48 protein-coding genes are annotated in these 57671 nt (G+C 69.3%); 19 read left to right on the top strand and 29 right to left on the bottom strand.

The window, feature by feature from the left end; genetic code table 11:
- Window positions 1–490: 490 nt before the first annotated feature.
- Window positions 491–1354 (bottom strand): 3-methyl-2-oxobutanoate hydroxymethyltransferase, encoded by an 864-nt coding sequence (panB, locus tag ACGFNK_RS38570; protein WP_393423691.1) that lies wholly within the window; start codon window positions 1352–1354, stop codon window positions 491–493.
- 210 nt (window positions 1355–1564) lie between these two features.
- On the opposite strand from panB, the gene ACGFNK_RS38565 reads away from it, so the two are divergent.
- The 4 genes from ACGFNK_RS38565 to ACGFNK_RS38550 all read left to right on the top strand — a co-directional run bounded on the left by ACGFNK_RS38565 (window position 1565) and on the right by ACGFNK_RS38550 (window position 6458).
- Window positions 1565–3157 (top strand): MFS transporter, encoded by a 1593-nt coding sequence (locus tag ACGFNK_RS38565; RefSeq protein WP_393423689.1) that lies wholly within the window; start codon window positions 1565–1567, stop codon window positions 3155–3157.
- A 42-nt stretch (window positions 3158–3199) separates the two neighbouring features.
- Entirely contained in the window at window positions 3200–3820 is a 621-nt protein-coding gene (locus ACGFNK_RS38560) for a TetR/AcrR family transcriptional regulator (RefSeq protein ID WP_393423687.1), read from the top strand.
- A 293-nt stretch (window positions 3821–4113) separates the two neighbouring features.
- Complete coding sequence (locus ACGFNK_RS38555; protein WP_393423685.1) at window positions 4114–5151, top strand: endonuclease/exonuclease/phosphatase family protein; 1038 nt, start codon at window positions 4114–4116, stop codon at window positions 5149–5151.
- 89 nt (window positions 5152–5240) lie between these two features.
- Window positions 5241–6458 carry an MFS transporter gene (locus tag ACGFNK_RS38550; protein WP_393423683.1) on the top strand — a complete coding sequence of 406 codons (1218 nt, stop codon included), beginning with the start codon at window positions 5241–5243 and terminating at the stop codon, window positions 6456–6458.
- A gap of 261 nt (window positions 6459–6719) precedes the next feature.
- Here ACGFNK_RS38550 and ACGFNK_RS38545 read toward each other — a convergent pair whose 3' ends face one another.
- From ACGFNK_RS38545 to ACGFNK_RS38530, 4 genes are all read right to left on the bottom strand, one after another.
- On the bottom strand, window positions 6720–7301 hold the full coding sequence (locus tag ACGFNK_RS38545) for a DUF4232 domain-containing protein (protein ID WP_393423681.1): 582 nt from the start codon (window positions 7299–7301) through the stop codon (window positions 6720–6722).
- 206 nt (window positions 7302–7507) lie between these two features.
- Window positions 7508–9262, bottom strand: a complete 1755-nt coding sequence (locus tag ACGFNK_RS38540; protein ID WP_393423679.1) for an NAD+ synthase — start codon at window positions 9260–9262, stop codon at window positions 7508–7510.
- 178 nt (window positions 9263–9440) lie between these two features.
- A complete protein-coding gene (locus ACGFNK_RS38535) occupies window positions 9441–10061 on the bottom strand; it encodes a DUF305 domain-containing protein (RefSeq protein ID WP_393423929.1) in 621 nt (206 codons plus the stop codon).
- A 46-nt stretch (window positions 10062–10107) separates the two neighbouring features.
- Window positions 10108–10773: a DUF3105 domain-containing protein gene (locus tag ACGFNK_RS38530; protein ID WP_393423677.1), complete on the bottom strand. Its 666-nt coding sequence runs from the start codon at window positions 10771–10773 to the stop codon at window positions 10108–10110.
- Between the two features lie 315 nt (window positions 10774–11088).
- Here ACGFNK_RS38530 and glnA (ACGFNK_RS38525) point away from each other — a divergent pair, with 315 nt between their 5' ends.
- Window positions 11089–12450, top strand: a complete 1362-nt coding sequence (gene glnA / locus ACGFNK_RS38525; protein WP_393423675.1) for a type I glutamate--ammonia ligase — start codon at window positions 11089–11091, stop codon at window positions 12448–12450.
- A gap of 68 nt (window positions 12451–12518) precedes the next feature.
- Here glnA (ACGFNK_RS38525) and ACGFNK_RS38520 read toward each other — a convergent pair whose 3' ends face one another.
- Both ACGFNK_RS38520 and ACGFNK_RS38515 read right to left on the bottom strand, forming a co-directional pair.
- Window positions 12519–12968, bottom strand: a complete 450-nt coding sequence (locus tag ACGFNK_RS38520) for a VOC family protein (RefSeq protein ID WP_393423673.1) — start codon at window positions 12966–12968, stop codon at window positions 12519–12521.
- Window positions 12969–13000: 32 nt separating this feature from the next.
- Window positions 13001–13522: a pyridoxamine 5'-phosphate oxidase family protein gene (locus tag ACGFNK_RS38515; RefSeq protein ID WP_393423671.1), complete on the bottom strand. Its 522-nt coding sequence runs from the start codon at window positions 13520–13522 to the stop codon at window positions 13001–13003.
- 181 nt (window positions 13523–13703) lie between these two features.
- Between ACGFNK_RS38515 and ACGFNK_RS38510 the strand changes: the two genes are divergently transcribed.
- On the top strand, window positions 13704–16706 hold the full coding sequence (locus ACGFNK_RS38510) for a bifunctional [glutamine synthetase] adenylyltransferase/[glutamine synthetase]-adenylyl-L-tyrosine phosphorylase (RefSeq protein WP_393423669.1): 3003 nt from the start codon (window positions 13704–13706) through the stop codon (window positions 16704–16706).
- Window positions 16707–16728: 22 nt separating this feature from the next.
- Here ACGFNK_RS38510 and ACGFNK_RS38505 read toward each other — a convergent pair whose 3' ends face one another.
- Together ACGFNK_RS38505 and ACGFNK_RS38500 are read right to left on the bottom strand one after the other, a co-directional pair.
- Window positions 16729–17619, bottom strand: a complete 891-nt coding sequence (locus tag ACGFNK_RS38505) for a phosphatase PAP2 family protein (RefSeq protein WP_393423667.1) — start codon at window positions 17617–17619, stop codon at window positions 16729–16731.
- Between the two features lie 108 nt (window positions 17620–17727).
- Window positions 17728–18762 carry a LacI family DNA-binding transcriptional regulator gene (locus ACGFNK_RS38500; protein ID WP_393423665.1) on the bottom strand — a complete coding sequence of 345 codons (1035 nt, stop codon included), beginning with the start codon at window positions 18760–18762 and terminating at the stop codon, window positions 17728–17730.
- 381 nt (window positions 18763–19143) lie between these two features.
- Between ACGFNK_RS38500 and ACGFNK_RS38495 the strand changes: the two genes are divergently transcribed.
- From ACGFNK_RS38495 to ACGFNK_RS38480, 4 genes are all read left to right on the top strand, one after another.
- Window positions 19144–20418 carry an extracellular solute-binding protein gene (locus tag ACGFNK_RS38495; protein ID WP_393423663.1) on the top strand — a complete coding sequence of 425 codons (1275 nt, stop codon included), beginning with the start codon at window positions 19144–19146 and terminating at the stop codon, window positions 20416–20418.
- Between the two features lie 111 nt (window positions 20419–20529).
- Window positions 20530–21534, top strand: coding sequence for a carbohydrate ABC transporter permease (locus ACGFNK_RS38490; protein WP_388678341.1), 1005 nt, complete (start codon window positions 20530–20532; stop codon window positions 21532–21534).
- 13 nt (window positions 21535–21547) lie between these two features.
- Window positions 21548–22456, top strand: coding sequence for a sugar ABC transporter permease (locus ACGFNK_RS38485; RefSeq protein WP_393423660.1), 909 nt, complete (start codon window positions 21548–21550; stop codon window positions 22454–22456).
- Window positions 22457–22697: 241 nt separating this feature from the next.
- Complete coding sequence (locus ACGFNK_RS38480) at window positions 22698–24392, top strand: glycoside hydrolase family 13 protein (RefSeq protein WP_393423658.1); 1695 nt, start codon at window positions 22698–22700, stop codon at window positions 24390–24392.
- 114 nt (window positions 24393–24506) lie between these two features.
- On the opposite strand, the gene ACGFNK_RS38475 is transcribed toward ACGFNK_RS38480, so the two are convergent.
- Window positions 24507–25382, bottom strand: a complete 876-nt coding sequence (locus tag ACGFNK_RS38475; protein WP_393423656.1) for an NAD(P)-dependent oxidoreductase — start codon at window positions 25380–25382, stop codon at window positions 24507–24509.
- Window positions 25383–25515: 133 nt separating this feature from the next.
- Between ACGFNK_RS38475 and ACGFNK_RS38470 the strand changes: the two genes are divergently transcribed.
- Entirely contained in the window at window positions 25516–25893 is a 378-nt protein-coding gene (locus tag ACGFNK_RS38470; RefSeq protein ID WP_393423654.1) for a winged helix-turn-helix transcriptional regulator, read from the top strand.
- A gap of 74 nt (window positions 25894–25967) precedes the next feature.
- Window positions 25968–27017, top strand: coding sequence for a hypothetical protein (locus ACGFNK_RS38465; protein ID WP_393423652.1), 1050 nt, complete (start codon window positions 25968–25970; stop codon window positions 27015–27017).
- Window positions 27018–27086: 69 nt separating this feature from the next.
- Here the strand turns inward: ACGFNK_RS38465 and ACGFNK_RS38460 are convergent, their stop codons facing one another.
- A complete protein-coding gene (locus ACGFNK_RS38460; protein ID WP_393423651.1) occupies window positions 27087–27797 on the bottom strand; it encodes a hypothetical protein in 711 nt (236 codons plus the stop codon).
- Between the two features lie 235 nt (window positions 27798–28032).
- Here ACGFNK_RS38460 and ACGFNK_RS38455 point away from each other — a divergent pair, with 235 nt between their 5' ends.
- On the top strand, window positions 28033–29409 hold the full coding sequence (locus ACGFNK_RS38455; RefSeq protein ID WP_393423649.1) for an alpha-amylase family protein: 1377 nt from the start codon (window positions 28033–28035) through the stop codon (window positions 29407–29409).
- Window positions 29410–29505: 96 nt separating this feature from the next.
- Here ACGFNK_RS38455 and ACGFNK_RS38450 read toward each other — a convergent pair whose 3' ends face one another.
- Complete coding sequence (locus ACGFNK_RS38450; RefSeq protein ID WP_393423647.1) at window positions 29506–30048, bottom strand: TetR/AcrR family transcriptional regulator; 543 nt, start codon at window positions 30046–30048, stop codon at window positions 29506–29508.
- Between the two features lie 13 nt (window positions 30049–30061).
- Window positions 30062–30643, bottom strand: a complete 582-nt coding sequence (locus ACGFNK_RS38445) for a sugar O-acetyltransferase (protein WP_393423645.1) — start codon at window positions 30641–30643, stop codon at window positions 30062–30064.
- 191 nt (window positions 30644–30834) lie between these two features.
- On the opposite strand from ACGFNK_RS38445, the gene pulA reads away from it, so the two are divergent.
- Window positions 30835–36171, top strand: coding sequence for a pullulanase-type alpha-1,6-glucosidase (pulA, locus tag ACGFNK_RS38440; protein ID WP_393423643.1), 5337 nt, complete (start codon window positions 30835–30837; stop codon window positions 36169–36171).
- Window positions 36172–36204: 33 nt separating this feature from the next.
- A complete protein-coding gene (locus tag ACGFNK_RS38435; protein ID WP_393423641.1) occupies window positions 36205–36561 on the top strand; it encodes a 5-carboxymethyl-2-hydroxymuconate Delta-isomerase in 357 nt (118 codons plus the stop codon).
- A gap of 10 nt (window positions 36562–36571) precedes the next feature.
- Here the strand turns inward: ACGFNK_RS38435 and ACGFNK_RS38430 are convergent, their stop codons facing one another.
- Window positions 36572–37267 (bottom strand): TetR/AcrR family transcriptional regulator, encoded by a 696-nt coding sequence (locus tag ACGFNK_RS38430; protein ID WP_393423639.1) that lies wholly within the window; start codon window positions 37265–37267, stop codon window positions 36572–36574.
- A 253-nt stretch (window positions 37268–37520) separates the two neighbouring features.
- On the opposite strand from ACGFNK_RS38430, the gene ACGFNK_RS38425 reads away from it, so the two are divergent.
- Window positions 37521–37964 (top strand): hypothetical protein, encoded by a 444-nt coding sequence (locus ACGFNK_RS38425; protein WP_393423637.1) that lies wholly within the window; start codon window positions 37521–37523, stop codon window positions 37962–37964.
- A 92-nt stretch (window positions 37965–38056) separates the two neighbouring features.
- Here the strand turns inward: ACGFNK_RS38425 and ACGFNK_RS38420 are convergent, their stop codons facing one another.
- The 7 genes from ACGFNK_RS38420 to ACGFNK_RS38390 form a co-directional block, all read right to left on the bottom strand.
- Window positions 38057–39604, bottom strand: coding sequence for a DUF1996 domain-containing protein (locus tag ACGFNK_RS38420; RefSeq protein WP_393423635.1), 1548 nt, complete (start codon window positions 39602–39604; stop codon window positions 38057–38059).
- A gap of 304 nt (window positions 39605–39908) precedes the next feature.
- Complete coding sequence (locus tag ACGFNK_RS38415; RefSeq protein ID WP_393423633.1) at window positions 39909–40562, bottom strand: LuxR C-terminal-related transcriptional regulator; 654 nt, start codon at window positions 40560–40562, stop codon at window positions 39909–39911.
- Window positions 40547–41845: a sensor histidine kinase gene (locus ACGFNK_RS38410; protein ID WP_393423631.1), complete on the bottom strand. Its 1299-nt coding sequence runs from the start codon at window positions 41843–41845 to the stop codon at window positions 40547–40549. Before ACGFNK_RS38410 ends, ACGFNK_RS38415 begins: the two co-directional genes overlap by 16 nt.
- A gap of 52 nt (window positions 41846–41897) precedes the next feature.
- A complete protein-coding gene (locus ACGFNK_RS38405; RefSeq protein ID WP_393423629.1) occupies window positions 41898–42917 on the bottom strand; it encodes an NAD-dependent epimerase/dehydratase family protein in 1020 nt (339 codons plus the stop codon).
- Window positions 42918–42977: 60 nt separating this feature from the next.
- Window positions 42978–43547 carry a winged helix-turn-helix domain-containing protein gene (locus tag ACGFNK_RS38400; RefSeq protein WP_393423627.1) on the bottom strand — a complete coding sequence of 190 codons (570 nt, stop codon included), beginning with the start codon at window positions 43545–43547 and terminating at the stop codon, window positions 42978–42980.
- 321 nt (window positions 43548–43868) lie between these two features.
- On the bottom strand, window positions 43869–44897 hold the full coding sequence (gene glnII, locus ACGFNK_RS38395) for a glutamine synthetase (protein WP_393423625.1): 1029 nt from the start codon (window positions 44895–44897) through the stop codon (window positions 43869–43871).
- A gap of 476 nt (window positions 44898–45373) precedes the next feature.
- Complete coding sequence (locus tag ACGFNK_RS38390) at window positions 45374–46009, bottom strand: hypothetical protein (RefSeq protein WP_393423623.1); 636 nt, start codon at window positions 46007–46009, stop codon at window positions 45374–45376.
- A 432-nt stretch (window positions 46010–46441) separates the two neighbouring features.
- Here ACGFNK_RS38390 and ACGFNK_RS38385 point away from each other — a divergent pair, with 432 nt between their 5' ends.
- Window positions 46442–46750, top strand: a complete 309-nt coding sequence (locus ACGFNK_RS38385; RefSeq protein WP_393423621.1) for a hypothetical protein — start codon at window positions 46442–46444, stop codon at window positions 46748–46750.
- Window positions 46751–46961: 211 nt separating this feature from the next.
- Here ACGFNK_RS38385 and ACGFNK_RS38380 read toward each other — a convergent pair whose 3' ends face one another.
- The 3 genes from ACGFNK_RS38380 to glnA (ACGFNK_RS38370) all read right to left on the bottom strand — a co-directional run bounded on the left by ACGFNK_RS38380 (window position 46962) and on the right by glnA (ACGFNK_RS38370) (window position 50045).
- Window positions 46962–47570, bottom strand: coding sequence for a hypothetical protein (locus ACGFNK_RS38380; protein ID WP_393423619.1), 609 nt, complete (start codon window positions 47568–47570; stop codon window positions 46962–46964).
- Between the two features lie 5 nt (window positions 47571–47575).
- Window positions 47576–48496, bottom strand: a complete 921-nt coding sequence (gene htpX / locus ACGFNK_RS38375) for a zinc metalloprotease HtpX (protein ID WP_393423617.1) — start codon at window positions 48494–48496, stop codon at window positions 47576–47578.
- Window positions 48497–48635: 139 nt separating this feature from the next.
- Window positions 48636–50045 (bottom strand): type I glutamate--ammonia ligase, encoded by a 1410-nt coding sequence (glnA, locus tag ACGFNK_RS38370; protein ID WP_352372980.1) that lies wholly within the window; start codon window positions 50043–50045, stop codon window positions 48636–48638.
- A 199-nt stretch (window positions 50046–50244) separates the two neighbouring features.
- On the opposite strand from glnA (ACGFNK_RS38370), the gene ACGFNK_RS38365 reads away from it, so the two are divergent.
- Complete coding sequence (locus ACGFNK_RS38365) at window positions 50245–50712, top strand: RDD family protein (RefSeq protein WP_386346102.1); 468 nt, start codon at window positions 50245–50247, stop codon at window positions 50710–50712.
- Between the two features lie 279 nt (window positions 50713–50991).
- Here the strand turns inward: ACGFNK_RS38365 and ACGFNK_RS38360 are convergent, their stop codons facing one another.
- The 4 genes from ACGFNK_RS38360 to lipB form a co-directional block, all read right to left on the bottom strand.
- A complete protein-coding gene (locus ACGFNK_RS38360; RefSeq protein ID WP_386346100.1) occupies window positions 50992–51693 on the bottom strand; it encodes a DUF4191 domain-containing protein in 702 nt (233 codons plus the stop codon).
- Window positions 51694–51753: 60 nt separating this feature from the next.
- Window positions 51754–51969 (bottom strand): hypothetical protein, encoded by a 216-nt coding sequence (locus ACGFNK_RS38355; protein WP_386346098.1) that lies wholly within the window; start codon window positions 51967–51969, stop codon window positions 51754–51756.
- Window positions 51970–52245: 276 nt separating this feature from the next.
- Window positions 52246–53235, bottom strand: a complete 990-nt coding sequence (gene lipA, locus ACGFNK_RS38350) for a lipoyl synthase (RefSeq protein ID WP_393423613.1) — start codon at window positions 53233–53235, stop codon at window positions 52246–52248.
- Between the two features lie 104 nt (window positions 53236–53339).
- Complete coding sequence (gene lipB, locus ACGFNK_RS38345; RefSeq protein WP_393423611.1) at window positions 53340–54140, bottom strand: lipoyl(octanoyl) transferase LipB; 801 nt, start codon at window positions 54138–54140, stop codon at window positions 53340–53342.
- Between the two features lie 251 nt (window positions 54141–54391).
- Here lipB and ACGFNK_RS38340 point away from each other — a divergent pair, with 251 nt between their 5' ends.
- Complete coding sequence (locus ACGFNK_RS38340; protein ID WP_393423609.1) at window positions 54392–55837, top strand: regulator; 1446 nt, start codon at window positions 54392–54394, stop codon at window positions 55835–55837.
- A gap of 67 nt (window positions 55838–55904) precedes the next feature.
- Here ACGFNK_RS38340 and ACGFNK_RS38335 read toward each other — a convergent pair whose 3' ends face one another.
- Window positions 55905–57326, bottom strand: coding sequence for an NAD(P)/FAD-dependent oxidoreductase (locus ACGFNK_RS38335; protein WP_393423607.1), 1422 nt, complete (start codon window positions 57324–57326; stop codon window positions 55905–55907).
- Window positions 57327–57671: the final 345 nt, after the last annotated feature.

Raw genomic sequence — 57671 nt, 5'->3', positions numbered from 1 at the left:
TGCGGGTGTGTCGTGGCTTGTCGCGCCCCGCGGCGGAGCCGCTGATGTCACAGCCCCGCGCCCCTGAAAAAGCAAAAGCCTGCGACTTCCCGCGCCCCGAGAGGATCCGTGCCCAGAAAGAGCCCGTACCCCCAACTGCCCGCAGTCTCCCACCGGCGGGAGGGGACGTGGGCCGGTGCGTCGTATGCCCGTCGCGTAGGTTCTGTCTCAGGTCACCTGCGCCTTGTGTCAGACGAAGGGCCGTATGCCCACCCTGCGACGGGCTGACGCACCGGCCCACGGCCCCGACCCACCACGCACCCAGGGGCGCGGGGAACTGCGCGACCAGCCACAAAGCACCCGCACGCGCCAAACGCACCCAACCCACCACCCCCATAGGCGCCCTGCCCAACCGCCGGAGGCAACCGGCGGCCCGCCGACGGGGGAAGATCGGCGGGCCGCCTTGGTACCACAGTGGACCAGTGGACCAGTGGATCAGTGGACCAGTGGCTCAGTGAACGGAGTGTTCCTCCGTCGGGAACGTCCCGCCGACCACGTCCTCGGCGAACGCCTGCGCGGCCTGCGTCATGACCGACCGGAGGTCCGCGTACTGCTTGACGAAGCGCGGCACCTTGCCGGACGTCAGGCCCAGCATGTCCGTCCAGACGAGGACCTGCGCGTCGGTGTCGGGCCCGGCGCCGATGCCGATCGTCGGGATGTGGAGCACGCGCGTGACCTCCGCGGCCAGCTCGGCCGGCACGAGTTCGAGGACGACGGCGAACGCCCCGGCGTCCTGCACGGCCTTGGCGTCACGGAGGAGCTGCTGGGCGGCCTCCTCGCCGCGGCCCTGGACGCGGTAGCCCATGGTGTTCACGGACTGGGGGGTCAGACCGATGTGCGCCATCACCGGGATCCCGGACTCGACGAGCAACTCGATCTGGCGGTGCGAACGTTCACCGCCCTCCAGCTTGACGGCACCGACCCCGGCCTCCTTCACCAGGCGGGTGGCCGAGCGAAGGGCCTGCACGGGGCCCTCCTGGTACGACCCGAAGGGCAGGTCGCCGACGATCAGGGCCCGCGAGGTGCCCCGTACGACCGCGGCGGAGAGCATGGTCATCTCGTCGAGCGTGACGGGCACGGTCGTCTCGTACCCGAGGTGGCAGTTGCCCGCCGAGTCGCCGACGAGCATGACCGGGATGCCGGCCTCGTCGAAGACGGACGCGGTCATCGCGTCGTACGCGGTGAGCATGGGCCACTTCTCGCCGCGATCCTTGGCGGCGTTGAGGTCGCGGACAGTGATGCGGCGGGTGCCCTTTCCGCCGTACAGCGTCTTGCTGCTGTCGGGGGTCTTCGGGGCAGCCGAGAGCTGCGTCATCGCAACGGCTCCTTCTGTCATCTCGAGGCGCCCTGACGGCGTCCCCGGATCCCCTCCATGGTGGCACCTCGTGCCACCGAACGGCTAGGGGACCACCACTGAACACCCCTGTGATCGCGGCAACGCGCCGCAACCTCTCCCGCGTAAGTTCTCGGTAAAGGATTTTAGATACGAGACCGTCTCGTATCGTTATTCGCTAACCTCGACGGCATGACTACTCCCGCCGCCACCGACTCCCGTGTACCGGAGGCCGTGCATCGGCGTCGCTGGGTGATCCTCGGTGTGCTGATGCTGAGCCTGCTGATCGTCGTGCTCGACAACTCGATCCTGAACGTCGCGATCAAGACCATCTCGACGCCCGCCCCGACCGGTCTTGGAGCCACCCAGAGCGAGCTCGAGTGGGCCATCAACGCGTACACGCTCGTCTTCGCGGGACTGCTGTTCACGGCCGGCCTCCTCGGCGACCGGCTCGGCCGCAAAAAGGTGCTGCTCGGCGGGCTCGTCGTCTTCGGCGGTGCCTCCGCGCTCGCCGCCTTCTCCGGGTCGCCGGAGCAACTCATCGGGTTCCGCGCCCTGATGGGGCTCGGTGCCGCCTTCGTGATGCCCGCGACCCTCGCCGTCCTCATGAACGTCTTCGAGCGCGACGAGCAGCCGAAGGCCATCGGCATCTGGGCGGGTGGCGTCGGACTCGCCATCGCCATCGGGCCCATCACCGGAGGGGTGCTCCTCGATCACTTCTGGTGGGGGTCCGTGTTCCTCATCAACGTGCCGATCGTGATCCTCGCGCTCGGGCTCATGCTGTGGCTGGTTCCCGACTCCCGCGATCCGAAGCCCGGCCGCATCGACCCGGTGGGCGTGCTGCTGTCCGTCATCGGGCTCGTCCTGCTCGTGTACGGCATCATCAAGGGCGGCCAGCTCGCCGACTTCACCGACGCCGAGGTGCTGGCGACCATGGGCGCCGGACTCGCCGTACTCATCGGATTCGTCTGGTACGAGAAGCGCATCGACCACCCGTCCATCGACGTCACATACTTCAAGAACCGGGTCTTCTCGGCGGCGATCGGCGCCATAGGGCTGGTCTTCTTCGCGCTGATGGGCGTGACGTTCTTCGCGGTCTTCTACACGCAGACCGTGCGCGGCTACTCGCCTTTCCAGACCGGCCTGCTGATGCTGCCGCTGGCCGCGGCGCAGCTCACCTTCGCGCCGCGCGCCCGGCTGGTCGTCGACCGCATCGGCTACCGGGCCACGACCGCCGGCGGCATGCTGCTCATCGCCGCGATGCTGGCCGCGTTCACCATCCTCGACGCCGATACGCCGATCTGGATCCTCGAGGTCATCTTCTTCCTGATGGGTACCGGGATGGCACACGTCATGACGCCCACCAGCGTCGTGATCATGCAGACCATGCCCCGCGAGAAGGCCGGTTCCGCCTCCGCGCTCAGCAACACCTTCCGCCAGGTCGGCGGCGCCCTGGGCATCGCCGTACTCGGCTCGGTCCTCTCCGCGTCGTACCGCTCGGGCATCGAGGACAAGCTCACCCTGCTGCCCGCGGACCTGCGGCACCACGCGGGCGAGTCCATCGAGGCCACCCTCGGCGTCGCCGCGGAGCTCGGACCCCGGGGCGAGGCCCTGGTCACCCCGGCGCACGACGCCTTCCTGCACGCCATGCACCTCACCGCCGTGGGCGGAGCCGGTGTCGCCCTGGTCGGAACCGTGGTCGTGGCGCTGTTCCTGCCGGGCCGGGACCCGGCCCCGAAGGAGCCCGGGGAAGAGGAAACCGAACTGGTGGCTGCCGAGCGCTGAGAGAATCGAGCCCGAACAGGGCGGCGGACGAACGGAGTTGGCGTGGACCTCGCGGAGCAGGGGGCCGGACGCGGTGGGGCCGTGAGAGGGCGCCCGCGCAGTGAGAGCGTGGAGCGTTCCATCATCGAGGGTGTGATCGGGCTGCTGGAGGACGGTGTCCCGCTCGCGGAGATCTCCATAGAGCGCGTAGCCCGCACCGCAGGCGTGGGCAAGGCAACCATCTACCGTCGCTGGAGCGGCCGCGAGGAGCTGTTCTGCGACGTCATGCGCACCGCCGAGCAGGCCGACCTGGAGCTGCCCGGCACCTCGATGCGCGACGACCTGATCGCCCTCCTCGAGTCGATACGCAGGCGCGGCCTGGCCAACAGGTCGTCGGCGCTCGTGCACAACGTCTTCGCCCAGATGAAGAGCAGCCCCAAGCTGTGGAGCGCGTACCACGCGAACGTGATCGAGCCACGGCGCCGGCTCACCTACGAGGTGGTGCGCCGCGGGCAGGAGAACGGCGAGATCCGTTCAGACGTCGATGTCGAGCTGATCGGTGACCTGTTCAGCGGTCCCATGCTCGTACGCACCGCCATGCGCCCCGACGCCGAACTCCCCGACCATCTCGCCGAGGAGATCGTCGACACCGTCCTGGAGGGACTGCGGCCCGCCATGTCGTAAAGGTGCAGGCGTCGTAAGGCGCCACGTCGTGAAGGTGCCAGGTGTGAAGGTGCCATGACGTAAAGGTGCCATGACGTAAAGGCACCAAGTCGTGAAGCCCGGCCGACCCCTGAGTGAATGTGAGTGTTTTGTCACAGACCACTGCCGCCGGGTGGACGATCGGAACTGGGCATGCAGGCAGGCACGTCATCGTGCCCGTACTGCCGTCCTCGGGGCGGCCGGAAGGAACGCGATCATCCCCTAGGGTTTTGGGTGCGGGGGATGGTGTGAACGGCAGGTTGTGAGGCGAGAGTATGGCGCAGGCGTACAAGACGGAGACGGGCGGCGGCGGCCAGGAGCCCGACCGCAGAGAGCCCCGGCTTCAGCGCCTGCTCGACTCCGTCCGCAGTGACCGTCGTATCTGGCGGCGCGGCATCGTCCTCGCCGTGTGCGCGGTGCTCCTCGCCCTCGTGATGGTGCTGCACTCGCAGATCCCGAACGCGGTCGGCAACTTCGGCTCTCTCAACGAGACGTTCCTGCCCTGGCTGGGCGTCTTCATCCCGCTGCTGTTCGGTCTCGCACTGCTGAGGCGGTCCGCGACCGCACTGATCGCCGTGCTGGTGCCCGCGATCGTCTGGGTCAACCTCTTCGACTCACTGATCTTCGACAAGACCGGCAGCGGCGGGGACCTCACCGTCGCCACCCACAACGTCAACGCGGACAACGCGAACCCGTCCGGCACCGCCCGCGCCGTGGCCGCCTCCGGGGCCGACGTGGTGGCCCTGGAGGAGCTGACGGAGACCGCGGTCCCGGTGTACGAGAAGGCCCTCGCCGCGACGTACAAGTACCACTCCGTGCAGGGCACCGTCGGCCTGTGGAGCAAGTACCCGCTGAGCGACGTCAAGGCCGTCGACATCAAGCTGGGCTGGACGCGCGCCATGCGGGCGACCGTCACCGCACCGGGCGGGCAGCTCGCCGTGTACGTGGCGCACCTGCCCTCCGTACGGGTGAAGATCGAGGCCGGGTTCACCGCGCGGCAGCGCGACAAGAGCGCCGACGCGCTGGGCGAGGCCATCTCCCACGAGAAGCTGCCGAAGGCCGCCCTGCTCGGCGATCTGAACGGCACGATGAACGACCGCTCGCTCAATGCCGTCACCGCGCAGATGCGTTCCACGCAGGGCGCGGCGGGCAGCGGCTTCGGCTTCAGCTGGCCGGCGTCGTTCCCGATGGCGCGGATCGACCAGATTCTGGTGAAGGGCGTCGAGCCGGTCACCTCCTGGACCCTGCCGGAGACGGGCAGTGACCATCTCCCGATCGCCGCCCGCGTGAAGCTTGCGGACACCGGCTCGTAACCCCTGGGAATACTGGGCCTGAGAGAGTTTGTTCCGTACGTGAACATACGATGTACGGAACTTCGCTCTGCAACTCTGAAAGGCCCTCAATGCCCCTGGCACCCCTGCTCTCGCTCGCCGTGGGCGCCTTCGGTCTCGGCACCACCGAATTCGTGATGATGGGCCTGCTGCCCAACGTCGCCGATGACCTGTACATATCCATCCCCACCGCCGGGCACCTCGTCTCGGCGTACGCGCTCGGTGTCGTCGTCGGCGCCCCGCTGCTCGCCGCGGTGACGGCGAAGATGTCGCGCCGCAAGGTGCTGATCGGCCTGATGGCGCTGTTCGTCGCGGGCAACGCGCTCTCGGCGTTCGCGCCCGACCACCACTGGCTGCTCGCCGCCCGGCTGCTGAGCGGTCTGCCGCACGGCGCGTTCTTCGGTGTGGGCGCCGTCGTCGCCACCGGCCTGGTCGCCCCCGAGCGCAAGGCGCGCTCGGTCTCGCTGATGTTCCTCGGCCTGACGGTCGCGAACATCGCGGGAGTCCCCGTGGCGACCTTCATGGGGCAACACCTCGGCTGGCGTGCCACGTTCCTCGGCGTCAGCGCGATCGGCCTCGCGGCCATCGGCTCGCTGGCCCTGCTGGTGCCCCGGGACCACGCCCGCGCCGCGACCGACGGCCTGCGCGGCGAACTGGCCGCCCTGCGCTCCCTGCCCGTCTGGCTGTCCCTCGGCACGACGGTCGCGGGCTTCGGCGCGCTGTTCTCCGCGTACAGCTACATCACGCCGATGCTCACGGACTCCGCCGGCTACGCCGACTCCCATGTCACGCTGCTGCTGGCGCTGTTCGGCGTGGGCGCCACGGTGGGCAATCTGGCCGGGGGCCGCCTGGCGGACCACTCCCTGCGCGGCACTCTTTTCGGTGGCCTGGCGTCGCTGGTGACGGTGCTGGCCCTCTTCCCCGTACTCATGCAGACGCAATGGAGCGCGGCACTGGCGGTGACACTGCTCGGCACGGCGGCGTTCGTCACGGGCTCCCCGCTCCAGTTGATGGTGATGGAGAAGGCGTCGGCGGCCCCGTCGTTGGCCTCCTCCGCCAACCAGGCGGCGTTCAACCTCGCGAACGCGGGCGGCGCGTGGATCGGCGGCCTCGCCCTGGCAGTGGGCTTCGGCACGACGTCGCCGGCGTTGGCCGGGGCGGCGCTCGCGGTTCTGGGCCTGGGCGTTGCGGGGGCGGCGTACGCGGTGGACCGGCGCGATGTCGCCCCGACGGCGGGCCGAGTGGTCGCTACGCACGTTCTGCGCCATCGCGAAACGACCCACCGCTGACCGCTGACCCGATGACCGCTGCCGGGGCGCACCCACGGCGATCCCCGCCGTCGACGAATCCCGGCCGCCGGGGTCAGCCCCGGCCCGGGTGTCGGCGTCGGCGTCGAAGTGGGTCGCCGCCCGCACCAGGCCTGCGACATGTTCGCGCCGATGCGGGCACCGCGCACCATCCAGCGGATGCGCGCGGTAGCGCCGGACCGAGATACCGACCGCGGCCCGGCGGACAACGGTCCGCCGGGCCGCACAGAGTGCTCGCAGGAGTCACCAGGAAAGGGCGTCCTCCGCATCGGTCTGCCAGTAGGTCACCTTGGCACTGCTGTCGACGAAGACGGAGCCACCGGGCAGTTCGACGTCCGTGCCGTCCTCGTTGCCCTCGATGAACACCTCCAGGGAGTTGACCACGCGGCCGTGGGAGCCCGAGCCGTCTGCCGCGGACGTGGTGATACCGGCGTAGGCGCTCTCTCCCGGGGCGAGGACGGGGGCGGACTGCGGCTTGCTCGCCTCGATCTGCGGGGTGGCGGCTTGCGAGTCTCCGAACCTCAGGCTCGGGAAGCCCGCGAGCCTGCAGTCCACCCCGGCCCCGTTGGTCGCCGTGAGCAGCAGGTGGTTGACGGGCCGCTCGACCTTCTGGACGGAGAAGACCGTCTTGTTGATGTCGCAGTCTCCGATCGGCTCGCCCTTCGAGCTTCCGCCGGCGGCGTTGCCTAAGCTTGCGGCGTCGGCCCTGCTGCCGGCGCCCTCGCCCGCACTGAACGCGGTGGTCAGGGTCAGGGCGGTGATGGCCAGCACAGAAGCGGAGACAGTGCGGACGGTACGGCCGCGACGGTAAGCGGTGACACTCATGGCGACTTCCCCTAACGGGAGCGGTGGTTGACGAGCCGGTGTCATCACCGGCCCGTTCACGACTCCGCCATAAGTCTCACGGAAAGCGCCTTCTAAACTCAGGCTCCACTCTGTCCGCTGACGCCTCATCAACATCCAGCCACACACCGCCACCACCATCACCGAGCCTGTTCCGCTTCGACGGACCCCGTGGTGTGGTGGCCAGGTCACACGTTCTCGCGCCAGCGGTTCGTGATCGGCAGCCGGCGGTCCTTGCCGAAGCCCTTCGCCGAGATCTTGGTGCCCGGCGGGTACTGCCGCCGCTTGTACTCCGCCGTGTCGACCAGGCGGAGTGTCCTCGTGACCAGGTCGCGGTCGAACCCGGCCGCGACGATCGCGTCGGCGCCCGTGTCCCGGTCGACGTACAGCTCCAGGATCGCGTCCAGGACGGGGTAGTCCGGGAGTGAGTCGGTGTCGACCTGGTCCGGCCGCAGTTCGGCGCTCGGCGGCTTGGTGATGGAGTTCTCGGGGATCGGCGGGGTCTGGCCGCGCTCGGCCGCCGCCCGGTTGCGCCACTCGGCGAGCCGGAAGATCGACGTCTTGTACACGTCCTTGATGGGCCCGTACGCGCCCACCGAGTCGCCGTACAGCGTCGAATACCCCACCGCCAGCTCGGACTTGTTGCCCGGCGCCAGCACGATGTGCCCCTCCTGATTGGAGATCGCCATCAGCATCGTGCCGCGCAGCCGCGACTGAAGGTTCTCCTCGGCGAGACCCGTGAGCCCCAGCGACCCCATGTACGCGTCGAACATCGGCTCGATCGGTACGGTGCGGAAGTTGAGCCCGGTCCGCCGCGCCAGCTCGGCCGCGTCCCCCTTGGAGTGGTCCGAGGAGTACTTGGACGGCATCGAGACCCCGTACACGTTCTCCGCCCCGAGCGCGTCGCAGGCTATCGCGGCCACGAGCGCGGAGTCGATGCCACCGGAGAGCCCGATCAGCACCGAACGGAAACCGTTCTTCGCGACGTACGCCCGAAGGCCGACCACGAGCGCCGAGTACACCTCCTCGTCGTCGTCCAGCCGTTCCGCGTATCCACCGGTGAGCTCCGGCTCGTACGCGGGCAGCGGGTCCTCGGAGATGACGAGGTGCTCGATCCGCATCCCGTCGTCCACGATGCCCGACGGGGGCTCGACGGCAGCGGCCGGCAGATCGAGGTCGAGTACGACACACCCCTCGGCGAACTGCGGGGCCCGCGCGACGACTTCACCGTCCCGATCGACCACGATCGAGTCCCCGTCGAAGACCAGCTCGTCCTGCCCGCCCATCATGGCGAGGTACGCGGTCGTGCAGCCGGCCTCCTGCGCCCGCTTGCGCACCAGCTCAAGACGGGTGTCGTCCTTGTCGCGCTCGTACGGGGAGGCGTTGACGGAGAGCAGTAGCCCGGCCCCGGCGGTCCGGGTGGCCGGCACCCGCCCGCCGTCCTGCCAGAGGTCCTCGCAGATGGCGAGGGCCACGTCGATGCCATGGACCCGCACGATCGGCAAGGTGTCGCCGGGGACGAAGTAGCGGAACTCGTCGAAGACGCCGTAGTTCGGCAGGTGGTGCTTGGCGAAGGTGAGCGCCACCTGACCGCCGTGCAGCACGGCGGCGGCGTTCCGCGGCGCTCCGGCCGGCTGGCCGAACTTCGGCTGGGCGGCCTCGGACCGGTCGAGATAGCCGACGATCACCGGCAGCCGGCCGAAGCCCTCGTCGGCGAGGCGCGCGGCGAGGTTCCGCAGGGCCGCGCGGGAGGCCTCGACGAAGGACGGCCGCAGGGCCAGGTCCTCGACGGGATACCCGGTCAGCACCATCTCCGGGAACGCCACCAGATGCGCTCCCTGCTCGGCGGAGTGCCGGGTCCAGCGGACGATCGACTCGGCGTTGCCGGCGAGGTCGCCGACGGTCGAGTCGATCTGATTCAGGGCGAGGCGTAGTTGAGGCACGCGGCCAGTGTAATCGTCAATCCGACGCGATGGGGTGTGGCGAGCCCCACGTAAGCGCTCCGCTTGGAGAGCGGTTCCAAGGGGCGTTCTTTGTCTGCGGGTGCGCTGTGGCTGGTCGCGCCCACGCGGCGGAGCCGCACATGTCACAGCCCCACGCCCCTTCGGGGCGCACCCTGTGCTACTCGGGCGGCTTCGCCCCCCGCTTCTTCAGCAGGTCCGTCATCAGCTTCATCTCCGACTCCTGGGCCTCGACCATGCCCCGCGCGAGATCGCGCTCCACCCCGGCCTCACATCGCTCCACGCAGCCCTCGGCCATGTGCACGCCGCCCATGTGATGGGCGTACATCAGCTGGAGGAAGCGGATCTCGGCCGCCTTGCCGCTCGCCTTCTCGAGCGACTTCAGCTCGGTGTCGGTCGCCATCCCGGGCATCAGCGCGCCGTCCTCGCCGGACGGCATGTCGCCCATGCCCATCCACGTCATCGGCGGGTCCGCGGACACCTTCGGCAGCTGCCACAGGTCCAGCCAGCCGATCAGCATGCCGCGCTGGTTGGCCTGCGTCTGTGCGATGTCGTACGCGAGACGGCGTACCTCTTCGTCCTCGGTGCGGTCCCGCACGATGTACGACATCTCGACGGCCTGCTGGTGGTGGACCGCCATGTCGCGTGCGAAGCCCGCGTCCGCGGAGTCGGCCGCCGGGATCCGCACGCCCGAGTCGCCGTCGGCGATCGCGTACGTGATCCCGCCGGCCGCCACGAGGACGGCCGCGGCGGCCCCGGCGATCCAGCCGACGTGCTTCATCGTTGCCACGGCTTTCTGCTTGCCTTCGTTTCCTGCGTACGGGCTGCTACTTGTCGAGGCCGCCGGTGCAGGCGGCGCCCTTCTCCGGCGTCTGCTCGCCCTGTACGTACGTCTCGAAGAACTTGTTCACATTCGGGTCGCTCGCGCTCGTCACCGTGCGCTGCTTGCCCCAGGCGGAGAGCATGATCGGGTCCTTCTGGTCCTCGACCGGGCTCATCAGCGAGTACGGGGTCTTCTCGACCTTGTCCGCGAGCGCCTTCACGTCCGCGTCCGAGGCCTTGCCGTTGTACGTCACCCAGACCGCGCCGTGCTCCAGGGAGTGCACGGCGTTCACCTTCTTGATCTCCTCGGTGTAGACGTCGCCGTCGCAGTTCATCCACACCTGGTTGTGGTCGCCGCCCACCGGGGGGTTCATCGGGTAGTCGACGTCGCCGTTGACGTGGGTCTGGGACAGCTTCGTGCTCCAGGTCCTGACGCCGTCCTTGCCCGCGACGAACTTCCCCTTCTGGCTGTTCGACGAGCTGCTGTTACTGCTGTCGTCGGACTGCGTGCTGATGAGGTACGCACCGCCGGCCACGAGGCCGCCGACTATGACCGCGCTCGCGGTGATCGTGAGGATCCGGTTGCGGCGCTCGCGGGCCTGCTCGGCGCGGCGCATCTCCTCTATGCGTGCCTTGCGCGACGCGGACGCTTTGTTCTTCGCGGAACCCATGGTGAGTCCTTAGTGGCCTTGGGGGAGACGGTCGGGTGAGGTTGATCGTAGTCCGGCCGGAAGCGGCGTACGTAGTGCCCCTGGTCGTCGGCCGCACATTTCCCGCCCCGGCATTACAGGGGCTCGGGTGAACAGGCACTATGGGCAGCAGAGCAGGACACCTGCCGTACGTGAGGCGTTCAGACCGAGGTCGGCCGCCCGATCAAGGTCCGCAACGCGCACGAAATGGTGTTGTGGTGGGATGCTCATGTGCCCGACCGCCTCCCTGGCGCGGGAGCAGGCGGTCTGACCAGCAAGGATGGGTGGAAGCGGAAGATGGACAAGCAGCAGGAGTTCGTACTCCGGACGCTGGAGGAGCGCGACATCCGGTTCGTACGGCTGTGGTTCACGGACGTGCTGGGCTTCCTCAAGTCCGTGGCCGTGGCCCCGGCCGAGCTGGAGCAGGCCTTCGACGAGGGCATCGGCTTCGACGGCTCCGCGATCGAGGGCTTCGCCCGGGTCTACGAGTCGGACATGATCGCCAAGCCGGACCCGTCGACCTTCCAGGTCCTGCCGTGGCGCGCGGAGGCACCCGGTACGGCCCGTATGTTCTGCGACATCCTCATGCCGGACGGCTCTCCGTCCTTCGCGGACCCGCGGTACGTACTGAAGCGCGCCCTCGCCAAGACCTCCGACCTGGGCTTCACCTTCTACACCCACCCCGAGATCGAGTTCTTCCTGCTGAAGGACCGCCCGCTGGACGGCTCGCGCCCGACGCCCGCCGACAACTCCGGCTACTTCGACCACACCCCGCAGAACGTGGGCATGGACTTCCGCCGCCAGGCGATCACGATGCTGGAGTCGATGGGTATCTCGGTCGAGTTCTCGCACCACGAGGGCGCGCCGGGCCAGCAGGAGATCGACCTGAGGTACGCGGACGCGCTGTCCACGGCCGACAACATCATGACGTTCCGCCTGGTCATGAAGCAGGTGGCGCTGGAGCAGGGCGTCCAGGCGACCTTCATGCCGAAGCCGTTCTCCGAGCACCCGGGCAGCGGCATGCACACGCACCTCTCGCTCTTCGAGGGCGACCGGAACGCGTTCTACGAGTCGGGCTCGGAGTACCAGCTCTCCAAGGTGGGCCGCTCCTTCATCGCGGGCCTGCTGAAGCACGCGGCGGAGATCGCGGCGGTGACGAACCAGTGGGTCAACTCGTACAAGCGCATCTGGGGCGGCGCCGCGCGCACCGCCGGCGCCGGCGGTGAGGCCCCCTCGTACATCTGCTGGGGGCACAACAACCGCTCGGCCCTGGTCCGCGTCCCGATGTACAAGCCCGGCAAGACCGGTTCCGCGCGGGTCGAGGTCCGCTCCCTGGACTCGGGCGCGAACCCGTACCTGGCCTACGCGTCCCTGCTGGCCGCCGGCCTCAAGGGCATCGAGGAGGGCTACGAGCTCCCGCCGGGCGCCGAGGACGACGTCTGGGCCCTCACGGACGCCGAACGCCGCGCCATGGGCATCGAACCCCTCCCGCAGAACCTCGGCGAGGCCCTCTCCCTGATGGAACGCAGCGACCTGGTCGCCGAGACTCTGGGCGAGCACGTCTTCGACTTCTTCCTGCGCAACAAGCGCCAGGAGTGGGAGGAGTACCGCAGCGAGGTCACGGCCTTCGAGCTGCGGAAGAACCTGCCGGTTCTGTAGGCGCTGCAAGCGTTGTAGGCGGAGACGGTCGGGGGCGCCGAGTCGGCGCCCCTCCCCGTACCTGCCGCTCAGCCCTCCCGCTGCCGCCTCTGCTCGGCCAGCAGCTCGTGCAAGGGCTCTGTGGCCCGGCGGCGGTACTCCTGGATGGCCCAGCCGTTGCCGTCCGGGTCCTTGAAGTACATGAAGGTGGCGCCGTCGTCCGGCGCGTACTGCACCGGCTCGGAGACCTCCAGGCCGCGCTCGGTCAGTTCGGCGTGGGCCGCCTTGATGTCCGTGACGCACAGCTGAAGCCCTTGGTACGAGCCGGGTGCCGGCGTCGGTCCGTCCATCGTGTCCCAGACGGTGTCGCCGAGGGCGATCGAGCAGCCGGAGCCCGGAGGCGTCAGCTGGACGATGCGCATGCCCGGCATGACCTCCTGGTCGATGTCGACATGGAAGCCGAGCTTGTCCCGGTAGAAGTCCCGGGACCGGTCCAGGTCACTGACCGGCAGCGGGATCACTTCGAGCGTGTACTCCATCACTGGTCCTCCAGTTCGCCCCGACGAAAGAGTCACTCGAACCGCCAGCGGGTCTGACTGAACGGCTCTCCCTTACCGAAGCCGAAAACGATCCGGGGCGCCACCGAAAAGACGAAGGCGTCGCCCGGGCCGTGGTGGAAACGGCCGTCCCGCACCTCGAAGTGCCAGAAGCTGCCGTACTTGCGCTCCCAGGCGTCGGCCAGTTCGCGCAGCCGGCCGTCGTCGGCGACCCGGACCGCCTCGCCCTCCACCACCAGGTCGTAGCCCTTGTTCCAGGTGTTGGTACCGGTGGTCAGGACCACGTTCGGATTCCGCTCCAGGTTCCTCGCCTTGCGCTCCTCGGGCCCGGTGCAGAAGTGCACCGCACCGTCCGCCCACACCGCGGGCAGCGGTGTGACATGCGGCCGCCCGTCGGGCCGTACCGTCGAGATCCAGAACAGCTCGGCCTCGGAGAGCATCGCCTCGGTCTCGGACCAGGGCGGTGCGGTGGCGCCTTCGCTGCTGTAGCGGGGGTCGAGTTCAGCTCGTGGTTCCAGCGGTTCCAGTGGTGCCATGCGGTTTCGCCTCTTCCTTCTCTGAGTCTTCCTCTGAGTCTTCTGTTCCGTGATTTCTCCTCGACGGAACAGACTCCGCCGGCCGCCCGAACTCATCGCTCGCACTCCCGTCCGGGCGCTTCCCGCAAGCACTCCGGTTAGGCTCATGGCCGTAGGACCTTGATCCGAGGGGAGGCCGGGGATGGCGACGCCGGGGCGCAGGAGCAGTACCTTCTCGCGGCTGCTGCGGCACGGTTTCACCGATCCGTCGGCCGCCGAGCGGCTTCTGGAGAGCGGCGAGCTGGCGCCGATAAGGAACGACCCGGTGCTGCTCGACGCACTCGGGGAGACTGCCGATCCGGACCTGGCGCTGCTCGGGCTTGTACGGCTCGTCGAAGCGCAGAAGGATCACGCGGGTCAGCGCGAGCTGCTGGACACGCTGATCTCGGCGAAGCCGCTGCGTGACCGGCTCCTCGGAGTGCTCGGCGCCTCCGCCGCGCTCGGTGACCATCTGGCCCGGCACCCGCTCGACTGGCAGGCGCTCGTGATGTACGAGCCGCAGGACCTGCACCCGGGGATCGCGGAGTTCGAACGTGGCCTCGCCGAAGCCGCCGACCCGGTGTCCCTGCGCGTCGCGTACCGCCGCTGCCTGCTGTCCATCGCCGCACGCGACGTATGCGGAACCACCGATCTCGCCGAGACCGCCGCCGAGCTCGCGGACCTCGCGACCGCCACGCTGCGCGCCGCGCTGGCCATCGCCCGGGCCGCCGCCCCCGAGGACGCCGCCATGTGCCGCCTTGCGGTCATCGCGATGGGCAAGTGCGGGGGCCAGGAGCTGAACTACGTCTCCGACGTGGACGTCATCTTCGTGGCGGAGGCCGTGAACGGAGCCGACGAGGGCAAGGCCCTGCGCGCCGCGACCCGGCTCGCCTCCCACCTGATGCGGATCTGCTCCGAGACCACCGTCGAGGGCTCCATCTGGCCCGTCGACGCCAATCTGCGGCCGGAGGGCAGAAACGGCCCGCTGGTCCGTACGCTCTCCAGCCACCTCGCCTACTACCAGCGCTGGGCCAAGACCTGGGAGTTCCAGGCCCTGCTCAAGGCCCGGCCGGTCGCCGGGGACATCGAACTCGGCGAGGAGTACATCGCCACGCTCGCCCCCCTCGTCTGGCAGGCCGCCGAACGTGAGAACTTCGTCCCCGACGTCCAGAAGATGCGCCGCCGCGTCGTCGAGAACATCCCCGTCGCCGAGATCGAGCGCGAGCTGAAACTCGGTCCCGGCGGACTGCGGGATGTCGAATTCGCCGTACAGCTCCTGCAGCTGGTGCACGGCCGGGCCGATACGTCGCTACGGAGCCGGACCACGCTGGAGGCCCTGAAGGCACTGGCCGCGGGCGGCTACGTGGGGCGCTCCGACGCCGTGCAGCTGGACGAGGCGTACCGGTTCCTGCGCTTGATGGAGCACCGTATCCAGCTCTACCGGCTGCGGCGTACGCATCTCGTGCCGGAGAGCGAAGCCGATCTGCGCCGTATCGGCCGCTCGCTCGGCCTGCGCACCGACCCCGTCACCGAGCTGAACCGTCAGTGGCGGCGGCACACCTCCGTCGTACGACGCCTGCACGAGAAGCTCTTCTACCGGCCGCTGCTCGACGCCGTGGCCCAACTCGCGCCCGTCGAGGCCCGGTTGAGCGCGGACGCGGCCCGCGAGCGGCTGGTCGCCCTCGGCTACGCGGACCCGGCGTCCGCGCTGCGCCACCTGGAGGCGCTGGCGTCCGGCGTCACCCGCAAGGCGGCGATCCAGCGGACATTGCTGCCCGTGCTCCTTGGCTGGTTCGCGGACTCCGCCGACCCCGACGCGGGACTGCTCAACTTCCGCAAGGTGTCGGACGCCCTGGGTAAAACCCCCTGGTACCTACGGCTGCTCCGGGACGAGGGAGCCGCCGCCGAGAACCTGGCCCGGGTCCTGTCCGCCGGGCGGCTGGCCCCCGACCTGCTGATGCGGGCCCCCGAGGCGGTGGCGCTGCTCGGCGACGGCAACGGCGACGGGGGCGGCCTCGGCCCCCGCGACCGTGCCCACCTGGAGCAGGAGATCCTCTCCGCCGTGGGGCGCGCCGACGGGGGAGAGGCCGCGGTCACCGCCGCGCGCGGGGTGCGTCGACGCGAGCTGTTCCGTACGGCCGCCGCCGACATCGTCCGCTCGTACGGCACGGAGGAGTCGCCCGCCGCCGCCGATCAGGGCGCGCTCGTCGACATGGTCGGCGGCGCGGTGTCCGACCTGACGGCCGCGACGCTCGCCGGGACGCTGCGTGCCGTCGTACGGCAGGGCTGGGGGGACACGCTGCCGACCCGCTTCGCGGTGATCGGGATGGGGCGGTTCGGCGGGCACGAGCTGGGTTACGGCTCCGATGCGGACGTGTTGTTCGTACACGAACCACGCGAGGGCGTACCCGAGCAGGAGGCCTCGAAGGCCGCCCACGCCGTGGTCGCGGAAATGCGGCGGCTGTTGCAGATCCCGAGTTCCGACCCGCCGTTGCTGATCGACGCCGATCTGCGGCCGGAGGGGAAGTCGGGGCCGCTGGTGCGGACGCTGAACTCGTACGAGGCGTACTACCGGCGCTGGTCCCTGGTGTGGGAGTCCCAGGCCCTGCTGCGAGCCGAACCCGTCGCCGGGAACGCGGACCTGGGGCAGCGGTTCATCGAACTGATCGACCCGCTGCGGTACCCCGCGGAAGGACTCGGCGACGACGCCGTACGCGAGATACGGCGTCTGAAGGCCCGCATGGAATCCGAGCGTCTGCCCCGCGCCGCCGATCCCACCCTCCACACCAAACTCGGGCGCGGCGGACTGTCGGACGTGGAGTGGACGGTGCAGCTTCTCCAGCTCCAGCACGGCTGGGCAGAGCCGGGCCTGCGCACGACGCGTACGCGCGAGGCCCTTGCCGCCGCATGCGCCGCCGGACTGATCTCCGCGGAGGACGCGTCGGTACTGGACGAGGCGTGGGTGCTGGCCACTCGGGTGCGGAACGCGGTGATGCTGGTGCGGGGGCGGGCCGGCGACACGTTCCCGTCGGGCGGGCGCGAGCTGGCGGCGGTGGGCCGGTATCTGGGCTTCGGCCCAGGGCATGTGGGCGACATGCTGGACGCGTACCGGCGTACGACGCGTCGGGCGCGGGGTGTGGTGGAGGAGTTGTTCTACGGGGGGTAGGGGCTTGGGGGTTTTCGCCCCCTCACGCTCTGGTCGGCAGGACCCGCCGCTCCCGGCCCCCGGCGGGCGTCGGTACCGGTACCAGTTGCGGCAACCCGTACGGCAGTACCCCGTACCAGACCCACGCCACCGCGAAGCCGAACCCCAGGCACAGCATGCCCCCCACCGCGTCCAGCCAGAAGTGGTTGGCCGTGGCGACGATGACGACCAGCGTGGCCGTGGGGTACAGGAGGCCGAGGACCCGGACCCAGGGGACGGAGGCGAGGGCGAAGATCGTCAGGCCGGACCAGACGGACCAGCCGATGTGCATGGAGGGCATCGCGGCGTACTGGTTCGACATGTTCTTCAGGTCACCGGACGCCATGGAGCCCCAGGTCTGGTGGACGACGACCGTGTCGATGAAGTCGCTGCTGTTCATCAGGCGGGGTGGCGCCAGCGGATACAGGTAGTAGCCGACGAGGGCGACACCCGTGGTCGCGAACAGCACCATGCGGGTCGCCGCGTAGCGGCCGGGATGGCTACGGAAGAGCCACACCAGGACACCGAGCGTGACGATGAAGTGCAGTGTCGCGTAGTAGTAGTTCATGCCGACGATCAGCCAAGTCACCGAGTTCACGGCGTGGTTGACGGTCTCCTCGACGGCGATCCCGAGGTGGTGCTCCACCTTCCAGATCCAGTCGGCGTTTTGCAGCGCCTCGGCTTTCTGCTCCGGAACGGCATTGCGGATGAGCGAGTACGTCCAGTAACTCACCGCGATCAACAGGATTTCGAACCAGAGGCGGGGACGACGCGGCGCACGCAGCCGGCGCAGGAAGTCCTGGCCCGCGCGGCGGCGGCCGTCGACCTCGTCCGCGACGGGCGTCGGACCGGCCTGTTGACGGCCTTCCAGAGTCGTCACCGTCGTCTCACCCATAGGGGAAGAGTCTGCCAGAGAATCCGTCCCCCACCGATCATCCGTCGGTCGGGTCCTGGTCGCACCTTCTACGCCTCAGGGACTTGGGGACGCGGCGTTTTCTACTGCCTAGGGACGATTCCGTTCCCCAGGGGACGAAGCGGTCGAACCCCGTACCACCAGCTCCGGCATGAACACGAACTCACTGTGGGGAGCCGGTGTCCCCCCGATCTCCTCCAGCAACGTCCGCACGGCCGCCTGGCCCATGGCCGGCACCGGCTTGCGGATCGTGGTGAGCGGCGGGTCGGTGAACGCTATGAGCGGGGAGTCGTCGAAGCCGACCACCGAGATGTCCCGCGGAACATCCAGGCCGCGCTGCCGCGCCGCCCGGATCGCACCGAGCGCCATCATGTCGCTCGCGCAGACGACGGCCGTGCACGCGCGGTCGATCAGAGCGGTGGCCGCGGCCTGGCCGCCCTCCAGGGTGTAGAGCGAGTGCTGCACCAGCCGCTGCTCGACGTCGGCCGTACTCAGGCCCAGCAGGTCCTGCATCGTCCGCACGAAGCCCTCGATCTTCCGCTGTACCGGCACGAACCGCTTCGGGCCGAGCGCGAGCCCGATGTTCGTATGCCCCAGCGAGACGAGGTGGGTGACGGCGAGAGCCATCGCCGCGCGGTCGTCCGGCGAGATGAACGGGGCCTGGACCTTCGGCGAGAAACCGTCGACGAGGACGTAGGGGACGCCCTGGCCGCGCAGCCGCTCGTAGCGCTGCATGTCCGCGGAGGTGTCCGCGTGCAGCCCCGAGACGAAGATGATCCCGGCGACACCCCGGTCGACGAGCATCTCCGTCAGCTCGTCCTCGGTGGAGCCGCCCGGAGTCTGTGTCGCGAGGACCGGCGTGTAGCCCTGGCGGGTCAGGGCCTGGCCGATGACCTGGGCCAGCGCCGGGAATATCGGATTCTCCAGCTCCGGCGTGATCAGGCCGACCAGACCCTCGCTGCGCTGCCGCAGCCGTACCGGGCGTTCGTAGCCGAGGACGTCCAGTGCGGCCAGTACGGACTGGCGGGTGGTGGCGGCGACGCCCGGCTTCCCGTTCAGGACGCGGCTGACGGTCGCTTCGCTCACCCCCGCCTGGGCTGCGATGTCGGCAAGCCGTGTGGTCACAGGGGTGGACTGTACCGGCCGGGTGTCGCCGTGCACACCGGTCCGGCGTGGTGGGCGACCTGGTGACCGGCCCGGTCCGGGCTGCTGGGGCATCGCGCTCCCTGGTGAAAGTGACGGCAAGGGCTTGCAGAGTCTTGCATAGGCAGTGCGGGCTGCTCTACGTCCGTAAACAAGCGTCTCACGCCGGTCGCTCCTGGGTCACGTCGGGATAACTTCGAAGATCACTTGCATTTTTTTGCTGCAAGCTCTTTCGTAACGCTTGCAGCGCTGTTACGTTCAGCGTCGCCCGGCGGCGGCAGCGACGCAGTCCGCGAGTCGGCGGCGAGCGGCGGACGGGGCCGCTCTCGAAACCACACGGGCTTTCACCCTCAAGGAGAACTCATGCGGCGTGGCATAGCGGCCACCGCACTGGTGGCGTCCCTCGCCCTCATGGCGACGGCCTGCGGCGGCAGTGACAGCGGCAGCGACGAGTCGGACGGCCCTCTCACCATCACCTGGTGGGACACCTCCAACGCCACCAATGAGGCACCCACGTACCAGGCCCTGGTCAAGGAATTCGAGAAGGCCAACCCTGACATCAAGGTCGACTACGTCAACGTGCCCTTCGACCAGGCGCAGAACAAGTTCGACACCGCCGCCGGAGCCAAGGGCGCCCCGGACATCCTGCGCTCCGAGGTCGGCTGGACCCCCGCCTTCGCCAAGAAGGGCTTCTTCCTGCCGCTGGACGGCACCGAGGCCCTCGCCGACCAGGACAAGTTCCAGTCCAGCCTGGTCGAGCAGGCCAAGTACGACGGCAAGACGTACGGCGTCCCCCTGGTCACCGACACGCTCGCACTGGTCTACAACAAGGACCTCTTCAAGCAGGCCGGCATCAGCAAGCCGCCCGCCACCTGGGACGACCTGAAGAAGGCCGCCGCCACCATCAAGGACAAGACCGGCGTCGACGGCTACTGGGGCTCCACCCAGGCCTACTACGCGCAGTCCTTCCTCTACGGCGAGGGCGCCGACACGGTGGACGCCGACGCCAAGAAGATCACCGTGAAGTCGCCGGCCGCGGTCAAGGGCTACGAGACCTGGAAGAGCCTCTTCGGCGGCAAGGGCCTGCACAAGGCCGACACCACCGCCGACGCGTACGCCCATATCCAGGAGGCGTTCGTCAGCGGCAAGGTCGCCTCGATCATCCAGGGCCCCTGGGAGATCACGAACTTCTACAAGGGCTCGGCCTTCAAGGACAAGGCCAACCTCGGCATCGCCACCGTCCCGGCCGGCTCCACCGGCAAGGCGGGCGCCCCGACCGGCGGCCACAACCTCTCCGTGTACGCCGGCTCGGACCAGGCGCACCAGGAGGCCTCGCTGAAGTTCCTGAAGTTCATGACCTCGGCGAAGTCCCAGGAGACGATCGCCCTCAAGAACTCCACGCTGCCGACCCGCGAGGACGCCTACACCGCCGAGGTCAAGGCCGACCCGGGCATCGCCGGCTACCAGGCCGTGCTCCCCGCCGCCCAGCCGCGCCCGGCGCTGCCCGAGTACAGCTCCCTGTGGACCCCGCTCGACACCGAACTCAACGAGGTCGCCGGCGGCAAGAAGTCCCTCGACGAGGGCCTGAGCAGCGCTCAGACCGCGATCGCCAAGCTGGTCCCGGACTTCAGCAAGTGACTCCGCGTGGCCGTCGGGTCCCCCTGATCTCGGGGGAGGGACCCGACGGCCACCGGCCTGCCGCCACCCGGCTCACCCCAGATCCGCAGATCTCCACGAAGGTTGTCGACCATGACAGTCGCCATCGACCGCGCGACCGGCAAGCGCCGCGGTGAGCGGGCCCCGCGCCCCGGGCCACTGAGGCGCCTCAGGCACAGCTACCAGAAGTACTGGTACGCGTACGCGATGATCACGCCCGTGGTCATCGTGCTCGGTGTCCTCGTGCTCTACCCCCTGGGATACGGCCTCTACCTGTCGCTCACCGACGCCAACAGCCTCAACACGGCCCGCACGATCGGCGTCAACGAGATCGAGGCGACGTACAAGTTCATCGGCCTCGACAACTACGCCGACCTCCTGTGGGGCGAGACCGCCTACGACCGCTTCTGGTCGCACTTCATCTGGACGATCGTCTGGACGGCCGCCTGCGTCGCCCTGCACTACTCCATCGGCCTCGGCCTCGCGCTGCTGCTCAACCAGAAGCTCCGCGGACGGACGCTGTACCGCCTGATCCTGGTCCTGCCGTGGGCCGTGCCCACCTTCGTCACCGTCTTCGGCTGGCGCTTCATGCTCGCCGACAGCGGCGTCATCAACTCGGCCCTCGACGCGCTGCACCTGCCGACGCCGCTGTGGCTGGAGGACACCTTCTGGCAGCGGTTCGCCGCGATCATGGTCAACACCTGGTGCGGTGTGCCGTTCATGATGGTCTCGCTGCTCGGCGGACTGCAGTCGATCGACTCGGCGCTGTACGAGGCCGCCGAGATGGACGGCGCCGGCGCATGGCAGCGGTTCCGGTACGTCACCCTGCCGGGCCTGAGGTCCGTCAGCTCCACCGTCGTACTCCTCGGCGTCATCTGGACCTTCAACCAGTTCGCCATCATCTTCCTGCTGTTCGGCAACACCGCCCCGGACGTCGACATCCTCGTGACCTGGGCGTACTACCTGGGCTTCGGCCAGCAGCCACGCGACTACGCGCAGTCCGCGGCGTACGGCATCCTGCTCCTCTCCATCCTGATCGTCTTCACCTCCGTCTATCGCCGCTGGCTGAACCGCAACGATCCGCAGCTCGCGATCTGAGGCAGGAGTCCCCATGAGCACCACGACCCTTCCGACCACCTCGGCGGCGGATCAGGCCCCGGACGCGGTTCGGCCGCGCAAGGCCCGCCGCCGCGGCGAGCGCGGCCTCGGTGCCTCCCTCGCCTCGCACGGCGTCCTGATCGTCGCGAGCCTGATCGCGCTCTTCCCGATCGCCTGGCTGGTCTTCCTGTCCCTCGGCCCGGACAAGGACGACTACCTCCACCCCGGGCGCATCTTCGGGAAGATGACCTTCGACAACTACGTCTTCGTGCTCCAGGAGACGAAGTTCTTCGACTGGCTGACGAGCACGCTCGTCGTCTCACTCGGTACGACGCTCATCGGCGTGCTGGTCGCGGCGACGACCGGTTACGCGGTCTCGCGGATGCGCTTCCCGGGCTACAAGAAGTTCATGTGGGTGCTGCTGGTGACCCAGATGTTCCCGATCGCCGTACTGATCGTGCCCATGTACCAGATTCTGTCGGAACTCCAGCTCATCGACAGTTACCTTGGCCTGGTCCTCGTCTACTGCTCGACGGCCGTGCCGTACTGCGCCTGGCTGCTCAAGGGCTACTTCGACACGATCCCGTTCGAGATCGACGAGGCCGGGCGCGTCGACGGGCTGACCCCCTTCGGCACGTTCGCGCGGCTGATCCTGCCGCTGGCCAAACCGGGCCTGGCGGTCGCCGCGTTCTACAGCTTCATCACCGCGTTCGGCGAGGTCGCCTTCGCCTCGACGTTCATGCTGTCCGACACGAAGTACACCTTCGCCGTCGGCCTGCAGAGCTTCGTCAGCGAGCATGACGCACAGCGCCACTACATGGCCGCGACGGCCGTGCTGATCGCCGTGCCCGTCTCCGCTTTCTTCTACCTTGTCCAGAAGAACCTGGTAACCGGTCTCACCGCGGGCGGCACAAAGGGCTGACCGTCCCTGCCGTACGGCTCCCGCGCGCACACCGCGCGGGTGGCGGCCGCGGTGCCTGTCCGACCCCGCCGGCACCGCGGCCGTCTCACATCCGTGCCACGGAACACTCCGAGACTTCCGTAAACCGCCGAAAACCTGAAAGCGCCACAATTCCGTAGAACGGTGAATCCGTAGCCCCGTGAATCCGTAGACGCATCGACAGACCTCAGTGAACCGAACCCCGTTACGCATCAAGGACGCCATGAGCCAGCACTCCACTGACCCGGCCCCGGCCCCCGCTTCGACGTCGGCTCTCGCCACTGTCGCCAGACACCGCGACTGGTGGCGGGACGCGGTGATCTATCAGGTCTATCCGCGCAGCTTCGCCGACAGCAACGGCGACGGCATGGGCGACCTGGAGGGCGTACGTTCCCGACTCCCGTATCTGCGAGACCTCGGCGTCGACGCCGTGTGGCTCAGCCCCTTCTACGCCTCGCCGCAGGCCGACGCCGGCTACGACGTCGCGGACTACCGGGCCGTCGACCCCATGTTCGGCAGTCTGCTCGACGCGGACGCGCTGATCCGCGACGCCCATGCGCTGGGCCTGAGGATCATCGTCGACCTGGTGCCCAACCACTCCTCCGACCAGCACGAGTGGTTCAAGCGCGCACTCGCCGAAGGGCCGGGCTCCCCGCTGCGGGACCGCTACCACTTCCGCCCCGGCAAGGGCGCGAGCGGTGAGCTCCCGCCCAACGACTGGGAGTCCATCTTCGGCGGGCCCGCCTGGACACGGGTCACCGAGCCGGACGGCACACCCGGCGAGTGGTATCTGCACCTCTTCGCGCCCGAGCAGCCCGACTTCAACTGGGACCACCCGGCCGTCGGCGACGAGTTCCGCTCGATCCTGCGGTTCTGGCTCGACATGGGCGTCGACGGCTTCCGTATCGACGTCGCCCATGGACTGGTGAAGGCCGAGGGGCTGCCGGACCTGGGCACGCACGAGCAGGTGAAGCTGCTGGGCAACGATGTCATGCCGTTCTTCGACCAGGACGGAGTGCACGCCATCTACCGGCAGTGGCGCACGGTGCTCGACGAGTACGCGGGCGCCCGCATCTTCGTCGCCGAGGCGTGGACCCCGACGATCGAGCGCACCGCCAACTACGTACGCTCCGACGAACTGCACCAGGCGTTCAACTTCCAGTACCTGAGCACCCATTGGGACGCGGCCGAGCTGCGCGCGTGCATCGACCGCACCCTCGACGCGATGCGCCCGGTGGGCGCCCCGGCCACCTGGGTGCTGTCCAACCACGACGTGACCCGGCACGCGACCCGGTTCGCCAACCCGGCCGGGCTCGGCACCCAGATCCGTACCGCCGGCGACCGCGACCTGGGCCTGCGCCGGGCGCGGGCGGCGACCCTGCTGATGCTGGCGCTGCCCGGATCGGCGTACATCTACCAGGGGGAGGAGCTGGGCCTGCCGGACGTCGTCGACCTGGCGGACGAGGTGCGCCAGGACCCCGCGTACTTCCGGGGCGAGGGCCAGGACGGCTTCCGTGACGGCTGCCGGGTGCCGATTCCCTGGACCCGTACGGGATCGTCGTACGGCTTCGGCACCGGCGGCAGCTGGCTGCCGCAGCCGGCCGAGTGGGCCGAGCTGAGCATCGAGGCGCAGACCGGGGTCGAGGGCTCCACACTGGAGCTGTACCGCTCCGCGCTCGCCGTACGGCGCGACCAGCCCGACCTCGGCGCCGGTGACCGCGTCGAGTGGCTGAAGGCCCCCGAGGGCGTCCTGGCCTTCCGCCGCGGGGAGTTCGCCTGCACGGCCAACACCGGGAGCGACGCGGTGACCGTACCGGCGTACGGCCGAGTGCTGCTCACCAGCGGCGAGGTGACCGTCACGGACGAGGGCGAGGCGAAGCTGCCGGCGGACACGACGGTGTGGTGGACGACGGGCTGACGGTCCGCTTCGTTCGTCAAGGGCCGGCTGTTCCGGCAGCCGCCTGTAGTCGGCTTTCAGGGCCCGCCGCCCCGGTTCGGGGCGGCGGCGCCCCGAACCGGTCCGTGGGGGCTGTCAGCCGGGTTGCCGGATGCTCTCGAAGATCCGGGCGAAGCCCTCCTGTCCATGGCCGGCGTCGATCTGGCGTTGGATGAGCCGCTGGACCGTGGCCACCACCTCGGTGCTCAGGCCCTGCTCGGAACTGGCGGCCAGGATGTCACCGAGGTTGGAGAACTCGAGGCTCTGTTGCCCTTCGACGGTGTAGTCCCCGCCGTCGATGACTGCGGCGAATCCCTGGAAGGCGCCGGTCATGGCGGTCAGCCAGGGCGCCGCCATGGCGGCGAACTCGCCCGCCGTCACGCCGGCCGGCGCGACCATGGCGGCGCCGTGCATGAATCCGGCGAACATGACGTACATGCCGGAGAGCAGGGCGAGGTCGTACAGGGATGCCAGCCCGGCATCCTCACCGAAATAGCTGCTGGTTCCCCACAGGTCGAGCAGCGGCTTGTGCTGATGGAACACCTCGGCCGACCCGCTGTAGAGGACCGATGCCCCCGGCCCGCCGATCATCTGCGGTACGGCCATGATGCCGCCGTCCAAGTACGCGACCCCGGCACGGGCGGCCCAGGCGGCCAGCTCCCGGGACTGGGCCGGGGATGTCGTGGTGACGTTGATCAGGGTTCGCCCGGCCAGTTCGTCGGAGAGCGGATCGAGTACTTCATGGACCGAGGCGTGGTCCAGCAGACATACGATCACCAGCCGGCCGGCACGGACGGCGTCGCCGGACGTGGTGGCGGCCTTGGCGCCCAGCGAGACGAGGCCCTCTGCTTTGCCGGGTGAGCGGTTCCAGACCGTTGTCGTGTACCCGGCCTTCACCAGAGCGCCTGCGAGGGCGCTCCCCATCGCCCCCAGTCCGAGAACGCTCACCTGAACGTCGCTGTTCGTTGTCACTTCGCGGTTCCCCTCGTGTTCTGCGGCTCGTCGGCTCCTCGGCTCGATCCTCTCCGCCGCCGCTAGAGTTGACCAGTACGGACTAATTAGTCAGGTACTCACCTTTTGGTAAGTGCCTCCGGGGAGGAGCGGGATGGCATTGTCAGCACGACGAGGTCCTTACTTCTGCGGCATCGACGCGGCCATGGACGTGGTCGCCGGCAAGTGGAAATCACTGATCCTCTGGGAGCTGCACCACCACGGGACCTGCCGGTTCGCCGAACTGCGCCGCGGCCTGCCGGGCGTCAGCGAGAAGATGCTGGTTCAGCATCTGCGGGAGATGGAAGAAGACGGGCTCGTGCATCGTGAGGTGTACCGCGAGGTGCCACCGAAGGTCGAGTACTCCCTGACAGAGCACGGCATCTCCCTCAACGCCGCCCTGGCCCCCCTGGGGAGTTGGGGCACCGAACGCATACGGCGGATCGGGGCCGACAAGGTCTCGGTCGATGACGACGCGACAGTTCGGCGGTAGGAACACGGCCTGATCACCGCGGAACCGCGCACGGGGCTCTGAGCGACTTCACCAGTGCATCGGACGGCCGAGACGTGGGGGACGCACAGGTGAGCGAGGCCGTGTACGCGGAACAGTCCTGGAATCCGCTGGCCAGGACGGTCGAACTGACCGAGGGCGGGCTGAAGGCGGGGAGCAGGACGACCCCGTTGGCCGAGTTGCATGTCGTCGCCATGGCGGACGCGTACTTGCGGGGACAGTGGCTCGGCGGCGGTGGCTCCGAGCGGCCGCTCGCGTATTTCGCCTCCGGCACCGGGATCGTGCCGGTCACGCGTATCACCGGGTCCACGAAGCCGGTCAAGGCGCGCCGGGCCGCCGAATTCGCCCGGGCTCTTGGGGACATGGCGGTACGTCATGCCGGTGGCCCGGCGGCGGTCAGCGCGCTCGCCGACCGGGCGCGTGCGGAAGGCGTGCCCCTGTGGATGGCACGGCGTGTCGCCGACGGCCCGGGCGGGCCGGTCGCAGTGGCGGTGGACCGGCGGTCCGTGCGCGTCGACGTCTGGTCGCCGTCGGCCCCCGTGGTACGGATCCGATCCCCGCACGGAGTGTCGGCCGACCGCAGGAACCCCGGCAGGGGGCTGCTGCTGACGGTGGGCGAGACGCCCGCCACGCTGACCGTCAGCTTCGCCCGGCGGAAGTCGAGGCGCTCCGTGGCCGTCGGGCTCCCGCAGCGCCGCTGGGAGCTGACGCGCGAGAACGCGCGGTCCTCCCGCCTGACCTGCAACGGCAGTCCCGTGGCCCTCCTCACTCGCCCCCGGCCCGGCGCGTTCGTGCCGGGCACGGTGCTCCTTCCTCTCGCGGACGTACGGCACGACAGCCCCGACCCGCTGGATGCCGTCATGGCCCACACCTTCGCGGTCGCCTTCGGCCTCGGCGACGCGACGGGCACGGTCCGCTTCCGCGCCCGCCGGGAACCGTCCACGGACGAGCCCGACTGGGACCAGCCCTGGTTCACCAACCTGGGCGCCGGCAGCGACGACAACGGCTCCGGCGGCGGGTCCGGAGACGGCTGGGATGCGGACGGCGGAGGGGGCGACGGCGGAGGCGGTGGGGGAGACGACGGCGGTGGAGGCGGCGGGGACTGACCACGCGGGCCCACGGCGGCCGGCGCCGCCCTTCGGCCCGCCCGGCCGCCCGGCCGCCCGGCCGCCGGGTCATCCGTGCAGCCAGATCCGCAGCGGACCGACCGGCTCGAAGCCATGGCGCACGGCGACCGCCAGGTCGTCGCCGTGTTCATAGCCGACCACCGGCAGAGTGGGGAACAGCCAGTGCACAGCACCCAGTACGACCGGCCAGGCCCCGTCAGGGCCGCCGTCCAGCGAGAAGACGTTGGAGATGCCGACCACCTGGTCGCTGCGGGTCGCCACCGCTCCGGCGGCCACCTCGCCGTCGGCTGAGCGCCCGGCGAGCACGAACGTCTCGGCGTCAGCGAGCAGTCGGGGCCGGAAAAGGTCCGCGTTGCCGTCCCCGTCGTCCCAGGCGAGCGCCCATGCGCGCAGCGTGTCCGGGTCCCCCGCCACGTCCCAGGCGAGATCCGGCACGATGCCGGGCGCACCCGCCGGGCGGTGGATCCACTGCGCCTCGAACAGCACCTGGAAGCCGGCCTCGGTCAGGTCGAGGTCGGCGAAGCTGTCCTTGACGGAGGCGCCGGGCGCGGTGGTGTCGATCCGGGCCACCAGCGCAGCCGGGTCGGCGCCCGACACCAGCGTCACCGCGTCGGGGTAGTACGGCGGTGTGCGGACCTGGGACGTCCATGCCTCATCCCCGGACTCGCCTGCCAAGCCGTGCGATCGGTTCATGGCTGCGCACCATTCGGCGTTGTTGCGCGCGGCGGCCTGGATCAGGAACTGCTTCGGCGTCGTCACGAGTGCGGATCTTGGCCCGTCGTGCCCCGGTTGGTCGAACCGTTTTTCGTTGCCCGCAGTGGTCAACCACCTTGAGCATGAAGGGATGTCGTGCGGGTGACGAAGCCGTCCCCAGAGGGTTGACCCTTGAACAAGGGGCTCGTACCGTCAGCTCCGCTGAAAGATTTCAGCTGTCTTGCAGCAAGAACCTTCAACGCCACATCCCATGGCGCCTTCAAAGAAGAAGGACCCCCACATGGCCAAAAGAACCCTCTCCGGCGCCCTCACGCTCGTGGCCGCCGCCGCTCTTGTCATGACCCCGACCACGGCCCAGGCCTCCCCGCCCGGCACCAAGGACGTCACCGCCGTCCTCTTCGAGTGGAACTTCGACTCGATCGCCAAGGAGTGCACCAGCACGCTCGGCCCGGCCGGGTACGGCTACGTCCAGGTCTCCCCGCCTGCCGAGCACATTCAGGGGCCGCAGTGGTGGACCTCGTACCAGCCGGTGAGCTACAAGATCGCCGGCCGGCTCGGCGACCGCACCGCCTTCCGGAACATGGTGAACACCTGCCACGCGGCCGGGGTCAAGGTCGTCGTCGACGCGGTCATCAACCACATGTCGGCAGGCAGCGGCACCGGCACCGGCGGCTCGTCGTACACGAAGTACGACTATCCCGGCCTGTACTCGTCGCCCGACTTCGACGACTGCACGAGCCGTATCAGCAACTACCAGGACCGCTGGAACGTCCAGCACTGCGAACTGGTCGGCCTCGCCGACCTGGACACGAACGAGTCGTACGTCCGCGGTGCCATAGCCGGCTACATGAACGACCTGCTCTCACTCGGCGTCGACGGCTTCCGCATCGACGCGGCCAAACACATGGACGCGGCCGACCTGGCGAACATCAAGTCCCGCCTGACGAACCCGTCCGTGTACTGGAAGCAGGAGGTCATCCACGGCAGTGGAGAAGCCGTCCAGCCGACGGAGTACACCGGCAACGGCGACGTGCAGGAGTTCCGGTACGCGTACGACCTCAAGCGGGTCTTCAACAACGAGAACCTCGCCTATCTCAAGAACTACGGCGAGGGCTGGGGCTACCTGAGCAGTGGCGTCTCCGGTGTCTTCGTCGACAACCACGACACCGAGCGCAACGGATCCACGCTCAGCTACAAGGACGACGCCGACTACACCCTGGCGAACGTCTTCATGCTGGCGTATCCCTACGGCGCACCCGACATCAACTCCGGCTACGAGTTCTCGTCCACGGATGCGGGCCCGCCCAACGGCGGTACGGTCAACGCCTGTTGGCAGAACGGCTGGAAGTGCCAGCACGCCTGGCCGGAGATCAAGTCGATGGTCGCCTTCCGTAACGCGACCCGTGGTGAGTCCGTCAGCAACTGGTGGGACAACGGAGCCGACGCGATCGCCTTCGGGCGCGGCAGCAAGGGCTATGTCGCCATCAATCACGAGCCGAGCGCCCTGACCCGCGCTTACCAGACCTCGCTGCCTGCGGGCACGTACTGCGACGTGCAGAGCAACACGACCGTCACGGTGAACGGTTCGGGACAGTTCACGGCCACCCTCGGTTCCAACACGGCTCTGGCGATTCACGCCGGCAAGTCCAGCTGCTGAACACCAAGTTGAGGGACGGCCGACGCCGGCCGTCCCTCCCGGGCCCGTGGGGTGCGGTGTCACGGGCCGCTCCCCACGGGCTGCTCGGGGTGCCGCCTACGGGGCAGTGATGCGGGCGACGGCCCGTCGCGTCAGCGCGCGGTCGTGGGGCGAGCGGGCCAGGGCGCGGTGCAGGGTCAGACCCTCGATCAGCGCGTCCAGCTGGCGGGCTGTGTCCGCGTCGAAATGCTGTTCCAGCAGGTGGCGGCTGCGGTTCATCCACTCCTGGGTCAGCTGACGGTATTCCGGCCGGCGGGCGGCAAGGGTGTAGAGCTCGTGGGCGAGGACGAGATCGCGGCGAGGTCCCTCGGAGAGCGTGTGGATGAGGTCGGTGACGGCTTCCCTGGCCTGCTCAGGGCTGCCTGCCCGGCTGAGGTGTTGCTCGAAGACGGCCACGATGTGGTCGGCGAAGCGTGTGAAGGCCTGGCGCAGCAGGTCGTCGATGCCGGTGAAGTGGTAGGTCATCGACCCGAGGGGCACCTGCGCCCGGGTGGCGATCTTGCGGTGGGAGACGCCGGCGACTCCCGCTTCGGTGATCAGGTCGAGGGTGGCGGCGAGGATCCGTTCGCGCCGCTGTGGATCGGTGTGTCCGGTGGCCATGAGGGATGTGCGGTCAGAAGTTGCGGACAGGGCGGGCGGGGTTGCCGACGGCCACGACGTTGGCCGGTATGTCCCTGGTGACGACTGCGCCGGCGCCGATGACGGCGTTGTCGCCGATGGTCACTCCCGGGCACACGATGACCCCGCCACCGAGCCATACGTTGTCACCGATGGTGATGGGGTGCGCGGCTTCGAGCTTGTCGCGCCGGGGTTCCGGCTCCACCGGGTGGGTGGGAGTCAGGAGTTGGACGTTCGGGCCGATCTGGCAGTCCTCGCCGATGGTGATCCGTGCGACGTCCAGAGCGGTCAGGTTGTAGTTGACGAAGGTGCGGGCCCCGATGGTGATGTTGCTGCCGTAATCGACGTACAGCGGCGGCCGTACGTCGACGCCCTCGCCCACCGACGCGAGCAGGCCGGCCAGGAGGGGCCTGGCGCCGTCGGCGTCCCGGATGTAGGCGTCCTGGTAGTGGGCGGCCAGTTGCATCGCGCGCTGCTGTCGCCGTGCGATCTCCGGGTCGTCAGCGATGTAGAGGTCGCCCGCGAGCATGCGTTCCAGATTCGTGCGCGGGTCGTCAGCGAAGTAGTCCGTCGGCATGCGTACGACCGTACCCTCCGGAACGTACGGACGTACACTCCGCTCTTGAAAGTTCTTGCTTCGAGTTTCACGACTCTTGCTGTAAGTCTTTCGTCAGCGATACGGTCGCGCCGGCGCCCGGCTACGGAGCCGTGCCGCGGCGCAGGGGTCGGAACCCGCAACCAAGCCGTAATCGCAAGGAGTTCACGCCTGTGATACCGAGATGGCCGGCGCCCCGCACGCGCCGTACCCCCCAGGTGAGACGGGTCGCGGCCGTCACCGTGGCCGCGCTCGCCGCAGCGCTCGGTCAGCCCCTCGCCGCCCGGGCCGACACCCCGCCCCCGCCGCCGTCCGACGCGAGGCTCGCCGCCGAGCCCGCCCGGCACGACGCCACCCGCGAGCAGTTCTACTTCGTCCTGCCGGACCGTTTCGCCAATGGCGACACGAGCAACGACAGAGGCGGGCTTACCGGTTCGCGCCTCGCCACCGGCTACGACCCCACCGACAAGGGCTTCTACCAGGGCGGCGACCTCAAGGGCCTGACCCAGAAGCTCGACTACATCAAGGGCCTGGGCACCACCGCCATCTGGCTGGCGCCGATCTTCAAGAACCAGCCGGTGCAGAGGTCCGGGGACGACGTCTCGGCCGGGTATCACGGCTACTGGATCACCGACTTCACCCAGGTCGACCCGCACTTCGGCACGAACAAGGACCTTCAGACCCTGATCGACAAGGCCCACGGCAAGGGCATGAAGGTCTTCTTCGACGTCATCACCAACCACACCGCCGATGTCGTCGACTATGAGGAGAAGTCGTACGACTACCTCTCCAAGGGCGCCTTCCCGTACCTCACCGAGGACGGCGAGCCCTTCGACGACGCCGACTACGCGGACGGGACTGCCCGGTTCCCCTCCGTCGACGCCGGGTCCTTCCCGCGTACGCCCGTGGTGCCCGGCGCGAAGAAAAACGTCAAGGTCCCGTCATGGCTCAACGACCCGACGATGTACCACAACCGTGGTGACTCGGCCTTCGCCGGCGAGAGCTCCGCATACGGCGACTTCTCCGGGCTCGACGATCTGTGGACCGAGCGCCCCGAGGTCGTCAGCGGGATGGAGAAGATCTACCAGCGGTGGGTGCGGGACTTCGACATCGACGGCTTCCGGATCGACACCGTGAAGCACGTCAACACGGAGTTCTGGACCCAGTGGGCCACCGCACTGGACGCGTACGCCGCCAAGCAAGGGCGGGACGACTTCTTCATGTTCGGCGAGGTGTACTCGTCGGACACGTCCATCACCTCGCCGTACGTCACCGAAGGCCGCCTCGACTCCACGCTGGACTTCCCCTTCCAGGACGCGGCACGCGCGTACGCCTCGCAAGGCGGCAGCGCGAAGCGGCTGGCCTCGGTCTTCGGGGATGACTACAAGTACACGACGGACAAGGCCAACGCGTACGAGCAGGTCACGTTCCTCGGTAACCACGACATGGGGCGCATCGGGACCTTCCTGAAGCAGGACAGCCCCGGGGCGTCCGACGCCGAGCTGCTGAAGAAGGACCGGTTCGCCAACGAGCTGATGTTCCTCAGCCGTGGCAACCCCGTCGTCTACTACGGCGACGAGCAGGGCTTCACCGGCGCCGGCGGCGACAAGGACGCCCGTCAGACGCTGTTCGGCTCCAAGGTCGCGGACTACCTGGACGACGACCAGCTGGGCACGGACCGTACGCACGCGCAGGACGCCTACGACACAAGTGCCCCGCTCTACCAGCAGATCACCGCTCTCGCAAAGCTCCGCAAGGCCAACCCGGCACTCGCGGACGGAGTCCAGACGGAGCGGTACGCCGCCGATGGCGCCGGGGTGTACGCCTTCTCCCGTACGGACGCGAAGACCGGCATCGAGTACGTGGTCGCCGTGAACAACGCGCAGGAGGCGAGGACGGCGACCTTCGCGACGGGATCGGCGAGCATGAAGTTCCGTGGCATCTACGGGACTTCGGATGCACTCACCAGCGATGCCGACAAGAAGGTCACGGTCACCGTCCCGGCCGGTTCCTCGGTCGTCCTCAAGGCGGCGGGCCGGCTCGACGCACCCGCCTCCAAGGCGGGCATCACGCTGAAGGCTCCTCCTGCGGGCGCCACCGGCACCGTGGAAGTCTCGGCGGACGTCGACGGCGGGCAGCTCAACCGCGTCGTCTTCGCCGTCCAGACCGGCAACGGCAGCTGGCAGGTGCTCGGCTCCGCCGATCACGCCCCTTACAAGGTCACCCACACGATCAAGGCGAGCGCCGGAACTCCCGTACGTTACAAGGCAGTTGTCGTCGACTCGGCCGGCCGTACCGCGAGCGGTTCCGCCTCGACCACGGCGGGCAAGCCGCCGGCGGCGGAGGACCCGAGCGCCGTCGAGCGCGAGTACGCCGTCGTCCACTACCAGCGGACCGACGGCGACTACGACGGCTGGCAGCTCAAGTCGGGTGACAGCGTGGCGGACTTCACCGGTCGCGACGCCTACGGCGCGTTCGCCTGGCTGAAGGTCCCCGAGGGCGCCGATGCCCTCTCGTACACCGTCGTCAAGGGCGACGGCGCCACGGACGGCCCGCAGCGCACCGTCCCGCTCGCCGACACCGGCGAGGTGTGGATCGAGCAGGGCCGGGATGGGCAGGCGACGGCGGCACCGGACGGCGCTTACCCGCCGCAGGACAAGACCAAGGCCGTACTGCACTACCATCGCGCCGACGGTGACTACGAGGGCTGGGGTCTGCACACCTGGACCGGAGCCGCGAACCCCACGGACTGGTCGAAGCCCCTGGAGCCGGTGAAGACTGACGCGTATGGCGCGGTCTTCGAGGTGCCGCTCGCAGCGGGTGCCGGCAGTCTCAGCTACATCGTCCACAAGGGCGACGAGAAGGACCTGCCCGCCGATCAGTCGTTGGACCTCAAGGCGGGCGGCCACGAGGTGTGGCTGTTGAGCGGCCAGGAGAAATACCTGCTGCCGCAGCCCGTCGCCACCGGGCCCGACTACACCAAGGCCGAGGCGGTCTGGCTCGACGCGGGCACGATCGCCTGGAACGGCGTCAGGTCGGCCGCTTCCACACAGCTGCTGTACTCCCGTGACGGCGACCTCTCCGACGCCCGCATGCTGCGGCTGCGGGGGAGCGAGCTCACCGAGGCGCAGAAGGTGAAGTTCCCGCACCTGGCGAAGTACACCGCCTGGTCGGTCGACCCACGCGACCGCGACCGGGTCCGCGAGGCGCTGCGCGGACGCGTCGTCGCAACCCAACGGGCCGCGGGCGGAGCCGTGGTGGCCGGAACGGGGGTGCAACTCGCGGGCGTACTCGACGATGTGTACGACGCGACGAAGGCGGACCTCGGCCCGGTGTTCCGCAGGGGAAGGCCCACGCTCTCCGTCTGGGCGCCCACGGCGCAGGACGTGTCACTGGAGATCGGTGACAGGACCGTGCCGATGAAGCGGGACGGTGACACCGGCGTCTGGTCGGTGATCGGCCCCAAGTCCTGGAAGAACAAGCCCTATCGGTACGTCGTCAAGGTCTGGGCGCCGACGGTCCAGAAGGTCGTCACCAACAAGGTCACCGACCCCTACTCACTCGCCCTGACCACCGACTCCGAGCGCAGCCTCGTCGTCGACCTCGCCGACAAGTCCCTTGCCCCCAGCGGCTGGCCGGGCCTGAGGAAGCCGAAGGCCGTCCCGCTGAAGGACGCCCAGATCCAGGAGCTGCACATCCGGGACTTCTCCATCGAGGACAAGACGGCGAAGCGCCCCGGCACCTACCTGGCCTTCACCGACAAGGGCAGCGACGGCTCCCGGCACCTCAAGAAGCTTGCGGAGTCCGGGACTTCATACGTCCATCTCCTGCCCGCCTTCGACATCGCCACGATCCCGGAGAGGAAGTCCGACCAGGCGACCCCCGGCTGCGACCTCGCCTCGTACCCGGCCGACTCCGACAAGCAGCAGGAGTGTGTGGCGAAGACCGCCGCGAAGGACGCGTACAACTGGGGCTACGACCCGTACCACTACACGGTGCCGGAGGGCTCGTACGCCACTGACCCCGAGGGTGCGGACCGTACGATTGAGTTCCGGCAGATGGTCAAGTCCCTGAACGAGGACGGGCTCCGGGTCGTCATGGATGTGGTCTACAACCACACCACCTCCAGCGGTCAGGCCGACACCTCCGTGCTCGACAAGATCGTGCCCGGCTACTACCAGCGGCTGCTCGCCGACGGCTCCGTGGCCACCTCCACCTGCTGCGCCAACACCGCACCCGAGAACGCCATGATGGGCAAGCTGGTGGTGGACTCGATCGTCACCTGGGCGAAGGAGTACAAGGTCGACGGCTTCCGCTTCGACCTGATGGGACACCACCCGAAGGCCAACATCCTCGCCGTACGCAAGGCACTCGACGCGCTCACCGTCGAGAAGGACGGCGTCGACGGCAAGGAGATCATCCTCTACGGCGAGGGCTGGAACTTCGGCGAGGTGGCCGACGACGCCCGCTTTGTGCAGGCCACGCAGAAGAACATGGCAGGCACCGGCATCGCGACCTTCTCCGACCGGGCCCGTGACGCGGTGCGCGGCGGCGGCCCGTTCGACGAGGACCCGGGCGTCCAGGGCTTCGCCTCCGGTCTCTACACCGACCCCAACTCCTCGGAGAACAACGGCACTTCGGACGAGCAGAAGGCCCGTCTGCTGCGCTACCAGGACCTGATCAAGGTGGGGCTCTCCGGCAATCTCGCCGACTACAGCTTCACCGACTCCGGCGGCAAGCCGGTCAAGGGCTCCGAGGTCGATTACAACGGGGCGCCCGCCGGTTACGCGGACGCGCCCGGCGACGCCCTCGCCTACGCCGACGCGCACGACAACGAGTCGCTGTTCGACGCCCTCGCCTTCAAGCTGCCGTCCTCGACGAGTGGGGCCGACCGCGCCCGTATGCAGGTCCTCGCCATGGCCACGGCGACTCTCTCGCAGGGCCCGGCGCTCTCCCAGGCCGGTACCGACCTGCTGCGCTCCAAGTCCCTCGACCGCAACTCCTACGACAGCGGTGACTGGTTCAACGCCATCCACTGGAACTGCGCCGACGGCAACGGCTTCGGGCGCGGGCTGCCGATGGCGGCCGACAACGCGTCCAAGTGGCCGTACGCCAAGCCCCTGCTCGGCAGCGTCAAGGTCGGCTGCGAGCAGATCGAGGGCGCCTCGGCGGCGTACGGGGACCTGCTCAGGATCCGTACGACGGAGGGTGCCTTCTCCCTCGACACGGCGGACCAGGTGCAGTCGAAGCTGTCCTTCCCGCTGTCCGGGAAGGAGGAGACGCCCGGCGTGATCACCATGCGGCTCGGCGATCTGGTCGTCGTCTTCAACGCGACGCCCGACCGGCAGACACAGCGGGTCGCGGCGCTCACGGGGAAGGCGTACGCGCTGCATCCGGTGCAGGCCGCGGGCGCGGACCAGGTCGTCAGGGCTTCGTCGTACGAGCCGGAGTCGGGCACCTTCGCTGTTCCAGGACGCAGCGCCGCGGTCTTCTCGCAGGCCACAGGCTAGGCTGACGGCAAGAGCCGTAGAACAGGAGTGCCCATGCCGCAGATCACCGTCGACTACTCGGTGCCGCTTGGCGACGCCTTCGACCGGAAGGGCTTCGCGCTCGCGCTGCACACGATGGTGGTGGAGACGGCCGCCGCGAAGCTCGAGGCGTGCAAGACGCGGTTCCGGCCGACCGAGGACCTTGTGATCGGCGCGGAGGCGGACGGGCACGCGCTGGTGCATGTCGCGGTCGCGCTTCTGCCCGGCCGTACGGAGGAGACGAAGGCGGCGCTGACCGAGCGGACGCTGGAGCTGCTACGGGCCCATGTGAAGCCCGCCGACGGGATCACGCTGCATGCCTCCGCGGAGGTGCGGGACCTCGACGCCTCGTACACCAAGTTCGAGGCATAAGGCCAGAGACCTACGACGCGAGGGCGATCAGCCGGCCGACGAGGTCCGTGAACGGGCCCTCGGCCGGCTCGTCCTTGAGCATGCGGCGCAGCAACGTGGCCATTTCGTCGTCGTACGCCGCGCTCACCGCCGTCAGCGCCGCGAAGTCGTGGACGAGCTGCGCTTCCAGTTCGGCTCGGGGGATACGGCGGCCGTCCAGCCAGATCAGGGCCGTCGACTCGGCGAGTGAGATCCAGGAGCGGATGACCAGTTCCAGCCGGGCGGGCGGCCGGTTGATGTCCAGATGCGCCAGTATCTGGAGGTATGCGGCCTGCCGTACGCCGTCCACGAGGGCGTTGGTGGCGGAGGAGCCCACCGCCGGGCCGCCCCGCATCAACGCCGAGAATCCGGGCCCGTGCTCGTCGACGAAGTCGAAGTACCGCCGCATCACCCGCAGCAGCCGCGCGCCCAGCGGACCTTCCTGCGGCTCCACGAACCGGGTCGCCAGATCGTCCGCCGCCCGCTTCAACGCCGCCTCGTACAGGCTGAGTTTGCCGGGAAAGTAGTGGTAGACCAGGGGCCGGGAGATACCGGCGGCCGACGCTATCTCGTCGATGGAGACCTCGTCGGGCGAGCGTCGGCTGAACAGTTCGAGCGCGACACCGATCAACTGCTGCCGCCGCTCCTCGACACCCATCCTGCGGCGTACCTGTACCCCGGTTGTCATGCGAACACCTTACCGATCGGATCCGGCCTCCAACGGGACGGTGCCGCAAGGGTGTTCACATGTCCAGCGCCTCACTCCGTGAGTCTGTGGGCGTCTGGTGCATCTCTGTGGGTGATGTCCGGCAGGGCCGGGTGTGTGGTTCCGTAGGGGGCGATTGAGCGCGGGGCCGGTGGGAGCCGTATCGAGTACAGGGCCCTTGCCAGGGCTCTCTGCGGCGTGGAGTACATGTCGCCGGACGTGACCGGAGGAAAAGATGAGGTTGACGCGACACGGGCTGGCCGCGGCCGGAACAGTCGCCGCGCTGCTGGTGCTGACCGGCTGCGGCTCGGACGACGGCGGGGAGAAGGTCCCCGAGACCGCGAGCGGAAGTCTGGAGAAGATAGCCGGCGAGGTGGGCTGCAAGCCGGACATCCAGATCGACGCGGACACGATCCGGCAGGCCCTCTGCAAGAACACCGACGGAGACTTCGACGACAAGTTCGTCCTCGCGACGTTCGCCACCGACCGCGGCCAGCGCGAGTGGATCAACGGGGCCAAGGACTACGGCGGCTACTACCTCCTCGGCCGCAAGTGGATCGCCATCGGCAAGCAGAAGACGGTCACGGCGCTGCGCGGCCAGATCGGCGGGACCCTGGAAGAGGGGTCCGAGCACATGAATCCCGGTGGCAGTCACAACCGTGGCGGTCACTCCGGCTGACCGCGTGGGGCGCGGATGCCGCGCAGGTTCCGGGGCAAGCGAAAGCCGGCGGTGGGAAATCCCACCGCCGGCTTCCTAGTGCTACCGGGTTGCTACTGGCAATCCTGGCCACTGTTGATGCACTCGACCACCTGGTTCATCGTCTCCTCGTCGAAGAAGTTGATGAAGTCGTTGTGGTCGGTGATCGGCTTGTGCAGCTCTGTCGGGAAGCCGTCCACCGCGAACGGGTTCACGACTTGTCCGTTCTCGATCTGCGGGGCCGGAACGTCGTAGACCAGACGGGCCTGGAGCTGGGGGATGGCCTGGAAACCGTTGGCGCAGGTGCCGTCCTCCTGGACGAAGGCCACGTGGTCACGGTGGTTGGCGCTGTCGATGTTCTGGCCGTCCCAGCAGCTCTGGAAGTTGGACGTCCGCACCACGGAGCTGCCCTCGGGGCAGATCGGGTACTTGTCCGTCAACTGCCGGTCCTCGAAGCCGGTGCAGCTCCAGTTCGTGTTGGCGTTGGCGAGGCCGTTGGTGAAGGCCTTGGCGTCACCGGTGATGATGCGCAGAGCCTGCGGCATCGCGACGACATCGCTCGCCTTGTTGCCGACGAACTTCAGCTCCGCCTGGGTGGCTTCCTGGATCGGGCCGATGTTGCCTTCCGCACCGCCACCGAGGTCGTTCGCGTCGAACTCGTCCTCACCGTTCTGCAGGCGCAGCACCGGCCAGTAGTACGACGACTTGTCGCCCTGGTTCTCGCAGCTGGTGTCGGCCTGGAGGAACTGCTCGTCGCTGGTGAAGGCGTTGTTGTCCTGGTTGCCGACGTAGTCGTGCGTGTGCTGCGCACCGTTGTCGACACCCGGAGCGACAATCACGTTGTCCGAGTTGTGGTTGTCGTTCCCGTTGGTGCCGCAGCTGGTGGTGAAGCTGCCCGTCGAACCGGAGTCCCCGTTCGCGGGGAGCCCGTTTCCACCGACGCCCTTCGCGCCGCCGTTCGGTTGGACGGTGGTGATGTCCTGGAAGTCGGCCGCCACCGGGCCGTTGCCCTCCTGGCCGCCGTCGCCCTGGTCCTGGCCGTCGCCCTGGTCCTGACCCTGGTCCTGGCCATCGCCCTGGTCCTGACCCTGGTCCTGGCCCTCGTCCTGGCCGTCGGCCTGGTCCTGACCCTCACCCGCGGCGGTGTCCGGCTGCTCGGCCGGCACACCCTCGCACTGGGCCATCTGCTCGGCTCCCTGCGGAGGCTGACCGCCCGCGTTCCGGATGTTGATGCCGATCCGGTCGATGGTGGCCGTCCGCTTGGACTTCAGCGGGCTGAGGATGGCGTTGTCGACGTAGCCGGAGTCACCGGCCTGGGCCTGGCGCGTGTCCGCGAGACGCTTGTAGGCCTCCGTGACCTGCTGGTCGAGCTTCGCCAGCTCCTGGTCGACACCGGCGCGTGCGCCGTCCGGCACGTCCGTCAACTGCTGGCCGACGTCCGGACATTTGATCGTTGCCACCCCTGCGGCAGTCGTCTGCGCGTTCTGCTGCGAGTTCTCCTCTCCCGCAGAAGCGTAGATGTTGGCCGCCAGCAAGCCGCCGCCACCCAGCGCGAGAGCCGCCGATGCGGCTATCGCCCGGTTGGCGAGCGTGGAGCGGCGTTTTCGGTTTGTGCGTCCCATGGAACTCCTCTGGCTTCCTTGCGGGGCATTGAGGCGCCCGACAGGAGGTGAAGCGGCGCCGTTCAATACGCAAGGGGCTCATGGGGTGTTCAGCGGCATCAGAAATTGGTGAGGGATTGGTGGAGCAATTCCGGCTCAAGGGGCCCAGAACCCCCTGTTTCAACGGCAGTTGAGGGGGAATGCTGACTCTGATTCAGTGAATCTTCGATGCGGGCCAATTCTTATACCGGGTCGCTATGTCGGTCTTGTGTCGGTCCTCTGCAGGCCCTCCGCGAGTCCTCTCCGGCCCTCTGCCGATTCCTTTTCAGCGGCCCCGGTCCAAATAGGCGAGAACAGCCAGAACGCGCCGATTGTCATCGTCCGACACCTCAAGGTCCAGCTTCGCGAAGATGTTGGAGGTGTGCTTCGCGATGGCCCGTTCTGTCACGACCAGCCGCTCCGCGATCGCCGCGTTCGAGCGGCCCTGCGCCATCAGCTCCAGCACCTCCCGCTCGCGCGGCGTCAGCCGCCCCAGCGGCCGGCTCTCCGCCTGACGCCGCGACAGCAGCTGCTGGATCACTTGGGGATCCATCGCGGTGCCGCCCGCGGCGACCCTGCGTACGGCGTCGATGAACTGCTCGGCGTCGAAGACCCGGTCCTTCAGCAGATAGCCGACCCCGCCGGTCCCGTCCGCGAGCAACTCCCGCGCGTACAACTGCTCCACGTGCTGCGACAGCACCAGCACCGGCAGCCCGGGTCTCGCCCGGCGCGCGTGAAGCGCGCACTGCAGGCCCTCGTCCGTGTGCGAAGGCGGCAGCCGAACGTCGACGACGGCGACGTCCGGCTGTAACTCGGCAAGTGCCCGGGTGAGTTCGGGCCCGCTCTCCACCGCCGCCGCGATCTCGAAGTCGTACGCCTCGAGCATCCGTACCAGTCCGTCGCGCAGCAGGAAGAGGTCTTCGGCTAGGACAACTCGCAAGGGATCTCCATGGTCACCATGGTGGGACCGCCCGCGGGGCTGCTGACGGCCAGGACGCCGTCGAATGTACCCAGTCGCCGCTCGACTCCGGAGAGTCCCGAACCCGCCCCGATCACCGCACCGCCCTTGCCGTTGTCGGTGACGGTGATCCGCAGCATCCCGTCGGGTTCGCGGATGTGGTGCACATCGATCCAGATCCGGTCGGCCCCCGCGTGCTTCACCGCATTGGTGAGGACCTCGCTGACGGCGAAGTACGCGGCCGACTCGACCGGAGCGCCCGCGCGTCCCGGCAGGTCCACGTCCACCTCGGTGCCGACGGGCAGCCGCAGCGCCAACGCCCGTACGGCGTCGCCCAGTCCACGCTCGGCGAGTACGGGCGGGTGGATGCCCCGGACGAGGTCGCGCAGCTCGGTGAGCGCGTCGGCGGAGGACTTACGGGCCTGTGCGAGGAGCTGCTTGGCTTTCTCCGGGTCCTTGTCGAGGAGCATCTCGACGGTGCCGAGATCCATACCCATCGCGACCAGCCGGGCCTGGGCGCCGTCGTGCAAGTCCCGCTCGATACGGCGCAGTTCGGCGGCTGAGGTGTCGACGGCGTCACGACGGGTCTCCGTCAGCACCCTGACCCGCTCGGCCAGTTCGCCCTGGCTGGGACTGAGGACTGCCCGGGTGAGCCGGAAGTGGAGCTGGAAGGCGCTCACGGCGTACCGGTGGGCGACGAAGAGGAGGGCGGCACCCAGCGCGCCGGCGCCGAGCGCGGACGTCTGGTCGCTGACCGGCACGAACCCGTACCAGTACGGCCCGTACTCGACGTACGGCCCGCCCGTCATGGTCCGCCACAGCCCGGCCGCCAGCGCGAACCCCTCCAGCGGGTACAGGATGAGCACGGCCGGCAGGAGCGCGGTGACGAATCCCGCCGTCATGTCGACCGGCAGCCACCTCAGATCCCGCCAGGTCGCCGGGTCGCGCAGCAACGCGAACGTACGCGTCCACGGGTTGGCGTCCTGCGGGGCCGGCCGGTACGCCGACGGGATCGTCACCCCGCACCACTGGGCGGCCAGCACCCGCCGCCAGTCCGCGAACGCTCGCACCCCCGTGAGCACCCAGGGCGTGGTGACGAGCCCGATCCCGATCGGTATCAACGCGATGGACACCAGGGAGAGCGTGAAGCAGAGCACGGCCCCCGGCAGCAACACCAGCGCCAGCCCGAGCCCCCGTACCGCCGCGAGTCCGATCCCCCGCACCCTGGTTGAACCGCTGCCGCTCTTCGTCTCGATGGTCGTCATGGCGTCAGTCTGGCCGAGGGAGCGGTGCGCGGCACGGGGGTTGGGCGCCGGATCAGGGGGTGTTGCCAGGTACACCTCCGCCGCTCGCCAGTACCTTCGCCTCCACCTCCGGATCGAGGCCCTTGGCCGTCCGGTCCGGCCGCTGCGGCGCCGTACCGCCGATGTCCTGGAGCCACTTCCAGGTATCGATCACGGTGTCGGCCACGGGCCGGCAGTCCAGTCCCGTCGCCAGCGTCCGTGAGACGTCCGCAGCGTGCAGGGCGTCGTGCAGGTCGCTGCCCGGCGGCACCCACACCGGCAGCTGTACCCACGGCTCGATACCCGCCTCCAGGATCACGTCCGGGTCGGTCCACCGCAGCTCGGCCGGACCGCCGGTGGCGCGCACACAGGCGTCGAGCAGGGTGCCCATGGTGGCGTGCCCCTGCGGTCCGATCAGGTTGTACGGCCCGCTCAACTCCCGCTCCACCGCGCCGAGAATCCACTCGGCGAGGTCACGGACATCGACGTACTGGAGGGGCAGGTCGCGCGGCCCGGGCGCCAGGACGGGCCCGCCGCGGGCGATCCTGCCCAGCCACCACGGCAGCCGCCCGACGTTCTCGTACGGCCCGAGGATCAGCCCGGCCCGCACGAGCAGCGAACCGTCCGCGCCGAAGGCCTCCACGGCGGCCAGCTCGCCACCACGCTTGTCCCGGGCGTAGTCGGTCTGCTCGGCGTCGGCGGAGGCGTCCTCGACCAGGGGCGCGTCCTCGCCGTATCCGGCGGGCGGGGGCCACTCGTACACCGAGCAGCTCGACACGTACACGTACCGCCCGGCGCGGCCCCGCAGCAGCCGCGCCGCGTCCCGTACGGCCCGGGGCGCAGCCGACCAGGTGTCGACGACGGCGTCCCACTCTCCCTCCGCGAGGGCGGCGAGCCCGTCGGGCGCGGTGCGGTCACCGTGCAGTGACCGCACGCCGGTGGGAGGCGCGTGCCGCCCCCGGTGGAAGACGGTCACCTCCCAGCCGCGCCGGAGGCCCACCTCCGCGACGGCCCGTCCCGCGAACTCTGTCCCACCCAGCAGCAGAAGTCTCATACCGGTGACTCTGCCCGGCCGGCCCGCGGGACGGAACGGGAATCTGCCCTCAGCAGAGAGTCAACGCCCCGTCGGCGGCGCGTACTTGTACCCCACCCGGCGCACGGTCCGGATCACCTGCCGGTGCTCGGCGCCCAGCTTGCGGCGCAGGCGGGCGATGTGGACGTCGACGGTGCGGCCGTCGCCCACATGCCCGTACCCCCACACCGTGGTGACCAACTGGTCGCGGGTATAGACCCGGTAGGGGTTGGTGACGAGATGGGCGAGCAGCTCGAACTCCAGGTATGTGAGGTCGAGCGAGCGCCCGTCCACCTCGGCGGTGCGCTGCGCGGTGTCGACTCGCACGAGCGGGTCGTCGGCGGCCCCGGCACCCGTCTCCGACCGCTCGGGCACCGCCACCGGCGGGAACGGCGGCTGCTGGTCGGCCGGGACGAGCACCAGATACCCGACCATCGGCGGTCGCCCCGGGAGGGTGGGCAGGGTGTGCGGGGGCGCGGGCAGCAGGGTGGCTCCCGGCGGCAGGAAGTCCGCCACGTCCACCACCTCGTCCCGGTCGACGGCACGCAGCCGGTGCCGGGCGGGGGAGTTCAGGGGGGCGGCGGAGGGGGAGAGGGAATGAGTGTTCGCCATGAGAGGTCAGCTCTTTTCGCGCGAGAGGTTCGTCGGGGGACGTACGTCGTTGCGCGCCGGCCGAAGGCCGAGGGGTGTACGGCTTCGGGGTGTACGGCTTTAGAGGGCCGGCGCGTTCGTCGCGCGACAACACACCCGGTCGAAGACGTGGTGCTGACGGGAGGGCCAGAAGGGCTCGAGGTCATGGCGACCTGTCGCGGGGTGCTTCCGGGGGCTGGCCATGGGCCCATTGAAGCAGACGAAGCGGACAACGGTGAGGGGGCGTCCACCGTTTGTGATGGACGCCCCCTCACGGAGCCGTACGGAGCTGCGTTGTACGGGTCAGACCTGGCCGGCCTTGTCCAGGGCCGTGCAGCAGGTGTCGACGATCAGGCGCGTCACGACGTACGGGTCGACGTTCGCGTTCGGGCGGCGGTCCTCGATGTAGCCCTTGCCGTCCTTCTCGACCTGCCACGGGATACGGACCGAGGCGCCACGGTTGGAGACGCCGTAGCTGTACTCGTTCCAGGGGGCCGTCTCGTGCAGACCGGTCAGGCGGTCGTCGATGCCGGCGCCGTAGTTCTTGACGTGGTCGAGCGGCTTCGAGCCCTCGCCCAGCGACTCGCACGCGGTGATGATCGCGTCGTAGCCCTCGCGCATGGCCTTCGTGGAGAAGTTGGTGTGCGCGCCCGCGCCGTTCCAGTCGCCCTTCACCGGCTTCGGGTCCAGCGTCGCGGAGACGTCGAAGTCCTCGGCGGTGCGGTACAGCAGCCAGCGCGCCAGCCACAGCTGGTCGGCGACCTCCAGCGGGGAGAGCGGGCCGACCTGGAACTCCCACTGGCCGGGCATGACCTCGGCGTTGATGCCGGAGATGCCCAGGCCCGCCTTCAGGCAGTTGTCCAGGTGCGCCTCGACGACGTCACGGCCGAAGATCTCGTCCGAGCCGACACCGCAGTAGTAGCCACCCTGCGCGGCCGGGAAGCCGCCCTCGGGGAAGCCGAGCGGGCGCGAGCCCTTGAAGAAGGTGTACTCCTGCTCGATGCCGAAGATCGGTTCCTGAGCGGCGAACTTCTCCGCGACCTCGGTGAGCGCGGCACGGGTGTTGGACTCGTGCGGCGTCATGTCGATGTTGAGGACCTCGCACATGACGAGCACGTCGTCGCCGCCGCGGATCGGGTCCGGGAAGGTGGCGACCGGCTTCAGCACGCGGTCGGAGGCGTGGCCCTCGGCCTGGTTCGTGGAAGACCCGTCGAAGCCCCAGATCGGCAGCGCTTCGCCCTTGGCGTCATCGGCCAGGATCTTCGTCTTGGAACGCAGCTTGGCCGTCGGCTCGGTGCCGTCGATCCAGATGTACTCAGCCTTGAAGGTCACGGGCCACATCCTTCGGGGTGGGTCTTGTTGCGCTCGGTCGTCACGGGCGCGCGGCGCTGCGGCACTGGGGCGCCGCGGGGATGCCCGCAGCCTGTCAACAGGGGATTTCCCGATCATTGCTCGGCTGTGAAGCCCGTGTTACCTGGTGCTTGTGGAGTGGGCGCCCGCCTTGAGAGCGGGTGGGCTCCGTCGTATACGAGGCGGGCCTACGGGGGTGGGGGTTCGGGTTCGTCGGCGGGTGGGTTCGTTGTGGCTTGCTGGGTGACTGGAGGCGCAGGCTTTTGCTGCGGACCGCGTGACGCGCCCCCGCTCCTCCTCCTGCCGGGCGGCGCAGGAGGAGCCGGGGAGCGTCACGCGGTCCGGGCACGAAGACGAGCGTATTGCCCGACATCTCGCATCACGCGCTGGCTCAGGCCGCCGAACTGAGCCGCCGCCTCATCGGTTTCCTCGGCGGCCGACTCCGCGGTGGCCGAGCCTCACCCCACCTTCTCGATCAGCGCCCTACGGATCAGGAACTTGCCGGGCTCGCGGACCTGCTCGAAGGCTGCGTTGTTGAGGAGGGCGCAGCTGCCGGAGGTCGATGTGACCTCCACTGTCGTGGACTTGTTGTTGTCCAGGTTCGTGACCTTCAGTTGCGTACCGGGTGGGAACTGGTTGCTGGACGCGGCCGGGGCGCCTGCCTCGCCGGAGAGTGTCACGGTCGAACCTGCGCAGACCTGCTCACCTCCGGCGACCCCCGTCGCGTCGCCGGAGGTGTCTGCGGGAGCCGATGCCGACTGCTCGGGCGGGGTGTTCTGAGCCGACTCCCCAGGCGTGCAGCCGGATGCTTCCTGCTTGCGCTCGATCTCCGCGATGACCGCTTCCCGGTTGGCGATCCGGGCCTCGGACTGTGCATCCGGGTTGGCGCGTTGCCCCTCGATGAACTTCTCGTTGTTCCCGAGCGCGGTGGCCAGCCCCTGGCAGACCGCCGAGGACGGCGCCTGGCCGGTCGGCGCGGCGTTCGAGGTGGCCGCCAGAGCGAAGGCCCCGCCTCCGGCGACCGCCGCGGCGCTCACCAACAACGCGAGCTTCTTCTTGGGGCCGATCGTTCTCCTGCGCGACGTACGCGGCATGGTGCGCCTCCTGTCTCCGGCCGCCCTGGCGGCGACCTGGTCGTGAGCGGGGGAGTACGCCGCTATGTACGAGATACCGAACGGAGTTACTCGACGGTTAACACGAGTCAATCAAGTGGCTTAGATCACAAAGGAAGTTGAGTAATTCTTCTCCTGGGCGGGCGCGGTCCGGGCAAGGGGCGCCGCCTGGGTGCCGCCTCCGTGCACGTGTGGTGGCGGCGCCGCCGCCCTCCCCGCCGAGGCCTCTGTTCGAATTTTACGGCGCCTCATGCGCACCTTGCGGACCTGGGGTGACAGTATGCCAATTCCCATGCTCACCTGGGCTTTTGGCGGACTCTGCGGACTGTCTCGATGTCAGTGGTGGGCAGTAAACTGTTAGTAGTGTTCGAGGGCGCCGACAGACGGCTCCCTGACCGCGACAGGAGGATGCCCGTGCCCGCTGCCGCACTCCGCCCGCTGCCCGTCCAGTCCACAGCCAAGAGGCCGGTTCCGCTGGACCTGCCGTACGAGCCCGTCGAGAAGCGGCCGCTCCCTCCGGGGCCTCCGCGCGACTGGTACATCACGCACAACCGGCGCCTCAAGGCGATGCGGCTCGCCATCGCGTTGCTGGACTCCGGTGTCTACATGCCCAACCAGGCCCGTAACGAGAGGATTCGCAGCACGGCCGAACTCATCGGCGTCCACCCGCCGTCGGACACGACGTGCCACATGGTGCGAGCGCTGATGCGTTACGCCCGCTGAGGTCCCCGGGTTTCTTCTCCAGCGCCGGCCGCCCTGGGGGTGGCCGGCGCGTGATGCTTTGGCCGGGGGCTTTTCCCCGAGCAGCCCACCCCTACCGGCGGCCCCGCGGGCTCCCCGGCTCGCGCCGACGAAAGCTACCGCCTTTACCGCCGGCGCCGTGACCGCCGCGAGCCCCTGGGCGTCCCGGCAGCGGAAGGGCCTCCAGGGGCACTCAGCCGACCAGTCCGGGCGCATCCCAGAGCGGGAACCAGCGCGCCTTGTCCTGCTCGATCCGTAGGTCGTTCCCCAGTGCCGCGGCGACTTGCAGCTCCAGCGCGTTGTCGCGTTTCTGCCGGCCAGGCCGCGTACACAGCGGATAAAACGTGCCGCGCTTGTAGAGATAGACGAGCCCGAGCGTCCGTCGCTCGGGCTCGTCCCAGGAGTCGGCGGAGCCGACGAAGCCGACGACGGAGCACAGCAACTGCGGCCCGAACCCGCTGCCTTCCAGAGCGGTGTTCACCGCGTGCAGATCACTCACGAGCGCGGGCAGATCCCTGGGCTCCCGGCGCGAGACCAGCCACGTGTACCCGTACGAGTCCCGGCTCACCTCCACCGGCGGCCCCGTCCGCTCGGCATCCGCGTCCAACAACGCCCGCACTTCCCGTCGTACGTCGTCGAAGGCCGCCCCTTCGACCGTCGCGAAGCACACCGAGCCGTGCCCGGTCGGCGTGAACCCTGCCGCCGCCTCCAGGGTGACCGCGGCCGACGGCAGCGCGAAGAGCTGGTCGAGGTCGGGGGCCACCGGCTTGCTGCGGCCCAGCAGGATGTCCAGGAGCCCCATACTCGTCAGCCTGCCTTTCCGGAGGTCGGCGACTCGCCCAACTCGCCGGAGATCCGGCCCAGTTGATCGAGCCGTTCCTCCAGACTCGGGTGGGTCGAGAAGAGCCGCTGGATGCCCGGGGTCCTGCCGAGCGCGGGCGTGAAGTAGAACGCGTTGAAGGCCTGCGCGGTCCGTAGATCCCGGGTGGGGATCCTGGCGATGTCGCCGGTGAGCTTGGTCAGCGCGGAGGCGAGTGCCGAGGGGCGGCCGGTGAGCATGGCTCCGGCGCGGTCGGCGGCCAGTTCCCGGTACCGGCACAGCGCCCGGATGAGCAGGAAGCTGAGCGCGTAGACGGCCGCGGACACCCCCATCACCGTCATGAACACGACGGCCGTGTTCTGGTCCCTCCGTCCCCCGCCGAACAACTGCGAGTAGAACGCGAACCGCACGATCAGCCCCGCGAGCACCCCGAGGAAGGAGGCCACGGTGATCACCGCGACATCGCGGTGCGCCACATGCGACAGCTCGTGCGCGAGCACACCCTCCAGCTCGGCGGGCTCAAGCCGCCGCAGCAGCCCGGTCGTCACGCACACGACGGCGTGATCGGCGTTGCGCCCGGTGGCGAAGGCGTTCGGCAGCTCCATGTCGGACACGGCGACGGCGGGCTTCTGCATGTCCGCGGTGGCGCACAGCCGGTCGATCACCCCGTGCAGCTGCGGATACTCCTCACGCTCCACGATCCGCCCGCGCATCGCGAACAGCGCGATCCGGTCCGAGAACCAGTACTGCGCACCGAGCAGTGCCGCCGCGATCACGACGACCAGCACCCACGACTTCAGCAGCACGATCAGGGCGGCGACGAACGCCACGTACAGCAGCCCGAGCAGGAACAGCGTGACCCCCATCCGCGTGTTCAACCGCCGGTCGGGCTGGAATCGGCTCCGCATCACGATCACCCCACACATCGGGCACTCGTCCCGATTCCAGTGTGCATCGGGCCTCTGTCAAGGCAGAGAACGACGGAACCCCGCCACCAGCCCACGAGGGGCGGTGACGGGGCTCTGAAGCCAGAGGCCTACGCGTCGATCACACGTCGAAGTAGAGCTCGAACTCGTGCGGGTGCGGACGCAGCTGGAGCGGAGCGATCTCGTTCGTGCGCTTGTAGTCGATCCACGTCTCGATCAGGTCGGACGTGAAGACGTCGCCCTGAAGGAGGAACTCGTGGTCGGCCTCGAGGGAGTCGAGGACGGCCGGGAGCGAGGTCGGGACCTGCGCGACGTTCGCGTGCTCCTCGGGAGCCAGCTCGTAGAGGTCCTTGTCGATCGGCTCGGCCGGCTCCACCTTGTTCTTGATGCCGTCCAGGCCGGCCAGCATCAGGGCCGCGAAGGTGAGGTACGGGTTGCCGGAGGAGTCCGGCGCCCGGAACTCGACGCGCTTGGCCTTCGGGTTCGAGCCCGTGATCGGGATACGCATGGCCGCGGAGCGGTTGCGCTGCGAGTAGACCAGGTTGATCGGGGCCTCGAAGCCGGGGACCAGGCGGTGGTACGAGTTCACCGTCGGGTTGGTGAAGGCCAGCAGCGACGGGGCGTGCTTGAGGATGCCGCCGATGTAGTAGCGGGCGGTGTCCGACAGGCCCGCGTAACCGGCCTCGTCGTAGAACAGCGGGTCGCCGTTCGCCCACAGCGACTGGTGGACGTGCATGCCCGAGCCGTTGTCGCCGAAGATCGGCTTCGGCATGAAGGTGGCCGTCTTGCCGTTGCGCCAGGCGACGTTCTTCACGATGTACTTGAAGAGCTGGAGGTCGTCGGCCGCGGCGAGCAGCGTGTTGAACTTGTAGTTGATCTCGGCCTGGCCGGCGGTGCCCACCTCGTGGTGCTGACGCTCGACCTGGAGGCCGGACTTGTTGAGCTCCAGGGAGATCTCGGCACGCAGGTCGGCGAAGTGGTCGACCGGCGGGGTCGGGAAGTAACCGCCCTTGTAGCGGACCTTGTAGCCGCGGTTGTCCTCCAGCGCACCGGTGTTCCAGGCGCCCGCCTCGGAGTCGATGTGGTAGAAGGACTCGTTCGACGTGGTGGCGAAGCGCACGCTGTCGAAGACGTAGAACTCGGCCTCGGGGCCGAAGTACGCGGTGTCGGCGATACCGGTCGAGGCGAGGTACGCCTCCGCCTTCTTGGCCACGTTGCGCGGGTCACGGGAGTACTGCTCGCCCGTGATCGGGTCGTGGATGAAGAAGTTGATGTTGACCGTCTTGTCACGGCGGAAAGGGTCCACGCGCGCGGTCGACAGGTCGGCCCGAAGCGCCATGTCCGACTCGTGGATGGCCTGGAAGCCGCGGATCGAGGAGCCGTCGAAGGCAAGTTCCTCGCTCGGGTCGAAGGCCTCTGCCGGCACCGTGAAGTGCTGCATCACGCCAGGCAGGTCGCAGAAGCGGACGTCGATGAACTTGACGTCCTCGTCCGCGATGAACTTCTTGGCCTCGTCGGCGTTCTGGAACATCCAGCTCCTCCTACTCCCGACCGTCCGTGCCGGGGTGGTAGTTCGTTCGTGCGGCCAGTGCGGTGGCACACGCTGAGACCCGACAATAGGGACGGGTGGTTTCTCAAGCGTGACCCATTTGTTTCGCCCAAGTTAACCGACCCCGGCCCGGCTGACCCCACCCGTCCGCATATCAAAACCGGCGCAGTACCGTGGACGCGTGGACAACAGGCAAGCAATCGGATCGTGGCTGTCCGGACCGCGCGCGGCCGCGGAGGAAGCCGGTGCCGACTTCGGATACCGGGGCGAGCAGCTCGGCCTGCCGGAGTCGGGCCCAGGCTCGATCGCCCGCCCCGGACGACGCCTCGGCGCCCTCGCGGTCGACTGGGGGCTGTGCCTCCTGATCGCATACGGGCTGCTCACCGACGGCTACAACCAGGCGACGGGCAACTGGGCACTGTTGATCTTCTTCGTCATGAGCGTCCTGACCGTCGGCACGATCGGCTTCACCCCCGGCAAGCGCCTGTTCGGCCTGCGAGTCCTCACCCTGGAAACCGGCACGGTCAACCCCCTGCGCGCCCTCCTGCGCACAGCCCTGCTGTGCGTAGCCATCCCCGCCCTGATCTGGGACCGCGACGGCAGGGGCCTGCACGACCGCTTGGCCCGCACGGTCGAGGTACGGATCTGAGAACGCGCCGGTGAGTGGGCGGGCCCTTCGGGAGCGCCCCTCTCAGGGGTGCGGTCCTCGCAGGGGTGCGGCTTAGGGTGCGGCCCTCTCAGGGGCGCGGGGAGCCGCAGTCTTTTAGGGGCGCGGGGCTGTGACATATGCGGCTCCGCCGCGGGGCGCGAGCAACCACGACGGACCCGCAGTCGCCAAACCGCAGAACCACCCCCGACAAACGCCTAAGGGCGCCGGAACCCACAGGTTCCGGCGCCCTTAGGCGTACTGCCAAGCCCAGCGGCAGCGTCACCGCATCTTCGGGCCGCCGCGCGGCATCCGCATCCCCTTGGGCATCGGACCCTTCGGCAAGGGCATGTTGCTCATCAGGTCACCCAGAGCGCGCAGCCGGTCATTCGTCGCGGTGACCTGAGGCCCGCTCAGGACACGCGGCAGCTTCAGCATCGTGGTGCGGAGCTTCTTGAGCTCGACCTGGCCCTCGCCGGTCCCGACGAGGATGTCGTGCACGGGTACGTCCGCGACGATGCGCGCCATCCGCTTCTTCTCGGCGGCCAGCAGGCCCTTCACCCGGTTCGGGTTGCCCTCGGCGACCAGCACGATGCCGGCCTTGCCGACGGCCCGGTGCACCACGTCCTGCTGGCGGTTCATCGCCACCGCCGGGGTCGTCGTCCAGCCACGCTTCATGTTGTCCAGCACCGCGGCCGCCGCTCCCGGCTGTCCCTCCATCTGTCCGAAGGCGGCACGCTCGGCCCGCCGTCCGAAGACGATCGCCATCGTGAGGAAGGCGAGGAGGAAGCCGAGAATGCCGAGATAGACCGGGTGACCGATCAGGAAACCGATCGCGAGGAAGACACCGAGGGTGCCGATTCCGACTGCCGCGAGCACAAGACCGATCTTGGAGTCGGCCTTGCGGGTCATCTTGTAGGTCAGAGCGATCTGCTTGAGTCGCCCGGGGTTCGCAGCGTCCGCTGCGTTGTCCTTCCTCGCCATGCCGTGAAGTCTACGTGGCGCGGGAAGCGCCGACGACGGCGGTGCCGCGTCGGCAGGCGGTCACGGGCGAGGGGCGAACGACGCTTCCAGGACGGACTGGTCCAGGACGCGCTGCGCCTCGACCCTGTCCTTGGCCCGGCGGCGGTCCTCCAGGACAGAGGTCCATGCGTTGCGGCGCGCGGTGCGCTGTCCGCTGCTCATGAGGATCGACTCGACGGCACGGAGTGCATCGGTGAATGACGGAATCGCTGTGGCGCGTACGGGCGCGGCCTGCATGGTGGAGGTCCCCCCTCGGATGACGGCTCTGGGATGAGTCTGTACGTGGCGTGAGAACAGAGTCACTGATTGGTGTTACCAGGGCGTGACCGGGCGGTCAAACGCCAATGAAGGCTTGATGCGAGGCCCGAAAACGCCGACGCGGCCCTGACGGGGCTCCCATCTGCGGGAACGGTCAGAACCGCGTCGTATCGGACACTACTCACGAGTAATGTCTTGTGTGCAGATTCACACGCTTGGGTGGCACTGCGTGCCACCAAGTAGCCGTACGAGATCTCAGACGGCCTGCGAGGCGACGTACGCGCCGCCCCGCTGCGGAGCAGCTGATTGACGCAGCTCGATGGCCATCTGGTACAGGCGTCCGGCGCGGTACGAGGAGCGCACCAGAGGTCCGGACATCACGCCCGAGAAGCCGATCTGGTCGGCCTCCTCCTTCAGCTCCACGAACTCCTGCGGCTTGACCCAGCGCTCCACGGGGTGGTGGCGCACGGTCGGGCGCAGGTACTGCGTGATGGTGACCAGCTCGCAGCCGGCGTCGTGCAGCTGCTTGAGCGCCTCGCTGATCTCCTCGCGGGTCTCACCCATGCCGAGGATCAGGTTCGACTTGGTGACCAGACCGTAGTCGCGGGCCTCGGTGATGACCTTCAGGGAGCGCTCGTAGCGGAAGCCGGGGCGGATGCGCTTGAAGATGCGCGGGACCGTCTCGACGTTGTGCGCGAAGACCTCCGGGCGGGAGGAGAAGACCTCGGCGAGCTGGGCCGGCTCGGCGTTGAAGTCGGGGGCGAGGAGTTCGACCTTGGTGGGGCCTGCCTCGCGGTTCGCGGTCTGGGCGTGGATCTGGCGGACCGTCTCGGCGTACAGCCAGGCGCCGCCGTCCTCCAGGTCGTCGCGGGCGACGCCGGTGATCGTGGCGTAGTTGAGGTCCATCGTGACCACGGACTCGCCCACGCGCCGCGGCTCGTCGCGGTCCAGTGCTTCCGGCTTGCCGGTGTCGATCTGGCAGAAGTCGCAGCGCCTGGTGCACTGGTCGCCGCCGATGAGGAAGGTGGCCTCGCGGTCCTCCCAGCACTCATAGATGTTGGGGCAGCCCGCCTCCTGGCAGACCGTGTGCAGGCCCTCGCTTTTCACGAGGTTCTGCATCTTGGTGTACTCGGGGCCCATTTTCGCCCGGGTCTTGATCCACTCGGGCTTGCGCTCGATGGGGGTCTGGCTGTTGCGGACCTCCAGGCGCAGCATCTTGCGTCCGTCGGGGGTGACTGCGGACACGTCCGGCTCCCTGTGCTTCGATTCTTAGGCGTTCACCAGAGTACGCCTGCCTCCGGCGGTGGAACGGGGCGCCTACGGGCTGGGGTATTGGGGTTCGTTGGCGGCTACATGCCGGAGGCATCCGCGGCCACCCGCGGGCGCAGATCCGCGTTCTCCAGCACCCCCCGCAAGTGCTTCTCCGCCACTGGCAGCACCTCCGCGATCGTCACCTCGCGACCCAGCTCATGGGTCAGCGATGTGACGCCCGCGTCACGGATGCCGCAGGGGATGATCTTGTCGAAGTTGGAAGTGTCCGGGTTCACGTTCAGGGCGAAGCCGTGCATCGTGACGCCCTTGGCCACGCGGATGCCCACCGCGCAGATCTTGCGGTCCTCACGGCGCTGACCGGCGTTCGAGGGGGCGTACTCGGGACCGTTGAGGCGCGGGTCGAACTCGTCGTCCGTGAGGCGCGGGTCCAAGTCCAGGGAGAGTCCGCCGAGGGAGGGACGCTGTTCCACCGGGTCGCCGAGTATCCACACGCCCGCGCGGCCCTCGACCCGCGAGGTCTCGAGGCCGAAGTCGGCGCACACGCGGATCATCGCGTCCTCGAGGCGGCGCAGATGGGCGACGACGTCGACGGGTCGCGGCAGCTTCTGGATCGGGTAGCCGACGAGCTGGCCGGGGCCATGCCAGGTGATCTTGCCGCCGCGGTCCACGTCCACGACCGGGGTGCCGTCGAGAGGGCGCTCCTCGGGGGCGGTGCGCCGGCCCGCCGTGTAGACCGGCGGATGCTCCAGGAGCAGACAGGTGTCGGGGATCTCGTCCTGGAAGCGGGCGGCGTGCACACGGCGCTGCTCGTCCCAGGCCTGCTGGTACTCGACGGAGTCCGCTCCGAAACCCATCCGGACGAACCGCAACTCACCCACGGCAAACGCCTCCCTGGAAGACCCGTAAGGCGCGTATGCGCCCCACGCCACTGTACGTCCGGCCACGTTCCAGCCATGTCCGGCCCTGTCCCGCCGGCGCCGCTCCGGGCCGGAGGCAACCCATGGCCAATCCTCACACGATCGGATGAATGCGTATCGAAGCCTGCGACCGCGCGCTTACAGACCGCTACATTCACGCCGTTCACGAGGCCATTCCCCCGAGGCCTGGAAGGCAGGAGTTCGCACCGCAGATGACGGAACGACCCGCGCAGCGCACCCCCAACCGTCAGCTCGCCGCACTGATCGCAGAAGCGGGGTTTTCCAACGCGGGACTAGCCCGTCGCGTGGACCAGCTCGGTCTCGAGCACGGGCTTGATCTGAGATACGACAAGACGTCGGTGACCCGCTGGCTACGCGGCCAGCAGCCGCGCGGCACGACACCCGCACTGATCGCCGAGGTGTTCACACGCCGGCTCGGGCGCCGGCTCACGGCGCAGGACCTGGGCCTCGATGCCTGCGCCCCCGTGTACGCGGGGCTCGAGTTCGCGGCCACGCCCGAGGAGGCCGTCGACATCGTCAGCGGACTGTGGCGCAAGGACTCCGGGAGCCACGCGGAACTGCGCAAGATCGCGTTCACCCCGGCGGGGCTCGTCGTGCCGAGCCGGGACTGGCTGATCGGGCGGCCCGACGACCGGGTGGCCCGCACCGGGGACCCCACGGTCGTACGGGTGCCCGCGCAGGGCCGCCCGGGCGCCCTGCCCCGGCAGCGTGCGCAGACCGAGCGCGAGCACGGGCAGCGGGTGACCGCGGGCGACATCGCGGCGCTGCGGAAGGTCGGGGAGCTGTTCCGGGCGCTGGACCACGCCTACGGCGGCGGCCACGCCCGGCAGGCCCTCGTGCGCTACCTGGAGCACGAGGCGGAGCCGATGCTGCGCGGCATGTACGGGGAGCAGACGGGGCGCCAGCTGTTCGCCGCCGCGGCCGATCTCACCCGGCTCGCCGGCTGGACCTCGTACGACATCGCCGCGCACGGACTCGCCCAGCGGTACTTCGTGCAGGCGCTGCGGCTTGCGCAGGCGGCGGGGGACCGGGCGTACGGGTCGTACGTCCTTGTGACGATGAGTCGGCAGGCCGTGTATCTGGGCCACGGCCGGGAGGCCGTGCAGCTGGCGCGGGTCGCCCAGCAGGGCGTGGGCTCGTCCGGGCCGCCCGTCGTGCAGGCGCTGCTGCACGCGGCCGAGGCGCGCGGGCACGGGGTGCTCGGCGAGGTACGGGCCTGCACGGCGTCCCTCGTACGCGCCGAGCGGGCGATGGAGGCGGCACGGCCCACCGACGACGTCCCGTACTGGGCGCGCTTCTTCGACGAAGCGCAGCTCGCGGACGAGTTCGGGCACTGTCACCGGGACCTCCAGCAGTACCGGGCCGCCGCCCAGCACGCCGAACGGTCCCTTCAGCTGCGGGCTCCCAGCTATGCCCGCAGCCGACTCTTCTGCCGGGTCGTCCTCGCCACCGCCCGCCTCGGCCTCGGCGAACTCGATCAGGCCTGCCAGCTGGGCGCGGAGGCGGCGGCCGAGGCGGCCGAGATGCGCTCGGTGCGGGCGGTGGAGTACGTACGGGACTTCGAGCGGCGGCTGGAGCCGTACCGGGACGCGGGGCCCGTGCGGGGCTATCGCGACAAGGTCGCGGCTTTGCGCTAGGCAGCGCAGCGGCATGGGGTGGAGGCCCCGCCCCGCGACGGGACCTCCAACCCCGGCTCTCGCTCGCCTATGCGGCGGTCGAGGCCGTTAACGGGGCCACCGCTGACGAGTTGACGCCGAGGTCCGTCAGCAGGGCCGTTGCCGCGCGGTGGCCCGAGTGCAGGGCGCCCTGGACCGTGCTGGTGTCCCGGTGGTCGCCGCAGACGTACAGGCCGTCGAGGAGGCGGACTGGGCGGCGCAGGTCGTGCGGGGGAGGCATCGCGGGAACGGCGTCCGGGGTGTGGTGGACGGTGAGGAGTTCCCAGCGGTGCGTGGACGTGCCGTAGAGGTCGGCAAGGTGGGCTCGTACGACCCGGTCGGCGTCCGGAGGCGGTGCGCCGAGGATCGTGGACGAGACCAGGGCGCGGCCCGCGGGGGCGCGGGACGGGTCGACCTCGCTGAGCACCGCGGTATGGGCCACCGGGCCGCGACGGTCCGCGTCGAGGAGCAGCCCCGCTCCGGCCGGGGGCACCTCGTCGGGCGTGTGGTGCACCACCGTCACCGGGTGGAACGGCGGCACCCGCAGGCCGGGCAGCAACTCGGCGGCGGCGCTGGCGCCGGTCGCCACCAGGACAGCCCGGCAACGGAGTTCGCCGTGTTCCGCGGTGCGTACGGACGTCGTGGACACGGACGTGACGTGCACGCCGGTGCGGACCGTGCCGGGCGGGAGGGCGCCGGCGAGCAGCTCCGGCAGGGTGTCGGCGCCGCCCTCCGGAACGCACAGCCGGCCGGAGGCGAAGGCGCGCAGCGCGAGGTCCGCGCACCGGCTGGACGTCGTCAGGTCCGGGTCGCAGAGCAGCGCGGCCAGCAACGGCCGCAGGAAGCCCTCGACGGTACGAGCGGGCATGCCGCGCGCCGCCAGCGCGTGACCGGCCGGCCGGTCCGGTCGCGCCAGCAGGCGCTCCACCGGGGCGGCGGCGATCCGGCCGAGCGCGGCGCCGAGCCGTGCCTGGTCGACGGCACCGCCGAGCGGTGGGAACGACCGCGGCAAGGGATGGGCGGCGGCCGGTGGCGCCGCCCGGGCCGCGGCTCCGTCGGGCGACGGCTCTGCCCGCCGGGCGGCGCGTGGCCTCCGGGGGGCGGCCACAAAGGCGCGTGCCGCGCCGAGTGCGCCCCTTGCGCCCCCGGCGCTCGCCGCGCTCCCGGGTTCGCCCGCCCGGTGCGTACGTCCGTCGGCGTGGACGAGGACGCCCGGTGCGAACGGGCGCAGGGTCAGGGCGTCGAGACCCGGAGTGAGGCGTAATTCCGGGTACGCGGTGGACAACAGCCGGCCGATCCGGTCGAGCCGGAAACCGTCGACCTTCTCGGTCGACATACGGCCGCCGACGTAAGGGGCGGCCTCCACGACTACGGTCCTTACTCCTGCGCTGGTCAGCCGGTGGGCAGCCGAGAGTCCCGCGACCCCGGCCCCCACGATGACGACGTCCGCCTGATAAGCGGGCTCAAGCACGTGCCCCTCCTCGAGGTCGCGCGGCTCCTGGGGACGTCATGCCCCCGACACGCTTCCGGAATTCCGGAGTTTCGGGAAGAGGTTAGGACGCGGGGTGCTCCGCGTTGAGCCGCGCATGGGCAGGGCATGGGCGCACGGGGGCGCTCCGCTGGGTTCGCGCGGTTGGGTTCGTTTTCGGGTGCGGGTTCGTTGTGGCTGGTCGCGCAGTTCCCCGCGCCCCTGGTGGTCTGTGGGTCGGGGCCGTGGGCCGGTGCGTCAGCCCGTCGCAGGGTGGGCATACGGCCCTTCGTCTGACACAGGGCGCAGGTGACCTGAGACAGAACCTACGCGACGGGCATACGACGC

Origin of the sequence: Streptomyces sp. NPDC048825, from assembly GCF_043198355.1 — a bacterium.
In the GTDB taxonomy this organism is placed as follows: Bacteria; Actinomycetota; Actinomycetes; order Streptomycetales; family Streptomycetaceae; genus Streptomyces; species Streptomyces xiangluensis.
Note: the sequence above shows the minus strand (reverse complement) of the source record. Positions and strands in the feature narration are given on the sequence as shown.

Excerpts from the sequence above, each read along its gene's own strand:
- panB (WP_393423691.1), bottom strand. The coding sequence starts at position 1,354 with ATGACGCAGCTCTCGGCTGCCCCGAAGACCCCCGACAGCAGCAAGACG.
- ACGFNK_RS38565 (WP_393423689.1), top strand. The coding sequence starts at position 1,565 with ATGACTACTCCCGCCGCCACCGACTCCCGTGTACCGGAGGCCGTGCAT.
- ACGFNK_RS38555 (WP_393423685.1), top strand. The coding sequence starts at position 4,114 with ATGGCGCAGGCGTACAAGACGGAGACGGGCGGCGGCGGCCAGGAGCCC.
- ACGFNK_RS38550 (WP_393423683.1), top strand. The coding sequence starts at position 5,241 with ATGCCCCTGGCACCCCTGCTCTCGCTCGCCGTGGGCGCCTTCGGTCTC.
- ACGFNK_RS38545 (WP_393423681.1), bottom strand. The coding sequence starts at position 7,301 with ATGAGTGTCACCGCTTACCGTCGCGGCCGTACCGTCCGCACTGTCTCC.
- ACGFNK_RS38535 (WP_393423929.1), bottom strand. The coding sequence starts at position 10,061 with ATGAAGCACGTCGGCTGGATCGCCGGGGCCGCCGCGGCCGTCCTCGTG.
- ACGFNK_RS38530 (WP_393423677.1), bottom strand. The coding sequence starts at position 10,773 with ATGGGTTCCGCGAAGAACAAAGCGTCCGCGTCGCGCAAGGCACGCATA.
- glnA (WP_393423675.1), top strand. The coding sequence starts at position 11,089 with ATGGACAAGCAGCAGGAGTTCGTACTCCGGACGCTGGAGGAGCGCGAC.
- ACGFNK_RS38520 (WP_393423673.1), bottom strand. The coding sequence starts at position 12,968 with ATGGAGTACACGCTCGAAGTGATCCCGCTGCCGGTCAGTGACCTGGAC.
- ACGFNK_RS38515 (WP_393423671.1), bottom strand. The coding sequence starts at position 13,522 with ATGGCACCACTGGAACCGCTGGAACCACGAGCTGAACTCGACCCCCGC.
- ACGFNK_RS38510 (WP_393423669.1), top strand. The coding sequence starts at position 13,704 with ATGGCGACGCCGGGGCGCAGGAGCAGTACCTTCTCGCGGCTGCTGCGG.
- ACGFNK_RS38505 (WP_393423667.1), bottom strand. The coding sequence starts at position 17,619 with ATGGGTGAGACGACGGTGACGACTCTGGAAGGCCGTCAACAGGCCGGT.
- ACGFNK_RS38495 (WP_393423663.1), top strand. The coding sequence starts at position 19,144 with ATGCGGCGTGGCATAGCGGCCACCGCACTGGTGGCGTCCCTCGCCCTC.
- ACGFNK_RS38490 (WP_388678341.1), top strand. The coding sequence starts at position 20,530 with ATGACAGTCGCCATCGACCGCGCGACCGGCAAGCGCCGCGGTGAGCGG.
- ACGFNK_RS38485 (WP_393423660.1), top strand. The coding sequence starts at position 21,548 with ATGAGCACCACGACCCTTCCGACCACCTCGGCGGCGGATCAGGCCCCG.
- ACGFNK_RS38480 (WP_393423658.1), top strand. The coding sequence starts at position 22,698 with ATGAGCCAGCACTCCACTGACCCGGCCCCGGCCCCCGCTTCGACGTCG.
- ACGFNK_RS38470 (WP_393423654.1), top strand. The coding sequence starts at position 25,516 with ATGGCATTGTCAGCACGACGAGGTCCTTACTTCTGCGGCATCGACGCG.
- ACGFNK_RS38455 (WP_393423649.1), top strand. The coding sequence starts at position 28,033 with ATGGCCAAAAGAACCCTCTCCGGCGCCCTCACGCTCGTGGCCGCCGCC.
- ACGFNK_RS38450 (WP_393423647.1), bottom strand. The coding sequence starts at position 30,048 with ATGGCCACCGGACACACCGATCCACAGCGGCGCGAACGGATCCTCGCC.
- ACGFNK_RS38445 (WP_393423645.1), bottom strand. The coding sequence starts at position 30,643 with ATGCCGACGGACTACTTCGCTGACGACCCGCGCACGAATCTGGAACGC.
- ACGFNK_RS38435 (WP_393423641.1), top strand. The coding sequence starts at position 36,205 with ATGCCGCAGATCACCGTCGACTACTCGGTGCCGCTTGGCGACGCCTTC.
- ACGFNK_RS38430 (WP_393423639.1), bottom strand. The coding sequence starts at position 37,267 with ATGACAACCGGGGTACAGGTACGCCGCAGGATGGGTGTCGAGGAGCGG.
- ACGFNK_RS38425 (WP_393423637.1), top strand. The coding sequence starts at position 37,521 with ATGAGGTTGACGCGACACGGGCTGGCCGCGGCCGGAACAGTCGCCGCG.
- ACGFNK_RS38420 (WP_393423635.1), bottom strand. The coding sequence starts at position 39,604 with ATGGGACGCACAAACCGAAAACGCCGCTCCACGCTCGCCAACCGGGCG.
- ACGFNK_RS38410 (WP_393423631.1), bottom strand. The coding sequence starts at position 41,845 with ATGACGACCATCGAGACGAAGAGCGGCAGCGGTTCAACCAGGGTGCGG.
- ACGFNK_RS38405 (WP_393423629.1), bottom strand. The coding sequence starts at position 42,917 with ATGAGACTTCTGCTGCTGGGTGGGACAGAGTTCGCGGGACGGGCCGTC.
- ACGFNK_RS38400 (WP_393423627.1), bottom strand. The coding sequence starts at position 43,547 with ATGGCGAACACTCATTCCCTCTCCCCCTCCGCCGCCCCCCTGAACTCC.
- ACGFNK_RS38390 (WP_393423623.1), bottom strand. The coding sequence starts at position 46,009 with ATGCCGCGTACGTCGCGCAGGAGAACGATCGGCCCCAAGAAGAAGCTC.
- ACGFNK_RS38380 (WP_393423619.1), bottom strand. The coding sequence starts at position 47,570 with ATGGGGCTCCTGGACATCCTGCTGGGCCGCAGCAAGCCGGTGGCCCCC.
- htpX (WP_393423617.1), bottom strand. The coding sequence starts at position 48,496 with ATGCGGAGCCGATTCCAGCCCGACCGGCGGTTGAACACGCGGATGGGG.
- glnA (WP_352372980.1), bottom strand. The coding sequence starts at position 50,045 with ATGTTCCAGAACGCCGACGAGGCCAAGAAGTTCATCGCGGACGAGGAC.
- ACGFNK_RS38360 (WP_386346100.1), bottom strand. The coding sequence starts at position 51,693 with ATGGCGAGGAAGGACAACGCAGCGGACGCTGCGAACCCCGGGCGACTC.
- ACGFNK_RS38355 (WP_386346098.1), bottom strand. The coding sequence starts at position 51,969 with ATGCAGGCCGCGCCCGTACGCGCCACAGCGATTCCGTCATTCACCGAT.
- ACGFNK_RS38340 (WP_393423609.1), top strand. The coding sequence starts at position 54,392 with ATGACGGAACGACCCGCGCAGCGCACCCCCAACCGTCAGCTCGCCGCA.